Consider the following 56,247-nt stretch of genomic DNA (forward strand, 5'->3'; position numbering starts at 1 on the left):
CTCCAGATTCCAGATTCCCGGTTCCGGATTCCGGGCTCCAAACAACCGCGTCGAATCTTGGCTCGATACGAGACCCCACAAACAGGCCGGGCGTAGCTCCTTCAGCCCTCGATTGGCACCCGCATTGGCGTCGGGTGGTGCATGTCTTTTGCGGACCTGGAGGGCGTCGGTGCGAACTCGATCCCCAAGCGGAACCGCCACCGCAACGCGATGCGCCAACCCACCACACCAGCTACCGTGCAGCCAGGTAGCATGTAATCTCAAACCGGATTCAAAACCCGGCAGCCACGCGGCAAATCCGGGCACCCACAGGCCAACGCGCCGCAAGCGCCCGCAATGGAGCAAAAGACATGCACCACCCGGCGCCGATGCCGCGGCCGCCAGGCCGTCAACAACGATGCAGAAGAACAAATGAGTTAAACGAGGTCCAGCTGGCGCTGCAGGGCCTCCCGGGCCATCTGCTGGTTGACCTCACCGGGTACCACGATCACCTCTTCGTGTGCCAGCGCCGCCAGGCTGTGGGCCACCACCGCATCCGGCTGCATCCACATGGCCTCGGGAAATTCCCCGGGGCCGGAACCGCTGAAGCCCTCCGCCTCGTGAAAGCCGGTGCGGGTCAGGCCGGGGCACAGGCACTGCACCCGGATACCGTGGGGTCGTTCCTCTTCCTGCAGTACCGCGGAGAAATTGGCCAGGAAGGCCTTGGTGGCTGAATAGACCGCCGTCCCCGGCAGCGGCGCCAGGGCAAGCACCGATCCCACGTTGATAATATAGCCACCACCCTGCTCACGCATGAAAGGCAGCGCGGCGCGACACAGGTTGATGGTCGCGTCGATATGCACGCTCACCATCGCCTGCTGCGCGGTGATTGCCGATTCGGCAAAGGGGCCGAGAGCGCCGAAACCGGCGTTGTTGACGAGGATCGACACCGGGCCGCGCTGGCGCAGGGCCTCCAGCGTCCGGGCGTTGCCCTCGATACTGGCGAGGTCGGCCACGACTGGTATCACCTCGACCTCCCCTGCCAGTTCTGCGGCCAGCGCTTCCAGCGCTGCGCCGCGCCGGGCTACCGCGATAATGCGCTTGCAGCGCGACGCCAGGGCGCGACAGAAAGCTTCTCCCAGCCCCGAGGACGCCCCCGTGACCAGGGCAATATCATCACTCATACAGTGTCTTCCTGTTAACCGCTTTGGAACGGGCCGGGTCGTGGATCACTCTTCAGCGAAACTGCCCAGTGTATACACATCGAAACGTACCGACTTTCCACTCAGCAGGTGGGAGGGTTTGCGGCCACCGAGCGGCGGTGCCTTGCGCGGCCGCTTGACCACCACCCGCGCCACGGCTTGCTGCAGGGCCCACGCCAGCAGGGAGTCGCCGCTGTCATCGCCACTGCCGAGCAGCAACTGGAACAGCGTCATCTCCTTTTTGACCGCGGCGTGTTTGTCGCGCTGGGGAAACATCGGGTCCAGGTAGATCACGTCGATGCCTTCCAGCGCCTCCACGGGCAGGGACCGGGCGTCGACCTCGCGCAATTGCATACGCGCGGTCACTGCGCCCAGCCAGGGGTCACCCTGCTCACCCGCTGCCTGCAGGCCGCTGCGCAGCAGCGCCGCAATGACCGGATTGCGTTCACAAAGCTCTACCCGGGCGCCGAGATCCGCGAGGACAAATGCGTCCCGGCCCAGCCCCGCCGTGGCGTCGAGCACGCGCAGCGCGGGCTTTTTATGCACCCCGATAGCCCGCCCGAGCAATTCGTTGTGGCCGCCGCTGCGCCGGTGGCGCATGCCGGCGGCGCCGAAATCCACCGTCACCGGACCGGGCGCCGGACTGCCGGTGAGTTGCAGCGACAGCGAGGAAGGGCCCAGCAGCAACAGCGCCCGGGCTGCCTTGCAATTTTTTGCATGCGTGGCGGTGGGCAGCTGCGGCAGGCCCAGTTGCGCGGCGAGATGCGCGGCCTGCGCCTCCAGTTCGGCTTGCAGGGCACAGATGGCAATGGGTGCCGGGTCCGGCATGGCGTCAGGCAAGGAAGCTACCGCTTGTCAGTCTTCGGCAATGCGACCGGAGCGACGGCGCTGCAGGAGGTTGGCGAGATCGTCGAACATCTCCTCGGCGGGCGCCGCGGGCGCCGGCTCGGCGCTGTCGCCGGGAATCTCGCCGACCACCGCAGCTACTGCTTCGCCGTCTCGCGCGCCCGGCAGGGCACCGCCGTCCAGTCCCAGCCGCAGCTTCTGTTCGCCCTCCAGCTCGATTTCCAGCTCGAGGTTATAAACCATGTGGTTGATGCCGTGTTTGTCCACCACCCGAAACCGGCGCGGCACGCTCTCCCCGGCATCGTTGCGCTGGCAGGTCAGCGCGCAGTGCACGGCCAGCACGGTTTTGCCGGAAAGCTGGGTGCCGACCAGCACCTCGAGCCCCTGGCTGCAGGCGGCGACGAAGGCGTCGCTGGTCATCGAGTTGAGCGCCCGCACGGCGCCGCTGCCCGGGGTGGTGAACTCGCCGACCAGTACCTGGCTGGCCTTGGCGATATCCACCATGCGCGCCAGCTCGATAGTCACGTCGCCCACGATGTAACTGAATACGGTGGGGTTTACACCCTCCGCCTGGTACAGCTCGTAGTGGCCGCCGATGTGGAAACCGGTGCGGATCACCGGCACCGTGTTGCCGCGCGACTGGGCCCGGGCCACGGCGTTGTCGGCAATCACCAGCACCATGAAGTAGAACAGGTGGATATCCGCCTCGGCGCTGACCCGACGGTTCCAGACGTAGTAGCCGTCGCCGGTGGTGGTGCGGGCGAAATTGATCTCGATGCCGCGATCCAGCAGTTTGTTGTAGGCGGAGTTGAGCGAATAGGACAGGCTGTTGAGCTGGCTGGCCTGCTCAAAGGGCGTGAACAGGGAAAACTCGACGATGTCGAACAGCAGGACCGCCCGTTCATCGACGTAGCTGATGCCATAGCGGCGGATAAGCTGGTCTACTTCCGCCAGCAGGCGGGCTTCCTCGACAAGGGCCGTACTGAGCTTGATAAAGGTCGGCGCGACGCCGAGGCGTTCGCTGACCGCGAACAGTTCGTCGCGCTGCATGCGCCGGCCACCGGAAACCAGTTCGCGGATGTACTGCTCGTTGCCGCGATGCTCGGCATCGTCGGCACAGTAGTTACCGAGGAAATAGTGCGGCACGAAAATGACCAGCAGGCCGCGCGGATCGGCGCTCCAGCACAGCACGATGTTCTGGCCCAGACGCCACTGCTTGCGCAGGGTCTGTTCCAGCGTTTTCAGGTTGCCCCGCTGGACGATGGATATCGGGCCGCCTGTGCCTGCAACGCCATCCGTGGGCAGTCTTTGGTCGGAATCCGACATCGGGCCTCCCGCTCACAGCACTCCGGGTAGTATTATAGGGAGCCACAGGCACGGCGGCTATGCCGAAATCCATCGGCGACCGGAACAGGGATGAAAATAATGCAATTCAGGTTTTTGATGGGCGCGCTCGCAGGCCTGTGGCTCAGCGCCTGCGGCCAGTACGACCTCACCGTCAATGATCGCACCGTGTATACCCCGCTGCCCCTGTTCAAGGCCTACGCGATACCCGACACAGCGCTCGAGGCCTGTGTCAAAAAAGCCATCAACTACTACAAGGTCGCCAATGCCGTCGAACTGCAGGAGCTGGATTGCAGTGACGCCGGGGTGAGCGAACTGACCGGCATCGGGGTGTTTACCGGGCTGCGCCGCCTGCGTCTGGGCGACAACCAGATCACCTCCCTGGCACCGCTCGCCACGCTGTCCTCGCTGGAAGCACTGGAGGCGCCGAACAACCAGGTCAAGGAGGCCCTGCCACTCTACGACCTGCTGTCGCTGCGCATCGTCGACCTGCGCGGCAACAGCGGCCTGCACTGCCCGCGCCCCCAGGACCTGTTCCGCGTGGTGGACCTCAGCCTGCCGCAACACTGCGACTGAGCATGCTCTACCGGCTGGTAGCCTGGCTGCCCTTCCCCCTGCTCTACGCACTGGCCTGGCTGGGCTACGGCGCCGTCTACCACCTCGCCCGCTACCGCCGCGCGGTGGTCGCGCAAAACCTGACCCGGGGCCTGCCGGAAAAGACCGCCGCCGAGCGCAAACGGATCGAGAAGGCGTTTTACCTGCAGCTGTGCCAGACCGCGCTGGAAATCCTCAAGGCGCGCCGCATGCGTCCGGAGGACTTCCTGCAGCGCTCCCGGCTGCTCAATCCGGAGGTGGTGGAACGTGCCACCGCCGGTTTCACCCGCTCGGCGATCGTCGTCACGATTCACCAGGGCAACTGGGAGTGGATGCTCCACGGCACCACCGTCGGCCTCGGCGTTCCGGTGGACCCGGTCTACAAGCCCCTGCATAACCCGACAGTCGACGCCCTGGTCCACGAGATCCGCGGGCAGTTTGGTTCGCGGCCCCTGGCCATGGCGGAGGCGCCGCGGGATATCCTGCGCCGGCGCCGGGAATTCCGCCTGTTCGTGATGGTGGCCGACCAGTCCCCCACCAACCGCGAACGCGGTTACTGGACCCGCTTCCTGCATCAGGACGCGCGCTTCTACCTCGGCGCCGAGACCATCGCCAGGGCGACCGGCTTTCCGGTCCTGTTCGCCCAGTGCCGGCGCCTGCGCAGGGGGTTCTATACGGTGGAGTTCAAAGAGCTCGCCAGCCCGCCCTACGAGGCGGAGGGGCACACGATTACCGACCGCTATGTCCAGCTGGCCGAGGCGGCGATTGCCGCGGAACCGCAGAGCTGGTTGTGGAGCAACCGCCGCTGGAAGCGCCAGCGGCCGGTCGAAGGGACCGACGCCGATAGCTGAACCCGGCCGCGCCCGCAGCGGCGCGTCAGACACCCAGCCAGCCGAAGCCCTCAGCCTGGTCCGCCCACACCAGATTCACTGTCTCCGCCAGGACTTCGCCGAGCGCCGATTGCGCCCGATCGCGACAGTTGTTCTGTTCACTGATATGGGCCACCACCAGGTGGTTCAGCCCGCCGGCGTTGATGTTGCGCAGGAATTCCACTGCCTGGCGATTATTCAGGTGACCCCAGTCGCCGCCGACCCGGCGTTTCAGGGACGGGGGATAGGGCCCGTCCTGCAACATCCCGCTGTCGTGGTTGAATTCCAGCAGCAGGCTGTGGCAGTCGCGATACTGTTCGATGACATGGGGCGTGATACAGCCGAGATCGGTCAGCAGGCCGAGCTCGCGCCCCGACCAGCTGAAGCGAAACTGGCAGGGTTCGCGCGCGTCGTGGGGTACCGCCACGGCCCGCACCGCCAGCTCACCGATCTGCATGCTGTCGTCGCCGTTGATGCAGGTCAGGTCATGACTGCCGTCGCAGCGCCCGCTGGCGGCGGTGCCGTGGGTGAGATAGACCGGTATGCCGTGGCGCTTCGACAGCCGGGCTACCCCGGCACTGTGATCGGAGTGCTCGTGGGTAACCAGCACCGCGCTCAGTTGCTCCGGCTCGACTCCCAGGCGCTGCATGCGGCGCGTGGTTTCGCGCAGGGAAAACCCGCAATCCACCATGACCAGGGTGTCGCCCGCCTGCACCAGGGTGGCGTTGCCCTTGCTGCCGGAGCCGAGTGAGGCGAAGCGCACGGGCCGGCAGCTTAGTTGATGTTGCCCTTGATCAGGTTGAGCAGTGCCTGCAGCTCACCCTCATCGATGGGCTCGTCGGCGTCCTGCAGGCGCAGGTAGATGGCGATCAGGGTCGGGTCGATCTCCCGCATATTGGCGGTAAAGGCGTCGCCGACATGCGGGTAGCTGTCGTCATCGCCCCACAGCCAGTCGAACCAGCCGCCCTCTTCGCCGGCCTCCGGGCCGAGGAATTTCAGGTAATAGATACCCTGGCTGCGGTCGCGGTCGGTAATCTCGAAATCGGATTTCTCCAGGCCCAGGCCCACCGAGGCCCAGGCACGGTCGAAGGGCAGCGCCAGCTGGATGTAGGGAGTGCCGCCGCTGTCCTTCTGCAGGGAGATACGCCCCTCGGCACTGATTGCCTGCTCGGCGATCATCGACACCGGGGCGTTGCCGGCGCTGTCCGCGATGTACTGCGCGAGGGACTGCAGCATCTCGTTTTCCTGCGCCGGGTTATCGGAGGTATCCGGCCAGTTGGCGGTATCGCCGGCCCGGTTCTGCTGCAGCACGTGCAGCTCACTGGTGCCGCGCTGGACACCCTGGTCGATGCGCATGCGGAAGCGGCTGGACATGGAAGCCGCTTCCAGCGACAGCCAGTCGGTTTCCATGACCCCAGCGGAGGCGTCCACCCGCATGACGTTGATCCCGGCGCTGGCGAGGAAGCTGCGCACCTGCGGCCACACCTGGCCGGGCGCCTCCTCGATCAGGGCCCAGCTCTCGTCGCCCAGGCGCTGGATGCGGACTGTCTGTTCCTCGGCGCCAGCCACCAGTGGCGTGGGCCGCGGCACCTCGAACTCTCCCGGGGCGATGACACCGCTGCCGACCGGCGGCACCGGGTAGATGTCCTGCAACGCGTCGCTGCGCATGCCCTCGGGCAGGGTGATCTCGGCCATCTCCGGCGCCCGCTTGTAGTCCTCGGACTGGTCGCGGAACATGCCGCCGTCGCCGAACAGGTAACCGCAGGCGGTGAGATGGGTCGCGGCGAGGGCGACGGCGAGTGTGCGCCAGTTCTTCAGGTTCATGTGCGTGCTACCTCGAGGGCCGCAATGACCTCGGCATGGAATTTTTCGTCCAGGGGGGTCAGCGGCAGGCGGATGCCCGGACCGATGATGCCCTCGTGGGCCAGCGCCCATTTCACTGGAATGGGGTTGGCTTCCAGGAACAGTGCGCGGTTGAGCGCGGCGAGGCGCGCATTGACGGCGCTGGCCCCTTCGCGGTCACCGGCCAGCGCCAGGCGGCACAGCTCGACAACCATCTCCGGCAGGACATTGGCGGTGACCGAGATATTGCCGTGGCCGCCGGCCAGGATCAGCTCCATGGCGGTGGCGTCGTCGCCGGAATAGATCGCGAAGTCCCCGGGGCAGCGGGCGATCAGGTCGCGGGCACGGGGTATGTCCCCGGTGGCGTCCTTGATGCCGACGATATTGGGAATGTCCGCCAGTTGCAGCACCGTCTCGTTGAGCATGTCCACCGCGGTGCGGCCGGGCACGTTATAGAGCACCTGGGGAACATCCACAGCTTCGGCCACGGCCTTGAAGTGCTCGTAGAGACCGCGCTGGGTCGGGCGATTGTAATAGGGGGTGACCAGCAGGCAGGCGTCGGCGCCGGCAGCGGCCGCGGCACGGGTCAGCTCGATGGCCTCCCAGGTGGCGTTGGCGCCGGTGCCGGCAAGAATCGGGATCCGGCCCGCCATGTAGTCGACACAGTACTTGATGACCTCGCAGTGCTCGGGAACACTGAGGGTGGCGCTCTCGCCAGTGGTGCCGACCGCGCCGATGGCCGCAGTACCCGCGGTCAGGTGCATGTCGAGCAGGCGCTCCAGCGCTGCCCAGTCGACGCTGCCGTCGGGGTTCATGGGGGTGACCAGGGCGACGATGCTGCCGGTTATCATCCAGATTCTCCAAAAAAGGCCGCCCGCGAAAGGCAGCGCCCTTCCCGGGGAAAGATGGCAATTATCCATGCCAGTGTACGGAACACAACCGGCCCGGGCGAAATTGCCCCCACCCTGCTATGCTTGCGGTGTTGAAGCTGTACAAAGTTGCTATGAACCCACGGCATAACCCGATACTCGTCCTGCTGGCAGTGCTCTACCTGCTCCCTCTCGCGACCCGGGCCGATGAACCGGTCATCGAGGACCTCACGGCGATCGACCGACAGTACCTGAACAACCAGCGCGCCTCTATAGAGGATATCGTCGCCAGCAATTACGGCGCCCGGATCAGCGGTGACCGGGAGCGCGACATCGCCCTGCTGCAGCGGGTGCTCGACGAGCGCCTGGTCCGCAACGACCAGGCCCGCCAGTTACAGGCCATGGGGGTCATTCTCGGCGATCTGCTGGCCGCGGACCTCGGGATGCACTGGGTGGTCTACCGCGACAAGCTGGGGCGCAGCCACGCCCTGCGCTACCTGGACAGCGATATCTACCTGTTCCCGGTGACCATGATTTCGCGCCGGCGCGAGGTCGGCAACCTCACCCCGGTGGCGGAGATCTACACCGACGTGGCACAGGACACCCGCAAGGCCCTGCCCGCCAAGCCCTTTACCGCACCGTAGCGCGACACTGGTGAACGCTTTGAGCCGGAATTTACCCGTTGCGGACGCCGCAGCTGAATGAGCCAGGCACCCCCCGGATTTGAGCTGCTCACCGAGGATCGCGACAGCCTCCGGTTGCTGATCTCCGGAGACTGGGTAGAGGGCGCCGGCCAACGGCCGGATTTCCGCGACCTGGAGCGTGACCTGGCCGGCCTCGGGGCCGGCGAACTGCTGGTCTGCGGCCGCGAGCTGGGACAGTGGGACTCGCTGCTGATGGCCTTCCTGCTGCAGTGCTACAACCACTGCCGTGACCTCGGAATCGAATTCCGCCACCGCGACCTGCCCGACACCGTGGCCCACCTGCTGTCGGTGGCCACCGCCGTCCCGCCGCACCGGGCGCCGGCTGCACCGCGCCAACCCTGGTACCGGCGCCTCGACGTCGGGGCGGGGGCGCGGGAGTTCGTCGCCCGCGGGCGCGCATCCCTGGCCTTCATCGGCGAACTGTCTATCGCCCTGGGACGCCTGGCGACCGGACGGGCGAACACCCGCTTCAGCGACTTCCGCGACTGCTGCTACCAGGCGGGTCCCGACGCCTTCGCCATCATCAGCCTGACCAGCATACTGGTGGGCATGATCCTCGCCTACCTGGGGGCGGTACAGCTGCGCCAGTTCGGCGCGGAAATCTACGTCGCCGACCTGGTGGTCATCGGCACCCTGCGGGAAATGGGGGTACTGATGACAGCGGTGGTCATGGCCGGCCGCACCGGCGCCGCCTACGCGGCGCAGCTGGGCACCATGCAGGCCAACGACGAGATCGACGCCGTGGTCACCATGGGCATCTCGCCCGTGGAATTCCACGTACTGCCGCGGGTGCTCGCCCTGATGGTGATGATGCCGCTGCTCACCGTGTACGCCAGCCTGCTCGGCATCATCGGCGGCGGCATCGTCGCCGGCGGCATGGGCATCACGCCGCTCATGTATATCCACGAGGGCCAGTCCGCGCTGTCGCTGGTGCACCTCAACGTCGGCCTGACCAAGAGCGTTGTCTTCGGCCTGCTGATCGCCATCGCCGGGTGCCGTTCGGGCATGGACAGCGGGCGCAGTTCCGCAGCGGTTGGACAGGCCACCACCGAAGCCGTGGTCACCGCCATCGTCTACCTGATCATCGCCGACGCCGCGTTCAACATTATCTTCCAGATCCTGGATATCTGATGAGCGAAGCGCACATAGAAATACGCGACCTGTGCATGGCCTACGGCAGCCGCGTGATCCAGCGCGACCTGAACTTCGCCATCAACCGCGGCGATATCTTCGTCATCATGGGCGGCAGCGGCTGCGGCAAGAGCACCCTGCTGCGGCACCTGCTGGGGCTGATCGAACCCGCCACCGGGGACATCCTCTACAGCGGAGAGAGCTTTGTCCACGCCGACCCGGAAGCCCGCGACACCATGCGCCGTAGCTGGGGTATCACCTACCAGTCCGGCGGCCTGTTCACCGCCATGACCCTGGCGGAGAACATCGCCCTGCCCCTGCAGCTGTACACCCGTTACAGCAAAACCGAACAGGCGGACATCATCGACTACAAGCTGGCCCTGGTCGGGCTATCCGGCTACCAGGACTATTACCCATCAGAGATCAGCGGCGGCATGCGCAAGCGCGCCGCCCTCGCCCGCGCCATCGCACTCGACCCGGAGATCCTGTTTTTCGACGAACCTTCCGCGGGGCTCGACCCGATCAGTTCGCGGCTGCTGGATGAGCTGATCGTCCAGTTGCAACAGTCCACGGGGGCGACCGTGGTGATGGTCACCCATGAATTGCCGAGCATCTTCGGCATCGCAACCAACTCGGTCTACCTCGATGCCGCAACCAAAACCATGATCGCCTACGGCGATCCCAGGGAATTGCGGGATCACAGCGACCAGCCAGTTGTGCGACAATTCCTGGCGAGGGAATCCGGCACGCCCATCGAGGAACAGGCATGAGTGAAAAACCCCGCACCGTCGCCATCGGCATCTTCGTAGTAGGCGCCCTGCTGATAGCGGTTACCGCGGTGATCTTTGCCCTCGGCACCGGTTTCGGCAGCGAGCGCAGAAAGGTGGTCATGGTGTTCGAGGGTTCCGTCAAGGGCCTTAACATCGGCGCTCCGGTCGCCCTGCGCGGCGTCCAGGTGGGCCAGGTCACCAACATAGAGCTGATCCTCGATTCGGAGACTTCCGAGCTGATCATGCTGGTGGAAGCCGACGTGCGCGGCGACAATATCCGCCGCACCGGCACCCATACCGAGAACCTCACCGAAGAACTGATCGCCCGCGGCATGCGCGCGCAGCTCAATACCCAGAGCCTGCTCACCGGACTGCTCTATATCCAGCTGGATTTCCACCCGGAGAGCACGCCGAACTACGTGGACATCGATACTCCCTACCTGCAGATTCCCACGATTCCCACCGGCCTCGAACTGCTGACCCGGGAACTGGAATCCCTGGACCTGGTCAAGATGGCCTCCGACCTCGAGACCATCGCCACCGGCGTGGCGGCGTTTGTCGGCAACGAGGATTTCCAGCACTTGCCCACCCAGTTGCGCGATGCGCTCGCATCGATCCAGGGCCTCAGCGGCAGCCTGGAGGCGCAGCTCGCCAGCAGCGGCGGCAAACTCGACCAACTGCTCGACAACGCCGACAGTACGATTAACCTGGCCAACGACGAGCTGCCCCAACTGGCCGAACTCACCCGGCAGAACCTGCAGCAGCTGCAGCAGTCGATCGCCGCCTTCGAATCCGGGATGCGCGAGTTCGAAGGGCTCGTGGACTACGATTCAGACACCGTCTACCAGCTGAACCGCGCCCTCAGGGAGTTCGCGGAAGCCGGCCGCAGCCTGCAACAGCTGAGCCGTACCCTGGAAGAGCAACCCGAAGCCCTGATCCGCGGAAGGAGCAAGGAAAATTGAATATCGCCATGGCCAGCCGGCTCAGCCTGGCCGCCCTGCTGCTCGGCCTGGTCGCCGCCTGCAGCACAGCGCCCAGCCAGCATTACATTCTCCGCGCCCGGGAAGTCCCGCCAGCCAGCACTGGCGACCTGTCCATCGGCGTCGGCCCCGTCACCCTGCCCAACTACCTGCAGCGCAACAACTTCGTCATCACCCGGGAGCAAAACCGGCTGCAGATCGACAGTACCGAACGCTGGGCGGAACCCCTGGAGAACGGCATCAGCCGGGTGATATCGATCAACCTCGCCGGACTGCTGGATACCCAGGACGTGCGCTCATACCCCTGGCATCCCAAGCGCCTGCCGGACTTCGCGGTGCAGTTGCGGGTACTGGAAATGGAGGCGGACAGCAGCGAGGCTCGCCTTATCGCCGAATGGCTGCTGCTGAGTCCCGGCAGTGATGGCGCGCTCGAGCGGCGGATCGCGCAATTCCAACAGGCACTGCCGGCAAACGCCGACGCGGGGGCGATGGCGGCCGCCTACAGCGACCTGCTGTACCAGCTCAGCCGACAGATAGCCGAGGCTGTCAAAGCCGCGCGGCCGGGGACGAGTGGCGCAGCGGACTAATCCGGGTCGACCGCGCTGACCCGCATCAGGTAGGCGATGACGTCCGCGCGGTCCTGGGGATCGCTGATTCCCGGTACCAGCATGGTCGAATCCGGATACTGCGCCATCGGCGCCTCGAGCCAGGCGTACATCAATTTCGGGGTCCAGACGAAACCGGCCTGGCGGAAGCGCTGGGAATAGCCGGGGTAGTCGGGGACGGTGCCCACGACCCGACCGAAGACCCCCTTGAGATTCGGACCCACCCGGTGACCTTCCTCCGCCTCGATGCGATGGCACAGGCGGCAGCTCCCGAACAGCACCCGGCCGCGGTCGATATCCGCCAGCTGCATCCGGTCCTCGAGCTCCCCCGCAGGCGCGCGCAATGACAGCGCCAGCAGGGCCAGGGCAAAAGCGCCGGGCAGCCCCCTCACGCTGATCGCACCGCGCCGGCCCCGGCACGCCGGCCAAAAAAACTGGCCTCGCCGAGGGAGAGCCCCTCGACCACCGCGGCAGCGACCGAAAACCCCGCCGCTGTTCGCCCCGCGGCGAACAAACCCTCAATCGGCTTGCCGATACTGTCGAGTACGGCGCCGTCGACATCGGTGGCGAGCCCTCCCAGGGTATAGGCCGGCACGACGGCGCGCGGCCCGCTGACCTCCCAGGCCCGGTAGGGCGGCCCCTGGAAGGGCCGCAGGAAGGCTTTGGTCTTGCCGAATTGGGGATCCTCGCCGCGCGCGGCATAGCGATTGTAGTAGGCGACCGTCTGTTGCAGGGCGCCTCGGGGCAGGTCCAACTGGTCCGCCAGCCCGCCGACGCTGGTTGATTCTGCCACCGGGAAAAAGTTCTGCTGGCGTTCCGGCAGGGCGCTGCCGGCGTCGGTGATCAGCCACGCGCTACCGCGCTGTTCGAACGCGACCGCGTGGCCAATCGCGCCGGCGTAGGCGTCCTCGGCGATGAATCGCTGGCCCGCGCCGTTGACCAGCAGGCCCGAGGGCGCCGGGTCGAGGGCGCGCAGGTCTATGGCACAGAAACCCTCGTCCATTGCGAGGGCGGCGGCACCCGCCGAGATACCCAGGCGGATGCCCTGCCCGAGGTCACCCGCCGCACCCCAGGGGGTCGAACATGCATGGAGTCGCGGGGCGAAGGCCCTGACCATCTCGCGCTGCTGGATGAAGCCGCCGCAGGCCAGCACCACCCCCCGCCGGGCGCGCAGGCTGGTGCGCTGGCCACCGGCATTGGCGACGACGCCAATGATGCGGCCATCCGCCTCCGCCACCAGCTGTTCGGCATCGAGACGGGTGAGTAACTGCGCGCCGAGCTTGCCCGAGCGGGCCAGCAGGCCCTGCATGAGGTACTGGCCCGCAAGGCCCGCAGGCGCATCCGGCACATGCCCGCGCGGGATATCCGGCGCGCCGGCCACCTGCCGCAGGCTGGTGCCCGCCTGTGGCTGCGCCGCAAAGGGCACGCCCTGGTCGCGCAGCCAGTCGAGGTGGCCGGCACTGTGTTCACAGTAGAGCCGCAGGCGCGCATCGGGATGATAGGGAAACACCGCAGCGGCGAGTGACTGGTACATGGCTTGGGAGGAATCCTCGATGCCGAGCGCCCGCTGCGCAAAGGTGCCTCCGCCGGCGTAGACGACGCCATCGGACAGGCCGGAGGTGCCGCCGGGCCGCGGCATGAGTTCCAGGACCATCACGCTGGCGCCAGCGCTGCGCGCCTCGATGGCTGCACAGATACCGGCGGCTCCCGCGCCAATTACGACGACATCTGCCGCCATGTCCCAGCTGCCGACGTCCGCGCGGGACAACAGGGGACCCGCGACGCCGGTCGACGCCACCGCGCTGGCCCCGATGCCGGCGAGGAACTGGCGCCTGCGCATCTCGCTCACTCTCCGCTCTTCCCTGTCCGTTGCTTTCGATTCAAGGTGTCATCCCCCGCGCCAGCGATTGTAACCAGATCAACTGCCCCCCGCGCTCAAAAGCTTTAAAAAAAGCCATTTCCTGCCCGGCCTCGTACATCCATCGCGGGTTGAATTGCCAAACCCCTGTTCTATACTGCTGTCTCAAGTGCACTCCAAACCACCAATCCGGGGAACTACCTATGGAAGCAAGCAGCCTCTGGGGCACCATGATACTGCCGTGGATCATCCGCATCGCGATCGCGCTGGTCATATTCTACGTCGGTCGCATCGTGGTCAAAATGATTGTCGGCTTTGTCGAAAAAATGATGCGCGCCAGGGCGATGGACGAGATTCTCATCAAGTTCCTCAGCTCCATCCTGCGCTGGGTGCTGCTGCTTTTCGTGGCTATCGCCGCCCTCAGCCAACTCGGCATCGACACCACCTCACTGGTCGCCCTGCTCGGCGCCGCCGGACTCGCGATCGGCCTTTCCCTGCAGGGGTCGCTGGGCAATTTCGCCGCCGGTGTACTGCTGATCATTTTCCGCCCCTTCACCAAGGGTGATTTCGTCGAGGCCGGCGGCGCCAGCGGTGTGGTCGACAACATCAGCATCTTCACCACGACATTGAGAACCCCCGACAACCGCGAAGTGATCGTTCCCAACGGCGCCATCCTCGGCAACAACATCACCAACTTCTCGGCCCTGCCGACCCGCCGGGTGGACATGGTCTTCGGCATTTCCTACGACGACGACATCCGCAAGGCCAAGGCACTGCTGGAGGAAATCATCGCTGCGGACGAGCGCATTCTCGCCGAGCCCGCGCCGGTAGTCGCGCTGGGCGAACTGGCGGATTCCAGCGTCAATTTCCTGGTGCGTCCGTGGGTCAATGCCGCTGACTACTGGGCGGTGCTGTGGGACACGACCACCGCCGTGAAACTGAAATTCGACGAGGAGGGGATCACCATTCCCTACCCGCAGATGGACGTGCACCTCGGCAAGGAGGGCTGACCAGCTCCCGGGGTGCGCCAGCGCGCACCCCGCCCGGCCTATTTCCGGTAAATTGACAAATCTTAAGCTGCCCGAAGGGCCCCGTGTGCTATAAAGGGGGCTTTACCTTCACCGGGCTCTTCCGTGGTACCGATCAAGCGTCAACTGCGCATTTCCCTGCTCCTGCTGGCAGCGGCACTCGCCGCTGCTTCACTCATGTACATGAACCGACCACCGGCGCAAATCGCGGAACCGGAACAGCGCGCGGTGAGTGTCGATGTGGCTGTCGCCGTCGCCGAGGACCGCCAGGTCGAGGTACAGGCCCAGGGAACCGTGCAGGCCCTGCGCGAGACCACCCTGGTTGCCGAAGTTCCCGGGCGTATCGTCGCCACCAGTGACAAATTCCACGCCGGCGGTTTCGTCGCCGAGGGCGAAGTGCTGGTGCGCATCGACCCCCGCGACTACCAGACCGCGCTGCTGCGCGCCGAGGCCGCGCTGGAAACCGCACAGAGCGCACTGATCCAGGAAGAGGGTCGCGCCGAGGTGGCCCAGCGCGAATGGGAGAAGCTGCCGGCCAACAGCCAGCGCACCCAGCAGGCCCGCGAACTCTACCTGCGCAAACCGCAGCTGGACCAGGCCAAGGCGCAACAGCGCGCGGCCACCGCCGACCTCAACACCGCCCGCGACCAACTGGAGCGCACCATCATCCGCGCGCCCTACGATGCCGTCATTCGCGACAAGCAGGTGGATCTCGGCCAGTACGTGGTTACCGGCAACCAGATCGCTGCCCTGTTTTCCGTGGGCGTTGCCGAGGTACGCCTGCCGATTCCCCAGAGCAGGCTGGAATTCCTGAACCTTCCGGGCGTCGCGGACGATGGCGCCAACCCCGTGCCGGTGGACCTGTACGCCAGCGTCGCCGGTGCGCTGCAACACTGGCCCGCGACGGTCCACCGCACCGAGGCGGTATTCGACGAGCGCTCCCGGGTGCTCTACGCCGTCGCCCGGGTCGATGATCCCTACGCGCTCAGGCACCCCGACCGCCCCCCACTGCGCCTCGGCAGCTTCGTCAACGCCAATATCCAGGGCCGGGTTTTCAGCCAGGTGATCGCGCTGCCGCGCCATGTGCTGCGCGCCGGCAATCGCGTCTGGGTGGTGGACCGGGATGACATCCTGCGCAACCGGGACATCTCCATCCTCAACCCCGGTGGCGACTACGTGCTGGTCAATAGCGGCCTCAAACCCGGCGAACGGGTCTCGCTGAGCGTGCTGGACGACTCCCTGGAGGGCAGCAAGGTCACCATCAATTCCTCTGTCCCCACCGATGAACTCGGTGGACCGGCCAAGGCCGGCCTGTCGCCGGAAGCTACCGCCGGGGTGACGCCGTGAGCAGCGCTACGCCCAGCGGGATAATCGCCTGGTTTGCCCGCAACCCGGTCGCCGCCAACCTGATGATGCTGATCATCATCGCCGTCGGTGCGGGCAGCGCATTCAGCATCCAGCGGGCGATGATGCCGACCTTCCACTTCGAGCTGATCTGGATCACCGTCCCCTACCCCGGCGCCGCGCCGGAAGAGGTGGAGCGCGGTATCGTCGAGAAAATCGAGGAGGCCATCAACGACATCGAGGGGATCGAGCGGGTGGAGGCGGACGCGCTGGAGTCCGTGGCCCGGATCATCATCGAACCCCTGGAAGGGGTGTCCATCGACAAGCTCTACAACGACGTGCAGAACCGTATAGACGGTATCAGCACGTTTCCGGAAGCCGCGGAAAAACCCGTCATCACCCAACCGGAGGTGATGTTCCCGGTGCTGAATATCCAGCTTTCCGGCAACCAGGACCCGCGCAGCATGAAATCGCTGGCGCAGAGCATGCGCCGCGAACTCCTCACCTTCCCCGAAGTCTCCGGGGTGGAGATTACCGGCGAGCGCGACTACGAGATCGCCGTGGAAATTTCCGAGCAACTGCTGCGCGAGTACCACCTCACCCTGCAGGACGTCGCCAACACCATTGCCGCTTCCTCCATCGACCTTCCGGCCGGCTCGGTCAAGACCCGCAACGGTGAAATCATGCTGCGCACCGTGGGCCAGGCCTACGACCAGCAGGCCTTCGAAAACATCGTCCTGAAAACCTGGCCGGATGGCACACGCCTGATGCTCGGCGACATCGCCACGGTCAAGGACGACTTCGTCGAGGAGCGCGGCTTCTCCGAGTTCGACGCACAGCCCTCGCTGGGATTGCAGGTCTACAGCCTTGGCGACCAGGACATCATCGAGACCGCCGACGTGGTCAAGGCCTACCTGGAGGACAAACGCGCGCACCTGCCCGAGGGGGCCGTGGTCGATATCTGGGCCGATTCCACCTACTACCTGCAGGAGCGCCTGGACATGATGGTGAAGAATCTCGCCATCGGTGCGCTGCTGGTCTTCATCACCCTCGCCCTGTTCCTGGAAATCAAGCTGGCGTTCTGGGTGATGCTGGGAATACCGGTCTGCTTCCTGGGTGCCATGGCCGCCATCAACACGCCCTACATCCACGCCAGCCTCAACATGATCAGCATCTTCGGCTTTATCCTGGTGCTGGGCATCGTGGTAGACGACGCCATCATCATCGGCGAGTCGGTCTACAGTGAAACCGAAGCCAGTGGCCACAGCGTGGACAATGTCATTCGCGGCGCCTACCGGGTAGCCACACCGGCCACCTTTGGCGTGCTGACCACCATCGTCGCCTTTGCCCCCACGCTGTTCGTACAGGGCGTCTTCGCCCCCATGCCGGCAGCCTGCGGCTGGGTAGTCATTCTCTGCCTGGCGTTCTCCCTGGTGGAGTCGAAGTGGATTCTGCCGGCCCACCTCGCCCACAGCAAGCCGACCCGCAACCGGCTGCTGCTGCAGGTTGACCACCTGCAGGAAGGCGTCAATGAACGCCTGCGCAATTTTGTCGAGGGCCCCTACCGGCGCGCGCTGGAACGCTGTATCGACAACCGCTATGTGACGCTGGCGAGTTTTCTCTGCCTGCTGATCGTTGCCGTCGGCCTGGTCAGCGGCGGTGTCGTGCGCACTATCATCTCACCGCATATCGCCGGGGAGTACCTGTCCGCGGAATTGCGTATGTCCGAGAGCAGTCCCGAAGACAGCACCACCGATGCCACTCGCAAACTTATCGACGGCCTCTACGCCGTTGATCGCGACTACCGTCGCGAACACGGCGAGGATTCCGGATTCATCAGCCATATATCCGCCCACGTCTACGACCGCATCAACGGGCGCATCGATGTGGAACTGACCCGGCAGGACCAGCGCAACATTTCCAACGACGAGATCCAGCGCCTGTGGCGCGAGGAGGTCGGCAACATTCACGGCGCCGACGTGCTGGGCATCGGCACCTCCGATGGTCCCGATTTCGGTCCCGCAGTGTCCTTTGACCTGAAGCACGAAAATTTCGCCACGCTGCGCGCCGCCGCCGAGGAACTGGAAGAGCACCTGCATCACTACAACGGTCTCTATGACATTCGCAACGGCAGCAGTGAATCCCGCGACGAAATACATTTCAAACTGCTGCCCGAGGGCGAGGCCCTCGGCCTGACCCGGATGCAACTGGGCAGCCAGGTGCGCAACGCCTTCTACGGTGCCGAGGCCCAGCGCATCCAGCGCGATATCGACGAGGTCAAGGTGATGGTCCGCTATCCGCGCGAAGACCGGGAAAGCGTGGGCAGTCTCGAGCACATGTTCGTGCGCACGCCGGGCGGTGACGAGGTACCACTGAGCACCGTCGCGGAGGTCGAGGTCAAGCCCGGCCTGCTGAAGTCGACCCGCATCGATTTCCAACGGGCCGCGGAAGTCACTGCGATGGCGGATACCGATGTCGTCGAACCGAACAAGGTGCTGGATGACCTGGCCAGGAACTTCCTGCCGGAACTGCAGCGCAAATACCCGGGGCTCAAGTGGGAACGCTCCGGACTGGCCGGCGAGGAATCGCGCCTTGTGATCAGCCTCGTCGTCGGTTTCGGCCTGGCGCTGTTCGGCATTTACGCCCTGCTGGCCATTCCCACGGCCTCCTACCTGCAGCCGTTGATCATCATGGGCGTGATTCCTTTCGGTATTATCGGTGCGGTACTCGGCCACTGGATGCTGGATTATCCGGTGAGCATGATGTCGGGTATGGGGCTGGTGGCACTGTCAGGGGTGGTGGTCAATGACAGCCTGATCCTCGTCGACTATGTCAACCAGGCCGTCAAGGGCGGCAGCGCGCCGCACGCGGCGATCGTGGAAGCCGCCTGCAAACGCTTCCGCGCCATCATGCTGACCTCCCTGACCACCTTCCTCGGTCTGGCGCCGATGCTGCTGGAGCGCAGCGCCCAGGCCGAGTCGATGATTCCGATGGCCATCTCCCTGGCCTTCGGCATCGTGTTCGCCACGATCATCACCCTGCTGTTGATCCCGGCGCTCTACCTGATCCTCGAGGACCTCCATCGCTGGTGGCGCAAGGAGGAAGCCCCCGCCCTCGAGGCCTACTGATAGGCCGCGCAGGGCAGGCAGCGCACATAGAGGTGCCGCGGGTCCTGCAGGGCCTCGATCTCTCTGGCGATATTCAATAGCGGCTGTGCCAGCCGGACCAGCGCAGCGACAGAGTCGGAGCGGCCGGTAGTTGAGAGGCCGAGGGATTCGACGCTCAAGCGCTCGGCCATCTGCTGCAGGAACTGCTGGGAAGGCGTCAGGCTTTCATCCAGGTAATCCACCTGGTAATCGTCAATACCCGCGAGTTCCGCCGCGGCGGCAATCGCGTCATCCAGTCCGCCCAGGGCGTCGACCAGGCCCACCTCTTTCGCATCGGCGCCGCTCCAGACGCGGCCCTCCGCCACTGCATCGACCTGCTCCAGGGTCATGCCCCGGCCCTCCGCGACAATGCCGCGGAAAACGGCATAGGCGTGGTCGATACCGGACTGCAGCGATTGCGCGAGTTGCGGGTTCAGCGGTCGATCGAGGCGCAGGGAACCGGCGAGGCTGGTGGTGCCGACCCCGTCGGTATGGATGCCGCCGCGTTGCAACAGTTCCTCCACAGTGGGGAACGCGGCGATCACGCCGATGCTGCCGGTTATGGTGGTCGGCAGGGCCCATATCTGGTCGGCGCCCGCGGCGATGTAATAGCCGCCGGAGGCCGCCATCGGCCCCATCGACACCACCACCGGCAGGCCCGCCTCCTGCGCCGCTTCCACCTGCTCGCGAATCACTTCCGCGGCAAACAGGCTGCCGCCCGGGGAGTTGACCCGCAGCACGATCGCCCTCACCTTGTCATCGTTCATGGCGTCGTTGATCAGCCAGGCGAGACTGTCGCCGCCCACCGTTCCGGGCGGCTGTTCACCGGGCAACATGTTGCCCTGTGCGGTGATGACCGCGATATGGTCTGGCGCGGTGTGCGGCAGCCCGGTGATTTTGCGGTGCCAGAGGTACTCCTCGAAGGGCACGGCCTCGTAGAGCCCGTCGTCGTTCCTGGCGCCCACCAGGTCGGCGAGATAGTCGTTGGCCTCGGTGCGCGACATCAGCCTGTCCGCCAGACCCATCGCCTGCGCATCCTTCGCCTGGTCGCCATCGCCGGCGCTCAGTCGCTGCGCCATGCCCTCGACGTAGTTGTTCAGGGTGCCGCCAGCGAGCTTGCGATTGCCCTCGACCACCCCGGTGTATTCTCGCCACAGGTCGTCCAGCCAGGCGCGGGTAAGGTCCTTCTCCACCGGCGACATGTCGTTGCGCAGCCAGGGCTCCGCGAGCGACTTGTACTTGCCGCCGCGGAACACATGCACGTTGACCGATACTTTTTCCAGCAGCTCGGCGTAGTAATTCTGGTAGACCGCGTACCCTTCTATCCCCACCGTGCCCAGCGGATGCAGGATGACCTCGTCGGCATAGCTGGCCAGCAGGTATTGCGGCTGGGTGAAATAGTCGCCCACGGCGATGATCGGCTTGCCGCTGGCGCGGAATGCCTCGAGGGCGTCGGCAATTTCCAGGACATGGGAGATGCTGACATGGACCAGGTAATCCAGTTCCATCACCAGTGCCGGGACCGCCGGGTCTTCGGCGGCCTTTTCGATCGCCTCGGTGACGTCCCTTACCAGCACCTCGTGCGGAACCGAGCTCGCTGCGCCCAGCATCTGCAGCGGGTCCACCGGGGTTTTCTGGTCGACCACAAAGCCGCTGAGGTCCAGCAGCAGGGCCGCCTTGGCCGGCAGCGGCTCCGGCGCCCGGTCGGCCAGGGCAAAGTAGAGTATAGCCAGCAGGGCCAGGAACAGCAGGTTGGCAGAAGCGATACGCAGCCAGGTAATGGCGTTCCAGATCGCGGCAAAAAACCGGCGAACCGGCGACGGGTGACTCATCAAATGTTCTCCTTAACAGTCGCGGGAGCGAGGTCGCGCAGATCCCTGGCACGCCAGCGCACATACAGCATCGCTGCACAAAAAAGTACTACCACCGCCAGCATGCCCGTCCAGTACAGGGCACTGGACGGATTCGCAAACAGGTCCACTACCAGCCGCATGAAATACAGCAGGCTGACAAAGCACAACCAGATAAAACTGCGCGGGCGATCACGCAATATCCCCGGCACGAGGATCAGCAGCGGCAGCAGGACGGCCAGCCAGATGATCCAGGGCGCGCCTGCCGCGACCATGTCCAGGAACTGTTGCAGACACAGCAGTATAAAAGCCGCAAAGCAGGACAGGCGGGCCAGCCGGGTACGCGAACTCACCGGCGGCCCCGCAGCGCATGTTCCGCCACCCGGCGGCCCAGCGCCTGGCAGAGCTTCGCTTCAGCGGCATCCACCGGGCGATCATTCTGCGGCCCCGCCCAGTGCGAGGCGCCGTAGGGCGTCCCCCCGGAAGTCGCCGCGGCCAGCCCGGGCTCGCTGTAGGGCAGGCCGAGCAGGAGCATGCCGTGGTGCAGCAGGGGCAGCATCATGCTCAGCAGGGTGGATTCCTGCCCGCCATGCAGGCTTGATGTCGAGGTGAACACCGCGGCGGGCTTGTCGATCATGGCGCCGCTCATCCACAGTCCGGAGGTCTGGTCGATAAAGTACTTGAGCGGCGCCGCCATGTTGCCGAAGCGAGTCGGGCTGCCCAGCACCAGGCCGGCACAGTCGCGCAGGTCGTCCAGCTCGCAATACAACGGACCCTCCCCGGGGATTTCGTCCTCAGTCTTTTCACAGTTGGCGGAGATCGCCGGCACCGTGCGCAGGCGCGCCGCAATGCCACCGACCTGTTCGACCCCCCGGCCCACCTGCCGGGCCATCTCCGCTGTAGTACCGTTGCGGGAGTAATAGAGAACCAGGATAAAGGGCGCTGACATCAGTCGATCAGCGCCAGCACATTTTCCGGCGGGCGGCCGAGGACCGCGCGGTCCTCACATACCACGATGGGGCGCTCGATCAGGCGGGGATACTCGGCCATCGCCGCGACCAGCGCGTCCTCGCTGGAACTTTTGTCGAGCCCCGCCTGCTCGTACTCGTCCTCTCCGCGACGCACCAGTTGTTCGGCGCGCAGGTCGAGCTTCTCCAGCAGGGAGCGAATCTCGGCGGCGGTGGGTGGGGTTTCGAGGTAGAGCACGATCTCCGGCGCGATGCCGTTTTCCTCCAGCAGCGCCAGTGTCGCACGGGATTTGGAGCAGCGGGGATTGTGGTAGATAGTGTAGTCGCTCATGTGAAACTCCATGACAAATTCTCGGTGGCGCGAGTATAACAAGGGACTGTGCCGGGGCGGGACCATTCATGCCATAATGCTGCCCATGGAGGAAATAAGACCAATACTCAAAGGGGCGTGGCGGCGTATCAAATACCTGTTTTCCCGGTTCAGCGCCGACCGCTGTTCCCAGAATGCAGCCGCACTGACCTACATGAGCCTGTTCGCCATGGTGCCCCTGCTGACGGTGCTGTACACCATGGCCTCCGCCATACCCACCTTCCAGGGGCTGGAAGTGCAGATGCAGGAGTTCCTGTTCCAGCACCTGATGCCGGAGACCAGCTCCGACGTGGAAAACTACCTCAGCGACTTCTCCCGCCAGGCCAAGAACCTGACCGGCCCGGGCATCCTGTTCCTGGTGGTCACTGCGGTCCTGATGCTGCGCAACATCGAAAAGGCCTTCAACCTGATCTGGCGCGCCCGCGAGAACCGCAGCCCGGTCTCCAGTTTCCTGCTCTACTGGGCCGTGCTCAGCCTGGCACCGGTGGCGCTGGGCCTGGCCCTGGGCATCAGCACCTACCTGGCTTCGTTTACCGGCGTGGTCGACGAGTACGACATATTCGGCGCCAAGGCCCTGCTGCTGAAAATCGCCCCCCTGCTGCTCAGCATGGGGGCGTTCACCCTGCTCTATGTCGCTGTTCCGAATTGCCGGGTGCCCTTCAAGCACTCGGTGGTCGGCGGGCTGGTGGCGGCCATTGCCTTCCATATCGCCCGCAGCGTGTTTACCGACCTGGTGGTCGGTTCAAGCTATACCTTCATCTACGGGGCCTTCGCCGCCGTCCCCCTGTTCCTGCTGTGGATCTACCTGTCCTGGAACATCGTGCTGATGGGCGGCATCCTGGTGCACAGCCTCTCCGCCTACCAGGACGAGGAACAGGCGGCGCGGCCCACCCTGCTGAAGGCCCTGGACGTCCTCTACCTGTTCTGGGAAAAGCAGCAGGCGGGACATTCCGTGCGGGAAATTGAACTGCTCAACGGCCGCCACGTGGTGACCCGCGGCCTCGACAGCGAAACCTGGCGCCGGCTGCGCGACCTGCTGATGGAACACAACATCCTCACCCAGAACGACCGCGGGCACTACCTGCTGTGCCGGGACCTGCACGGACTCTACCTCTGGCAGCTGAAGGAGTGGATCGCGGACGAACTGCCCCTGGAACAGGGAGAAATCACCACCCACCTGGGCTGGCAGAAGACCGCCTGGGACCTGCTGCGGACGCAACGCCAGAACCAGCGGGAAATACTGCAACTTTCACTCGCCGAACTCTACAGCCAATGAGACTCACCAAGCCGCAGTGGCCCCTGGCCATCACCCTGCTGTTGCTGTGCGCCTGCACAGCGGACCAATCGACCCCCACCGGCAACCTGGCCCGGTTCCAGCCGCAGGACTACCGCGGCCAATGGGTAGTCATCAACTACTGGGCCCAGTGGTGCAAACCCTGTATCAAGGAAATACCGGAATTGAACGAACTGGCATCCCACACCCCGGGGGTCGCAGTCCTCGGGGTGAATTTCGACGGTGCTCGCGGAGAGGAATTGCAGGCCCAGGTCGATGCCCTGGGCATCGCCTTCCCGTTGATCCTGGAAGACCCATCGGGGGTACTGGGCATCGAGCGCCCCAGGGCCCTGCCGACCACCGTCGTGATCAACCCGCAAGGCGAAATTACCGCAACGTTGATGGGGCCACAGACGCTGGAGTCCCTGCGCGGAGCGACGGGCGCGGGAACTGAATAGCGGACAGGGTCAACCGGCACCGCCAGCAGAAAAAAAAGCGGCCCCAAAAAGGGGCCGAATCCACACTAAACACCAGTGAAGTCTCACAGAGAAACCTGGACATCCACTGACAACAAGCCAAGCACTCGCTGTTGTCGAAAGGTCTGACCCGGGGGCTGGCATGAAGTTCCCGCCAGTGAAAAAAAATCGCCATTTTCTTTGCCGCGGGACACCTGCGCGCATACCATGCGCGGCCACTGGAACGGGCGGCGGCGGGCGCTGGGCACCGCGGGCCCTTGCGTGGACAGCAGCAGCGCGACAGGCTAGGCTTGGGCTGCGATCGCGCTGCCAGATACCACATCGGAGGAGGTTCACAATGGGCAAGCTTTACGAGAACAACGCGGTAACCATCGGCGGCACCCCCCTGGTCAGAATCAACCACATAACCTCCGGCAATGTGTACGGCAAGCTCGAGAGTCGCAACCCGGCCAATTCGGTGAAATGCCGGATCGGCGCCAGCATGGTGGCCGCAGCCGAACAGGACGGCAGCCTGCGGCCGGGCATGACCATTGTCGAGCCCACCAGCGGCAATACCGGCATCGCCCTGGCCTTCGTCGCCGCCGCCAAGGGCTACGGCTGCATCCTCACCATGCCCAATACCATGAGCCTGGAGCGGCGCATGCTGATGAAGGCCCTGGGGGCAGAAGTGGTGCTTACCGACGGCGCCAAGGGAATCCCGGCGGCGATCGCCAAGGCCGAGGAAATCATCGCCTCCGACCCGGACAAGTACTGGGGCCCCCACCAGTTCGAGAACCCCGCCAACCCGGCCATTCACGAGGCGACCACCGGCCCTGAAATCTGGGATGACAGCGATGGCCAGATCGACATCCTGGTTTCCGGCGTCGGTACCGGCGGCACGCTGACGGGGATATCGCGCTACATCAAGAACAGCAAGGGCAAGGCGATCACCACAGTCGCGGTGGAACCGGACACCTCGACAGTCGTCACCGCGGCCAAGGCCGGAGAAGAGCCCACCCACGCACCGCACAAAATCCAGGGTATCGGCGCCGGCATCCTGCCCGCCAATCTCGACCTGGCCATGGTCGACGTGGTCGAGCGGGTATCCAGCGAGGAAGCCATGGAATACGCCCACCGGCTGATGCAGGAGGAAGGCATCCTCGCCGGTATTTCCTCCGGCGCGGCCATGGCCGTGGCGGCCCGGCTGGCAGAGCGTCCGGAAAACGCCGGCAAGATGATCGTGGCCATACTCCCCGACTCCGGTGAACGCTACCTTACCTCGGCCCTGTTTGCCGGCCGTTTCAGTGACAACGAGACTGTACAGTCGACCGTAAGCTAAAGCCGATGTTTGAAGATATGGAACTGGACCGCGGCCTGCGCCTCGGCCTTGAAAACCTGGGACTCGAAACCCCGACTCCGGTACAGGCCGCTGCCGTACCCGCACTTATCGCTGGCAGCGACCTGCGGATCAGCGCCCAGACCGGTTCGGGCAAAACCCTGGCCTACCTGCTGCCCGCCCTGCAGCGCATCCTCGCCGAGCCGGCGAGCCGCAAGTCGGGCGCGCTGGCCGTGGTGCTGGTGCCGACCCGGGAACTGGCCCGGCAGGTACTGAAAAACTGCCGTGACCTGGCCGCCAAAACCCCGTTGAACGCCATGGCCCTCACCGGTGGCGCGGATTTCAAATACCAGAAATCGGAGCTGCGGAAAAACCCGGAGGTGATCATCGCCACACCGGGCCGGTTGCTGGAGCACTGCGAGAAAGGCAGCGCGGACCTAGCCTCCGTGCGCACCCTGGTCCTCGATGAGGCCGATCGCATGCTCGACATGGGCTTTCGCGACGAGGTGCTGCAGATCGCCGCATTCTGCCCGCCCGAGCGCCAGGTCGTCCTGCTCTCCGCCACCCTCAATCACGCCGGGCTCGGCAGCGTTGCGCAGGCCCTGCTACAGCAGCCGCAAACCATCAACATCGACCCGCCGCGCAGTGCCAGCGAAGGCATCCGCCACCAGCACATCCTCGCCGACAGCCCCAGCCACAAGGACGCGTTGCTGGCCGCTCTGCTGCAGCAACAGGAATTCCGCCGGGCGCTGGTGTTCGCCAACCAGCGCAGCATCGCCGAGCGGCTGGCCAACCAGCTGGCCGGCGGCGAGCTGAAAACCGCCTGCCTGCACGGCGAACTGACCACCGAGGAGCGCAAGGCGGTCATGACCCGCTTTCGCGATGGCCGGATCCAGGTGCTCTGCGCCTCCGATCTCGCGGCGCGGGGCCTCGACGTACCCGATATCGACCTGGTGGTGAACTACGACCTGCCGCGCAGCGGCGACGACTACCTGCACCGCACCGGTCGCACCGGCCGGGCCGGTGCGCAGGGCCTGGCCATATCCCTGGTGGGGGCCAACGAGTGGAACCTGATGATCAGTATCCAGCGCTACCTGAAGCTGGAACTGGAACGCAGCGCCGTGCCCGGACTCAAGGCCCGCTACCAGGGCCCGGGCAAGGTGAAATCCTCCGGCAAGGCCGTCGGCCCGAAGAAAAAGAAAACCGACAAGACCGCGGCCGCAAAGAAAAAGCAGCGCGCCCGCGACCAGAAGAGTCGCGGCAAGCACCGCGCCAATGTCTCCGCGGACGGCTTCGCGCCCCTCACCCGCGCCAGGCCAAAACCCGCTGCCGGGGGCAATCCAGACAGCGAGTCGCCCGGTGACAAGTGATGCGCCTGTTCTTCGCGCTGGACATTCCCGGCCCCCTGGCGCTGGACATTGCCACCTGGCGGGAGCAGCAGCTGCCACTGCTGGGCCGGCCGGTACCCGCGGCCAACTTCCACATCACCCTCGCCTTCCTCGGCGAAATCCCTGACTCCCGCCTCGACGCGCTCTGCCAGGACGTCGACGCCGCAGCGGAAAAGCTGGCGCCCGCCGCGTTCGAGCTGCAACTCGACCAGGTCGGTTACTGGCCGCGCCCGGGCATCTACTGGCTGGGCCCGGCGAGCTGGCCCGACAGTCTGGAGCACCTCGCCCGCAAACTCGGGGGCATCGGCGCTATCCACGGCCACGAGAAGCGCCGCGAACACTTCCAGGCCCACGTCACCCTGTTCCGCGGCTGTGAGGCGGCGCCGCCCGCACCCGCCCTGGCGCCGGACTTCCGGCTCTCCTGCAGCGAGTTCCTGCTGATGGAGTCCCGGCAGGGTAAACGCGGTGTCAGCTACCACCCGGTCGCCGGCTGGGAACTCGGCACTGGCTTTAATCCGGCGTAGGCGTGGCTGATGTGTGGGGCGGCCTGGTGCGTGGGGCGGCCTGGTGCGTGGGGCGGCCTGGTGCGTGGGGCGGCCTGGTGCGTGGGGCGGCCTGGCGGCCGCTGCGTGGCCTGCGGGCGGGAAGGCTCTTTTACTCCATTCCGGGCGCTTGCGGCGCGTTGGCCTGTGAGTGCCCGGAATTGCTGCGTGGCTGCGGGGTTTTGAATGAGCCTTGAGATTACATGCTACTTGGCTGCACGAAAGTCAGTGTGGTGGGTTGGCGCATCGCGGTGGTGAGGTGGTTCCGCTTGGGGATCGAGCTCGCACCGACGCCCTCCAAGTCCGTAAAAGAGCCTTCCCACCCACTGGCAACGCGGGGGTAACCCCGGGCTTTCGCATTGTGATCCAGCTTCCGGTTTCCGGTTTGACTGGCTCCTGGCTCCTGGCTCCTGGCTCCAGATTCCAGATTCCAGATTCCAGATTCCCGGCTCCGGATTCCTGGCTCCAAACAACCGCGTCGAATCTTTACTCCATCCGAGACCCCGCAAGCAGGCCGTGCATAGTTCCTTCAGTCGTCGTTTGGCACCCGCATTGGCGTCGGGTGGTGCATGTCTTTTGCGGACTTGGAGGGCGTCGGTGCGAACTCGAACCCCAAGCGGAACCGCCACAGCAACGCGATGCGCCATGCCGCCACACCAGCTACCGTGGAGCCACGTAGCATGTAATCTCATGACTCATTCATAACCCGGCAGCCACGCGGCAATTCCGGCCACCCAAAGGCCAACGCGCCGCAAGCGCCCGCAATGGAGCAAAAGACATGCACCGCCCGGCGCCAATGCCGCGGCCGCCAGGCCGTCAACAACGATGCAGCAAAAAACCCGCGCCACCCAGCGTCAATACAACGGCGGTAAAGCCGTAAAACAGTCCAACTGAAAAGCCATCAGACAACCAGAGTTCTGTCACTGTGCAAACACCGCGTCTGGGGTAAACTGCCGCTTCAACCTGGAGGTACTTTTCATGTCCAACCCGCTCCTTGAACAGCACGAACTGCCACCGTTTTCCGCCATCGACGTGGCGCATATCGAGCCCGCCATCCGCGAACTGATCGAGCGCAACAAGCGCGCCATCGAAGCGCTGCTGGCGGCCGGGGATTTCACCTGGAGCGGGCTGGTCGAACCCATCGAGGAACTGGACGACGAGTTGTCCAAGGCATTCTCACCGGTCTCCCACCTCAACGCCGTGTGCAACAGCGATGCGCTGCGCGAGGCCTACAACGCCTGCCTGCCCCTGCTGTCCGCCTACGCCACCTGGATGGGCCAGCACGAGGGCCTGTACCAGGCCTACCAGGCGCTGCGCGACAGCGCCGGCGAGAGCCTCAATGCGGCGCAGCTCAAGTCACTGGACAACGCCCTGCGCGACTTCCGCCTGGCGGGGGTCGCCCTGCCTGCGGATCAAAAGCAGCGCTTCGGCGCGCTGCGCCAGCGGCTCTCGGAGCTGGGCAGCAAGTTCGGCGAGAACGTGCTCGACGCCACCAATGCCTGGTCCCGCCAGGTCACCCGGGAGGAGCTCCAGGGCCTGCCCGACAGCGCCCTGGCGGGAGCCCGCCAGGCCGCCGAACAGGCGGGCGTGGATGACTACCTCATCAACCTGGAATTCCCCTCCTATTTCCCGGTGCTCACCTACTGCGACAACGCCGCTTTGCGGCGGGAAGTCTACGCGGCCAACTGTACCCGGGCATCCGACCAGGGGCCCCACGCCGGCCAGTGGGACAACTCGGCGGTCATGGTGGAAACCCTCGACCTGCGCCGGGAAATGGCCCAGCTGCTGGGCTTCGCCAACTACGCGGAGCTGTCGCTGGCCACCAAGATGGCGGACACCCCGGCCCAGGTGGTGGAATTCCTCGAGGAACTGGCCGGCAAGTCCCGCGCCCAGGCCCAGCAGGAGTGGCAGGAACTGGCGCAGTTCGCGCTGGAGGAACACGGGGTCGAGAGCCTGGAAGCCTGGGACGTCGGCTACTACAGCGAGAAACTGCGCCAGCAGCGCTACGCGGTCTCCCAGGAGGATGTGCGCCCCTACCTGCCGGTCAACCGGGTACTTCCCGGCCTGTTTGAAGTGGTGCAGCGACTCTACGGGGTCGCCGTGGAAGAGGTCAGCGACTTCGACACCTACCACCCGGACGCCAAACTCTATAATGTCACCCGCGGCGGCGAACTCATCGCACGCTTCTACCTCGACCTCTACGCCCGCGGCAAGAAACGCGGCGGCGCCTGGATGGACGACTGCCGGGTGCGCCGCATCAGCGGCGGTGACCTGCAGTTGCCGGTCGCCTACCTGGTCTGCAACTTCACCCCCCCGGTGGGCGAGCAGCCGGCCCTGCTGACCCACGACGAGCTCACCACCCTGTTCCACGAATTCGGCCACGGCCTGCATCACATGCTGACCGAGCAGACCGTGGCGGCGGTCTCCGGTATCAATGGCGTGGCCTGGGACGCGGTGGAGCTGCCCAGCCAGTTCCTCGAGAACTGGTGCTGGGAGAGCGATGCGCTGGCGTTTATCTCCGGCCATTTCGAGACCGGCGAACCGCTGCCGCAGGAACTGCTGGACAAGATGCTGGCGGCGCGCAATTTCCAGTCGGCGATGAAGATGGCGCGGCAACTGGAGTTTTCGCTGTTCGACTTCCTCCTTCACCTGCGCTGGTCCGGCGGCGATGCCGCGGCCATCCAGGAGCAGCTCGACGCCGTGCGCAAGCTGGTCACCGTGGTGCCGGTGCCTGCGTTCAATCGCTTCCAGCACGGTTTCTCGCACATCTTCGCCGGCGGCTATGCTGCCGGCTACTACAGCTACAAATGGGCGGAGGTGCTCTCCGCCGACGCCTACTCGCGCTTCGAGGAAGAAGGCATTTTCAACCCCGACACCGGTGCGTCATTCCGCCGCGAAGTACTCGCGGTGGGCGGTTCGAGGGAGCCCATGGAAACCTTTGTCGCCTTCCGCGGCCGCGAGCCGGACATCGAGCCTCTATTGCGGCACTCCGGTATCGCCGCCTGAGACGCTTCCGGTCATTCCCGGGAACAAGGCAGAGGGAAATGACCGGGCAGTCAAACTGCGCCTGTCAGCTACCTGCGGCCTGGTCTTCGCTGCCCAGCCAGCGGTAAAAGAGGCCCGCGAGTGCCGCCCCGATGATCGGCGCGACCCAGAACAGCCAGAGCTGGGATAGCGCCCAACCGCCCTCGATCACCGCGACCCCGGTGCTGCGCGCCGGGTTCACCGAGGTATTGGTCACCGGGATGCTGATCAGGTGTATCAGGGTGAGGCAAAGGCCGATGGCGATGGGGGCGAGGCCGGCAGGAGCGCGCTGGTCCGTGGCGCCGAGGATCACCACCAGGAACATGAAGGTCATGACGATCTCGCACACCAGCGCCGAGGTGAAACTGTAGCCGCCCGGGGAGTGCTCACCGTAGCCGTTGGAGGCGAAGCCGGCGGTTTCAAACCCCGATTCGGCACCGCCGACCCCGCTGGCAATCACGTACAGTACGCAGCCGGCCGCAATACCGCCGAGGACCTGGGCGATGACATAGGGCAGCAGTTCACTGGCCGGAAAGCGGCCGCCCACCAGCAACCCGACGGAAACCGCGGGATTGAGATGGCAGCCTGAAATATGGCCGATGGCGAACGCCATGGTAAGCACGGTAAGGCCGAAGGCCAGGGCCACCCCCAGCAGGCCGATACCCACATCGGGGAAGGCGGCGCTGATAACCGCACTTCCGCAGCCACCCAGAACCAGCCAGAAGGTGCCGATAAACTCGGCGCCGATTTTTTTGCTCAAGCCCATTGTTCAATCCTCTGGTTATTCCGCCTACCCGGACACCCGGCCAATTGAGGATAGTTGGGCTTCAGTCGCGGCGCCACAGGCTGCTGGCCCGCTGTCCGGGCCCGGAGGCGACTGACAGTTCCACCTCGACCAGGTCATCCGCGGCGGACAGCGCCAGCAGGCGCCCGAGCAGGTAGCGGGAGAATTCCTCTACCGTCGCGTTGCGAATCGGCAGGACCCGGGTATCGCTTTTCAGGAACAGCATCTCGTCGCGGTCGAAGTACACCCGATAGTAATCGCCTTCTTCCTCGATGCGCTGGTAGGGGGAATCCCCCGCCAGCAGCATGTATTCATCCAGTTCCTCGCACAGGATCGACAGGCGTGACTTGTAGACGTTGTAGTCCGCGGCAAAGCCGTTATCGCCCATCGGCGCGACAAAGCGGGCAGAAACTGCGTAGTTGTGGCCGTGCAGGCGTTCGCGCTCGTTGGCGGAAAAAATGGTGAAATGCGCCGCGGAAAACTTGTGGCGCTGCTTGTCGATGTGAAGCGTAGTGAGTTCCGTCATGGCCTTGCAGGATTTCAGGGTTAGCCGCATTGTCCCGCCTGCGTATGGCGGGCGCAAGCACCGCAGCCGGTACGGCAGCGCTTGGAACGGCCTCCGGCAATGTACTATAGTCTCGCCTGCGGTGGCCCCGGGGCACCTTCCCCACCGCATTTCCCGACCTGGAGACCTGATCCTTTGAAAACCATCAAATTCCTGTGGTTACCGGCGCTGCTTGCCTGCCTGCCACTGTACAGCGCCCACGCGGCGGACTCCCGTCGTGCCGAACGCTGGGAAACCACCTTCGCACTGATCGCCAGCGACTCTGAGGACATCTCCGGCAACCGGCAATCGGAGGTAGCGATCGACAACAGCGTCGGTTTCGGTTTTGGCGCCGCCTACAACCTCGACGCGCATGTCGCCCTGGGCTTTGAATTTTCCTACCTGAACCCGGATTACCAGGCGGTTTACAACACCGAGCAGAAGGGACTGGTCAGCGTCGAACACGAGATGGACATCTTCAACGGCAACCTGAACGCGACCTGGAATGTGCTGGAAGGCCCCTTCACCCCCTACCTGCGCGCCAACCTCGGCTGGACCTACATCGACTCCAATATCGCCAACGGACCGCCGGTGACCGGCTGCTGGTGGGACCCCTGGTGGGGCTACATCTGCAGCAATGTCTACGACAGCTACGACGACAACAGCTTTTCCTGGGGTTTTGGTGCCGGCCTGCGCTATGAATTCAACAACGACTGGTTCATCCGGGCCAGCGTCAATCGCAGCGTGATCGACGCCAGCCACGGCTTCGATCCGGTGCTCGACTCATTTAACCTGGAACTCGGCTGGATGCTGTGGGACGGTTTCTGAGAACATGGTACCGCACGAGCGTAAACAGGAAGCAGTCCCCATGACATCTGACATCGCCATCATTACCGGCGCCAGCGTCGGCATCGGCCGGGAAACCGCCGGCCTGTTCCTCGCCAGCGGTTACCGGGTTTTCAACCTGTCGCGCCGCACCTGCCCGCTGGAGGGTGTGGAGAACCTGCACTGCGACCTGGCGTCCGCCGCCTCGGTCGGCGAATGTGTCGATACGCTGCGGGCAGCGCTGCCCGGGGGCGCACGCGTCGCCCTGGTACACAACGCCAGCCAGATGCGCAAGGATGCCGCCAATGCCTGCGACAGCGACAGCCTGCGCGCGGTACTGGAAACCAATATCGTCGCCATCAACAGCCTGAACCAGGGACTGTTGCCGCAAATGGGCAGCGGTTCCAGCATCATTTACGTGGGCTCGACGCTGTCCGAGAAGGCGGTACCCGGTTCCTTCACCTACGTCATCAGCAAGCACGCCCAGGCGGGGATGATGCGCGCCACCTGCCAGGACCTGATGGGCAGCGGAATCCACACCGCGCTGGTCTGCCCGGGCTTTACCGATACCGAGATGTTGCGCACCCACATCGGCACCGACCCGGCTGTCGAGGCGGCCATCGCGGGCATGAACAGTTTCAACCGGCTGATCGCACCGGGCGAAATCGCCGAACTGATTCACTGGGCCCACCACAACCCGGTAATCAATGGCGCCGTGCTGCACGCCAACCTCGGCCAGCGGGAGAGTTGAGATGCCTGAACGCCAGTCACAGGAAGACACGCCCGGCATCGCGGTTCCCGAGACCCACGCTCCGCCCTGGCTGCGCGAGCGCCGCGAACGGGTATTCCTGGTGCTGGCGGGGACCTTCCTCTGCGCCATGACGCTGCTCAATGTGATCGGCATTACCCGCTTTGTGCAACTGGGGCCGATGGCGCTCGCGGTGGGTGTGCTCCCCTACCCCCTGACCTTCCTCTGCACCGACCTGATCTGTGAGCTGTACGGCAAGGCCCGCGCCAACTTCCTGGTGACCGTGGGACTGGGGCTCAACTTCTTTATCATCGGCATGTTGCTGCTGGGCAACAGCATCCCGTCGGTACCCGTGGAAAACATGCCGCCCTGGCAGATCCTGCAACTGGCGGCGCCGGTAGCCCTGCCCAACGGCGAGATAGTGGAGAAAAGTGTCGGCCTCTACCAGCTGATCTACGCCACCACCTCAGGCGCGGTGTTCGCCTCGATGCTGGCCTATATCGCCGCCCAGTACTGTGATGTGCAGCTGTTCCATTTCTGGAAGCGGGTTACCCGCGGCAAGCACCTGTGGATTCGCAACAATTTCAGCACCCTGATCAGCCAGATGGTGGATTCAATCACCGTGGTCAGCGTGACCTTCGGCGCGGCCTTCCTGCGCGACGAACTGACCTTCAAAACCCTGCTGGTACTGATAGGCTCCAACTACCTGTTCAAGGCCATGGTGGCCGTGATGGATACCGGACCGTTCTACTTTTTCGTTTACAAGCTGCGCAAGTACCTGCACCTGAAACCCGGGCAGATCGCCGCGCAGGCCTGAGCTGCAACGGGCGCCCCGGGCGGCGTCCACGGTCCCGGCTTACGCCGCGCGCCCCTGCGCTTTCCGTCGCCGGCACCCAGTGATTCCGGTCGCTGATCGCGTTGCCTGGTCTCACGGACCAAGGTCTGTAACGATCAGTTGGGAATAGACTCCAATACTGCATGCTCAATGTAGTATATATAGTCTGATTCCGGGCCAGCCAGAGCGCGCCGCCCCTTCACCATACCCTTGACCCTCGCGGATACGTATCATGACCCGCATGCCAGTCAGTAAATTACCCGCTACGGGCACCACGATTTTTACCCGCATGTCCGCACTGGCTGCCGACAGCGGGGCCATCAACCTGTCCCAGGGCTATCCGGACTTTCCGCCTCCGGATGGCCTGGTGGAGGCGCTGGCGCGGGCCAGCCGCGACGGCTTCAACCAGTACGCCCCCATGGCCGGGCTGCCGGAACTGCGCGAGCAACTCGCCGAGCAGTTGCGCCGCCACCGCCAGGTCAACGTTGACCCGGGCGATGAAATCACCATCGTACCCGGCGCCACCGAGGGAATATTCTGCTGTGTCATGGCCTGCGTGCATCCGGGGGACGAAGTCATCCTGCTCGACCCCTGCTATGACAGCTATGCGCCGGCCGTGCAACTGGCCGGCGGCATGCCGGTACACGTGGCACTCGCCGGTACGGACTTTGCGGTGGACTGGAACGCCGTGGAGGCTGCGATAACGCCCCGCACCCGCATGCTGATGATCAACTCCCCGCACAATCCAACCGGCAGCGTCCTCGGACGGCAGGATCTCGAGGTCCTGTCACAACTCGCCGAACGCCATGACCTGCTGGTCTCGAGCGACGAGGTCTACGAGCACCTGGTCTACGACGGCCGGCAGCACTACAGCGCGCTGCAGTGGCCCGCGCTGCGCCAGCGCGCGTTTGTCCATTATTCGTTCGGCAAGACCTTCAGCGTCACCGGCTGGAAAACCGGATACTGCGTCGCCCCGGCGGCACTGACGGCGGAGTTGCGCAAGGTGCACCAGTTCGTGGCTTTTGTTGCGGTCACCCCGGTACAGAAAGCGATTGCCGATTTTCTCCAGCAGCAACCGGATTACCCGCTGACTCTCGCGCAACGCTACCAGGAAAAGCGCGACCTGTTTATCGAGGCACTGGCAGGTTCGCGTTTTCGCCTGCAAGCCAGCGCCGGCACCTATTTCCAGTTGCTGGATTACAGCGCCATCAGCGGTTTACCCGACTACCAGCTGTGCGAGGATTGGACCCGCGAATACGGTGTCGCCTCGATACCGATTTCAGTTTTTTACCAGCAGCCGCCGGCGCAAAGCCTGCTGCGCTTCTGCTTCGCCAAAAGCGATGCCACACTACTCAAGGCCGCGGAGTTGTTATGCAAGATCTGATCGTCACCCTGCTGCAGAGGGAACTTGCCTGGGAGGCGCCTGCGGATAACCGGGCACAAATCGAGGACGCCCTGGCGGGACTCTCCGGAGCGACGGACCTCGTGGTGCTGCCCGAGATGTTCACCACCGGCTTTTCGATGAACGCCCTCGCCAACGCCGAGGATCCCGGCGGTGAAACCGAGCAATGGCTGCTGGCCCAGGCCCGGGTACTGGACTGCGCGATTACCGGCAGTATCGCCGTACGCGGCGAGGGCGGCGCCTATAACCGCATGTTGTTCGCGACACCCGATGGCATCAGCCACTACGACAAGCGTCACCTGTTCCGGATGGCCGGGGAACACAAGCGCTACCTGGCCGGAAACCAGCGGGTGATCGTCGAATGGCGCGGCTGGCGCATCCTCCTGCAGGTCTGTTACGACCTGCGTTTCCCGGTATTCAGCCGCAATCGCAACGACTATGACCTCGCCGTTTATCCGGCAAACTGGCCCTCCAGCCGGCGTTTTCACTGGCGGCACCTGCTGGTTGCCAGGGCCATCGAGAACCAGGCCTGCGTGGTCGGGGTGAACCGGATTGGCGACGACGCGAAGGGCCTGCACTACAGCGGTGACAGCCTCGCTGTCGCCGCGGACGGCAGCGTGCTCGCGGACCCGCTGGCAGCTGCCGGCTGCGCCTCTGCTACACTTTATGCAGAGAACTTGCAACGCTACCGGGAGTCCTTTCCCGCGTGGATGGATGCCGACAGTTTCAGCATCGACCTCGATTGAGCAGAGGAACCACCCGGCGAACCGCGAGTCAAACTTTGCATATCCATAACTGAATATACGGGGACTATACATGCAGGCAGACGCAGAGGATCGTTACACCGATGAACCGCGGCGCAGTGGCGGCTTTCCGAAGTTACCAATCGTACTCGGGGTTGCCGCAGCGATGTTTGCCATCGGTTGGTACATCAGCGGCACGAATGAAGAACCAATAGCGGAAGTACCTCCGGCCCTGGTGATCAATCCCGCCGAGCCACCCGCACCCGTCGTCGAGCCTACACCGGACATCCCTGTGGAGGCCGTAGAGGTAGCCCCCGAGGTCACCGAAGCCGCGGAACCCAACGCGCCACCCCCGCCACCGCCCCTGACGCTGGCGACCAGCGATCCGGCGGTACGCGCATCCCTCGCCAGTGATCTCGACAGCCCCCTGTTCCAGCCGAGCCTCAACCAGGAAAACCTGATCGAGCGGGCGACCGCCGTCATCGACGCGACCAGCAGTGGTTCACTGCTGCGCAAGGTGCTCGCGCTGCCGCCCGTAGAGGGCAAGTTTAGCGTCGAGGAAGGCATGGAACGTGTAGTGCTGGACCCGCAAAGCTATCACCGCTACGACGCCTATGCCCAGGCCGTAGACGCGCTGAATGCGGAACACCTCGGCTCCGCCTTCCACACCTTCCGCGGTTTGCTGGAAGAGGCCTACTCCGCCCTGGGCTACCCGGCGGATGACCTCGACAATACCCTGATCAGGGCCCTCGACCAGATCATCGCTGCACCGGTGCTCGACATCCCGCCGGAGCTGGTCAAGGACGTCACCACCTACAAGTACGTCGACCCCTCACTGGAACAGCAGACTCCCCTGGCCAAGCAACTGATGCGGATGGGGCCCGACAACCAGCGTATCATCCAGGCCAAGGCCCGCGAACTGCGCGCCGAATTACTCGGCAATTAAACCCCTCCACTCACCCCCGGAATCACCGGGGGTTTTCAGCAGGCAAAAAAAAGGCGGGGTAAAAACCCCGCCTTCGCCTGACTGAGCGTATCAGTCTTCGTATTCAACCTCGAGGGTCGCCATAACCCGACGGTTTTCTGCGCGGCCTTCCTTGGTGCCGTTGTCAGCAACCGGTTGGGTCTCGCCGTAACCTTTCGGCTCCAGGCGGCTGCGGTCGATGCCGTACTTGTTCACCAGTACATCGACTACTGCATTGGCACGACGCTGGGACAGGGTCATGTTGTAGTTGTCGGGGCCGGTGCTGTCGGTGTGGCCTTCGATGTCGACGTCAACCTGGTCGAAGCGCTTCAGGAAGGCAGCCAGTTCGCTGATATCGTTGAAGTACTGCTCCTGAACCACGTCGGAGTCGAATGCGAAGTTGACCATCATCTTGATGGAAGCGACGCGGGTCACAGGCAGCGGGCAGCCGTCTGCGTCAACGCGGGTGCCAGCGGGAGTGCCGGGGCACTTGTCGCGGGAATCCGGAACGCCGTCGCCGTCTTCGTCGCCGTCTACGGTAGTGGCCGCGCCAGCTCCCATGACGTCTTCAGAAGTGTCGCCGAAGTAGTAGTTCAGGCCGGCGGACACCAGGATATCGGTATCGTCGTCATCCAGGCCGTGAACGGCGCGAGCATCGAAACGCGCACCGAAGGCCGGGGTGATCATGTAGCGCAGGCCGGCACCCATGTAGGCGGCTGACTCGGTATCGTCGTAGGCGTCGCTGTCGTCTGAGTCCATGTCGGTCTGCGCCATACCGAAGGTCAGGTAGGGGCGAACGCGGTTGGGACCACCCTTGTAGCTGCCTGCGTAGAACATCAGGCCCAGCTGGTAGGAGCCCAGGTCGACTTCGCCGTTGGTGTCCTCGATATCGAAGCTGCCGTAGGTGCCCATCAGTTCCACGGCCAGCGTGTCGTTGAAGGCCCACTCGAGACCGGCCCACGGAGTACCGTCGTCGTCGAGACCGCGGTCGTTGTCGAAACTCCAGTAACCATAGCCGGCATTGATTGTCAGAGGCACATCAGCGACAGCCGGTTGCATAAATGCAGAAGCGGCAATGCCACAGGCAACGCCGGCAGCCATGATGAGTTTTTTCATTGTAACTTCCCCCTTGCGGAATGTTGTTCTTTGGAAAAGGTAGCACATATTCGAGTAAGCAACAGGAAATCGCACTGCCCAAGGTAGGTAATTTTACCTGTCCTGGCAGCGGAATTTTACCAGCCGCAAACCTGCTTGACGAAGGGAATGGTCAGGGCGCGCTGCTGGGCCAGCGACTGCTGGTCGAGGCGGTCAAGTATCTGTAACAAATCGGGCAGCGAGCGCGGCGCCCGGCTGACAATGTAGCCGGCCACGTCCCCCGGCATCGCCAGACCACGGCGCTGGGCCCGAAACTGCAGGATAGCCTGCTTTTCCAGGTCATTTTGCGTGGGCAACTGGTACACCAGGCCCCAGCTCAGGCGTGAGCGCAAATCCTCCAGCTCCATTTCCAGCTGCCTCGGCGCCACCGGCGCTGCAAACAGCAGGCGGCCACCGGCGGCGCGCACCCGGTTGCACAGGTCAAACAGCGCGACTTCCCACTGGCGGTCCCCCAGGACCCGGTGCAGGTCGTCGACCACGACCAGGGACTGTTCCTCCGCGCTCTCGAGCACAGCCGCCGGCTCGAAACCGACGAACTCCGCCATCGGCAGGTACAGGGCCCGCTGACCGACCTGATGGCAGCAGGCCTGCAGCAGGTGTGATTTGCCGGTTGCCGGCGCCCCGTAGAGGTACACCGTTGCTTCCCCGCGGCCCTCCGACAGCTCGCCCAGCTGCGGCATCAGCGCCGCCACGGCGTCGAGCACGTGGAAGTTTTCCAGCGTCGCCTCGTCGCGCAGCTGTATCGCCAGGGGTAACTGGGTACTCGCCACGGCTGGTTCAGTCCCCGCCATACAGGCTGCTCGACTGGTAGTATTCCACCGCGTGGCGCAGGAATACCGTGATAACCGCGGCCACCGGCAGGGCCAGCAGTACGCCGACAAAGCCCGCGATCTGGCCGCCGGCCATCAGGGCGAAGATCACCGCGACCGGGTGCAGGCCGATCCGGTCGCCCACCAGCACCGGCGTCAATACCATACTCTCCAGCGCCTGCCCCACACCGAACACCACGCCCACCCAGAGCAGCATGTGCCAGTCGTGGAACTGCGCGTAGGCGGCGATACAGGATGCGGTGACACCCACGGCGAAGCCCAGGTAGGGCACTATGCTGGCAAGACCGGCGAGCACCCCCAGCAGCAGCGCCAACTGCAAGCCCACCAGCCAGAGCCCACAGCTGTAGATCACACCCAGGGCACACATCACCAGGAACTGCCCGCGCAGGAAGGCGCTGACCACCTCGTCGGCCTCGGCCACCATTTCCGCGGTTTTCCCCTGCCAGGCCCGGGGAAACATGTGCAGCCCCCGGGACACCAGTGTGTCCCAGTCGCGCAGCAGGTAGAACGCCACTACCGGCACCAGGGCGAGATTGGCCAGGCCGAGCAACAGGCCCAGCCCGGAACCGGTGATCTCCCTGAGCAACTGGGCACTGAACTTGCCCAGCGACTGCCAGTGGGTGGCGAGCTGGCTGGTCCAGTCCACATCCGGCAACTGTTCCAGGGGCAGGCTGAAACGCGTCTGCAGCCAGGGCAGCAGGGTGTGGGTCAGCCAGTGGTAGATCTGTGGGACCTTGCGCACCAGCGCGTCCAGCTGCTGCACCAGCAGCGGCAACGCTACCAGTACCGCCAGGACCATCAGCGCGGTGAACAGCACGAACACGATCACCACCCCCGCGGTGCGGCTCAACTTGTATTTCTCGAGGCGATCCACCAGGGGATCACCGAGGTAGGCGATGAGCGCGCCGAGTACGAAGGGCATGAGGATCGGCTGCAGCAGGTACAGCAGGCCGGCCGCCACGCCGAGCACCACCAGGGCCAGCGGCCAGCGGGGCGCCGAAGGGGTCAGTTCTGCCATTGGTATTCGAGGTCCGTCGCAGCGGGGTTCACCGGCTGGAGCCGCCGGTTCAGCTGCAGCAATTGCGCCAGTCGGGGCGCATCGACAGCCGCCTCGATGGTCAGCTCCATGCGCTCGCCGTCGATTTTATCCAGTTGCGCCTGCTCCACCAGTTCCAGCTCTTCCAGCCAGTTGACGATCGAGGCGTAGTCGGCAAAGGAATTCACCCCGGTAATGCCCAGGCGCAATTGCCCCTCCGGACCCGCGCTCGCCGCCACCGCGTAGCGAGCGACCATGTCTTCCGCCACCAGGCCTACGCCGCGCTGGAAAAATGCCTGCGCATCCGGGGCGTCGCCGCCGCCCAGTCGCTGCTCACCGGCATGCAGGTAGGTCCAGTCCCCCACCCACCTGCCGCTGGACGATTCCACGACCCGCCCGACCAGGATGTCCTCCACGCCGTAGCGCAGCGATGCCGCCTCGACCCGGGGAATGTCCAGGTTCCAGATATCACCGAGGCTGACCGCTGCCGTATCCCCGAGGTCGAAGAGCGGAAAGCCGGCGGGTATCCCGCGGTGCTGGAACGCCTGTGCCAGCGCGCCCGCGAGATCGCCGGTTTCCGCCGGGTTGACGAAAAACTGCTTGCCCTCGGCCTCGGCAACCACCCACAGCAGTACCCGGGGGCGGTTGGCGGTCCACAGGGGCAGGCCCGCCTCCTTGACGAGTTCGGTGACGAAGGCCCTGTTGAACTCGAATTTGGCCCTCAGCCCACCGTCGGCGGCATCGCGACTGAACACGAACTGCTGGACCTGTTTACGCGCCTGCCCCAGCGCCGCGGTGACTGCCGGATTCTGCAGGGCGGATTCACTGCCGGAGACTTTTACCACGACTTCGGCCAGCGCCGCGGCCGCTCCCTGCTGCAGGCTTTGTTCACTCTGGTCGGGTACCGGCACGGTAGCCGCGTAGAGCCCCTGCACCACCTCGCTTCGCACCGGACCGGCGCCCAGCAGCACCAGCACTAACAGCAACCATCTATACACAGGAAAATCCTTCGACCAGATCGCCGGCCATTGTAGCAGCCCCGCCAGCGCGGCGGCAGCACCGTGCGCCAGCCTGCCAGCGGTTCTCCCGGTTGGATCCCGGCCCGGGCCGTGCTGCCAGGGAAAATTCAAGCTGCAGAAATTGTGGGATTAATCATGCCAACCGCGGCGTGAACTGTGGCTGATTTTCGCGCTAAAATAGCGCCCCTTTGCCCAGCAACGGAATTTTCGAGCCATGAGCGACCAGGCCAAGCCCACCTCCCTCAGTTACCGCGATGCGGGTGTCGATATCGACGCCGGCAACGCGCTGGTAGATCGTATCAAGGGTGTATCCAAGCGCACAGCCCGCCCGGAAGTGCTCGGCGGCCTCGGCGGCTTCGGCGCCCTGTGCCAGATTCCCGCCGGCTACCGGGAACCGGTGCTGGTCTCCGGCACCGATGGCGTCGGTACCAAGCTGCGCCTGGCCATGGACATGGGTAAGCACGACACCATCGGCATCGACCTGGTCGCCATGTGTGTCAACGACCTGGTGGTCGCCGGAGCCGAACCGCTGTTTTTCCTCGATTACTACGCCACCGGCGCCCTGAACGTCGACACTGCCGCCGCGGTCGTGGAAGGCATCGGTCGCGGCTGTGAACTGGCCGGTTGTGCCCTGGTCGGCGGCGAAACCGCCGAGATGCCCGGCATGTACAGCGGAGAGGACTATGACCTCGCCGGTTTCTGCGTCGGGGTGGTGGAAAAATCCGCGATTATCGACGGTTCCCGGGTAGCGCCCGGCGACACCCTGATCGGTATCGCCAGCAGCGGCCCGCACTCCAACGGCTACTCGCTGGTGCGCAAGATCATCGAAGTCAGCAACGCCAGCCTCGACCAACCGCTCGGCGCCGGTACGCTCGGCGCAGCCCTGCTCGCCCCGACCACTATCTACGTCAAGGCGATTCTGGACCTGATTGCCGCGGTAGAGGTCAAGTCCCTGTGCCACGTGACCGGCGGCGGCCTCCTCGAGAACCTGCCGCGGGTCCTGCCGGCAAACTGCGCGGCGAAAATCGACACCGGCAGTTGGGCGTGGCCGGAGGTCTTCCACTGGTTGCAGGAAAGCGGCAACGTAGAGACCCGCGAAATGTACCGCACCTTCAACTGCGGTGTCGGCATGGTCGTGTGTATCGCCGCGGCCGACGCCGGGGCAGCCATCGAACGCCTCGCGGCCGCGGGCCACAGCGCCTGGGTCCTGGGGGAAATTACCGCGGGTGACGGCGAGGTCGAGCTGCTGCCGTGAGTTGTTCCACAGCGCCGCGCCTGGCGATCCTGATCTCGGGCCGCGGTTCCAACATGCAGTCGTTCATCCAGGCCTGCGCCAGCGGCACCCTGGACGCGCGGATCGCCGTGGTCCTCAGCAACCGCCCGGATGCCAAGGGCCTGGAATTAGCCCAGCAGGCCGGCATCCCCACCTGCGCGCTGGACCACCGGGAGTATCCGGATCGCGAAAGTTTTGACCGGGCCATGGTGGCAGCACTGGCCCCCTACGAACCCGACCTGGTCATCCTCGCGGGCTTCATGCGCATCCTCACCCCGGTGTTTATCACGCCTTTCACCGGGAAATTATTGAACATTCACCCCTCGCTGCTGCCGAAGTACCCGGGTTTGCACACCCACCAGCGCGCGCTGGACGCCGGTGACGCCGAGGCCGGGGTTACCGTGCATTTCGTCACACCGGAACTCGACGGCGGCCCGCCGATCATCCAGGCGAGGGTCCCGGTGGAACCCGGCGATACGGCGGAAACTCTCGCAGGGCGGGTGCTGGTGGTGGAGCACGAAATCTATCCGATTGCCGCGCGCTGGCTGCTGCAGGGGCGTTTGCAACTGAATAACGAAGGGGTTGTCCTCGATGGCTCACCGGTACCGGCCACAGGGATCGATTATTTCAAGGGCATTGACTGACGCAGTGTATCGCCTGCCCCTGGTGTTGTTACTGGTCATGCTGACCGGCGGCAACCCGGCGCAGGCGACAGAGGCGGTGTCGCCGGCACTGCAGCCCTATACCGCCACCTACCGCACTACCGCCCACGGCATGGCGCTGACCCTCAAGCGCGAGCTCCAGCACAATCGCGACGGCTCCTACACCCTGACCAATGGCGGCAAGATACTGGTCGTCGGTTTTCACGAGGTCAGCGTATTCGGTATCGACGGCACCCGGATCCTGCCGCGGTCCTATATCTACCAGGGCACCGGGCTGATCAACCGGCGGCGGGAGGTGCACTTCACCCCCGGATCAGAGGTTATCCGCAGTCTTTACAAGGATGAATGGTACGACCTGCCGTACACGGACGGCACCCTCGATCGCATGAGCCAGATCGAACAGGTCCGCCTGCGCCTGCTTTCCAACCCCTCCCCCCACCAGAACCTATCGGTGCGGGTCGCCGACGGCCGCAAGGTCAAGGAGTACCTATTGCTGTATGTCGGCGAGGAAACCCTGGATACGCCGATGGGGCCGTTGAAAACCCTGCATTTTCGCCGTGACCACGACGACCCGGAACGCAAGTCGGACACCTGGCTGGCGCCCTCGCTGGACTACCTGATGGTGAAAACCGTGCACATCGAGGACGGCACCCCCGCAGAGATGATGCTCACCAGCGCGGACATTCCCGCCCGGGCAATCCACGCCGGCGAAGTCCCCGCAGGGGACTGATCAGGCGCGCGGCAGCGTTACCCCGGTCTGGCCCTGGTATTTGCCGCCGCGGTCCTTGTAGCTCACCTCGCAGACCTCGTCGGATTCGAAGAACAGCATCTGCGCCACGCCTTCGTTGGCATAGATCTTTGCCGGCAGGGTGGTGGTATTGGAAAATTCAAGGGTCACGTGCCCTTCCCATTCGGGTTCCAGCGGCGTGACATTGACGATGATCCCGCAGCGGGCATAGGTGGATTTACCCAGGCATATGGTCAGCACATTGCGCGGGATGCGGAAGTATTCGACCGTGCGCGCCAGCGCGAAGGAATTCGGCGGAATCACGCAGACATCGCTGACCACATCGACAAAACTGCCCTCGTCGAAGCCTTTCGGGTCAACCGTCGCCGAGTTGATGTTGGTAAACACCTTGAATTCATTGGAACAGCGCACGTCGTAGCCGTAGCTGGAGGTACCATAGGAAATCAGCCGCTGGCCCGCGGCGTCCGCCCTGACCTGGCCGGCCTCGAATGGCTCGATCATGCCGTGTTCCTGCGCCATACGGCGAATCCACTTGTCTGACTTGATGCTCACAGGCTGTCTTCCGTTCAGTCGTCGCTAATCTTGATTTCCGGGAACTGGCGCACCGCCGAATCCTCCCGCTGTTCCAGCGCCGCGCGCACCCTGGCGGCGATGCCGGCAAATTCTGCTGCGGCGGCGGACTCCGGCGCCGCCAGCACGATGGGCACACCCGCATCGGCCTGTTCGCGGATGGCGCGCTCCAGGGGCAGGCTGCCGAGCAGTTCCACGCCGTACTCCGCCGCAATCCGGCTGCCGCCGGCATCACCGAAAATATGCTCCTGGTGCCCGCAGTTGCTGCAGACGTGCACCGCCATATTCTCCACTACGCCGAGTACCGGCACATCGACCTTGCGGAACATCTCGATGCCCTTCTGGGCGTCCAGCAGGGCGATATCCTGGGGCGTGGTGACGATCACCGCACCCGCCACCGAGGCCTTCTGGGACAGGGTCAACTGCACGTCACCGGTGCCCGGCGGCATGTCGATCACCAGGTAGTCGAGTTCCCCCCACAGGGTCTGCTCCAGCAGTTGCGCCAGTGCGCCACCCGCCATCGGCCCGCGCCAGACCATTGGTGTACGGTCATCGACGAGGTAGCCCATGGACATGGTCTTGAGGCCGTGGGCCTCGATCGGCAACAGGAAATTACCGCCCTGCTGCTTGGGCTGCTGGCCGCTGGGTATTCCCAGCATCAACTGCTGGCTGGGGCCGTAGATATCGGCATCCAGCAGGCCGACCTTTGCGCCCGTGGCCCGGAGGGCCAGCGCCAGGTTCACTGATACGGTGGATTTGCCCACACCGCCCTTGCCGGAGGCGACGGCGATGATGTGTTTGATCTCTTTCATAGACTGCCGGGTTGTACAATGCGGAGCCGTGATTGCCTCACGGCGGGGTCAAGCGCGCTAGTATACGGGGTCGCTACCCCGCTCGCCAACGCTGCACTTGCCTGTTGGCCAGGTGGCTCTGGTTGGGTGCTGGCCCTGGTCGGACGGTGGTATAGGCTGGGTGGTCCACGTGGCTGCGATATCTTTCCGCCGAGCCTACACCGGGTTGTCCCCACTGGAACACGCCAAAAAAAATGCACATGGATGTGCGCTTTTTGGCGTGTTCCAGCAGGGATGTCCCGTCTCGCGCTCGGCGAAAGAACACCAGATCCCCGGGACCCAGTACGGATGAAATAAGAAGGCAAAACCGCTATAGTAGCGCCCCTTTTTTCACGCACAGAGATCGGTAGTTCCCATGGCTGCAAATGCCCCGCGAAAAATCCTGGTGACCAGCGCCCTGCCCTATGCCAACGCGCCGTTGCACCTGGGGCACATGCTGGAGCAAATCCAGACCGATATATGGGTGCGCTTCCAGAAATCCCGCGGCCACGATTGCCTGTACGTGTGCGCCGACGACGCCCACGGCACCGCCATCATGCTGGCGGCCGAGAAACAGGGCATCACCCCGGAAGCGCACATCGAGCGCATCAAGGCGGACCACGAGCGCGACAGTGCCGGCTTCCTGGTCGATTTCAGCAATTACCACAGCACCCACTCGGAAGAAAACCGCCAGTGGTCCGAGGAAATCTACCGCCGCCTGAAGGCCAACGGCCACATCAGCACCCGGGAAATCACCCAGGCCTACGACCCGGAAAAGAACCTGTTCCTGGCGGACCGTTTCATCAAGGGCACCTGCCCGCGCTGCAAGACGCCCGACCAGTACGGCGACAACTGCGAGGCCTGCGGGGCGACCTACACGCCGGCGGAGCTGATCGACCCGAAATCCGCAATCTCCGGCGCGACCCCGGTCGACAAGGAATCCACCCACTTCTTCTTTCGCCTGCCGGCCTTCGAGGACATGCTGCGCAACTGGCTGGCGGACGACAGCCTGCAGCCGCAGGTGGCCAACAAGCTGCGGGAATGGCTCGACGCCGGCCTGCAGGAGTGGGATATCAGCCGCGACGCGCCCTACTTCGGTTTTGAAATTCCCGACGAACCGGGCAAGTATTTCTATGTCTGGCTGGATGCACCCATCGGCTATATCGCCAGTTTCCAGAACTACTGCGCGCGCACCGGCCACGAGTTCGACGAGTACCTGCGCCCGGGGACTGAAACCGAGCTGTACCACTTCATTGGCAAGGACATCATCAATTTCCACGGCCTGTTCTGGCCGGCGATGCTCGACTCCGCCGGCCTGCGCACCCCCACCGGAGTGTTCGCCCACGGCTTCCTTACCGTCAACGGCACCAAGATGTCCAAGAGCCGCGGCACCTTTATCAATGCCCGCACCTACCTCGAGCACCTGGACCCGGAATACCTGCGCTACTACTACGCCGCCAAGCTCGGCAGCAGCGTGGACGACATGGACCTCAACCTCGAGGATTTCGTCCAGCGGGTGAACTCCGACGTGGTCGGCAAGGTCGTCAACATCGCCAGCCGCTGCGCCGGCTTCCTGCGCAAGGGCTTTGACAACCGGCTCGCCGCGGACTGTTCGGAAGCCGACCTGGTCGGGGAATTCATCGGTGCCGGCGACGCGATCGCCGACCTGTTCGAAGCCCGCGAGTACAACAAGGCCGTGCGCGAGATCGTCACCCTCGCCGACCGCGCCAACCAGTACATCGACCAGCGCAAGCCCTGGGTCCTGGCGAAGGAAGCCGGCAAGGAACTGGAAGTACACGCTGTCTGCAGCGTCGGCATCAACCTGTTCCGCGTACTGATGACCTACCTCAAACCTGTGCTTCCGGCGATGGCGGAGAAGGCCGAGACCTTCCTCAACACCTCCCTGGACTGGACCGCGCTGGACGCCCCCCTGCTGGGCCACCAGCTGGCCGACTTCCAGCCGCTGATGACCCGGGTGGACCCGAAGCAGGTCGAGGCGATGATCGAGGCGGGTAAAGAAGCCGCACCCGCAGCCCCGGTGCCACAGGCGCCCGCGGCTGAAAAAGGCGCCAGCAAGGCAAAGGCCGATGCTGGCAAGGATGCAGCCCCGGATACGATCCAGTTCGACGATTTCGCCAAGGTCGACCTGCGGGTGGCCAGGATTGTCGCCGCCGATCATGTAGAGGGCGCGGACAAGCTTCTGCAGTTGTCGCTGGACCTCGGCGACTGTGGCACGCGGCAGGTGTTTGCGGGAATCAAATCCGCCTACCAGCCGGAGCAGCTGGTGGGCCGTTTGACGGTAGTGGTTGCGAACCTGGCACCGCGGAAGATGCGCTTTGGCGTTTCCGAGGGGATGGTGCTGGCGGCGGGGCCCGGGGGCGAGGAGATTTTCCTGTTGCAGCCGGATGAGGGGGCCGTGCCGGGGATGCAGGTCAAATAAGCTGCTCGGTGTTTCAGGACTTCGCACACCGCGCCTCCACCAGTGCATCCCTGATGGAACACGCCAAAAAGCGCACATCCATGTGCAGGCTCGGGTGGCGACATCCATGTCGCCACACGGTTCCATCAGGGATGCACTGGCGGATACGCTAGCCATGCCACCTTGACTCAACAGTTTGGAAGCCCTGGCGTTGAGCGAAGTATTAAGCCTAGAACGTGGCAGTTAAGAGGTGTGGACGCGTTACCGGGCTGACTGAAAACGTCTGAGGCCATGGATGGCCGAAGCCGAGCTGCCATGGATGGCGCTTTTGCGTTTTTCGGTCAGCCCGGTAACGTGGCCGCGCCGAGCGACAGAGTGCCAACCTGCCCAATGCTGGGCAAAATAACAGGGCTACTGCGACCGAGAACAGTAACCGCTAAAATGGAAGATCGAACAAAGGACAGGCAACACACCCATGCTGGCTGACTATTCCATACTGTTGATCGGAGCCATCCTGGTCAACAACTTCGTGCTGGTACAGTTCCTCGGGCTGTGCCCCTTCATGGGCGTGTCCAACAAACTGGAAACCGCCATGGGCATGTCCATGGCCACCACCTTCGTGCTGACCCTCGCCTCCGCCTGCAGCAACCTGACCTACCACTTCCTGCTGGAACCCCTCGGCCTCGAGTACCTGAAGACCATTTCCTTTATCCTGGTGATCGCCGTGGTCGTGCAGTTCACCGAGATGGTCGTGCGCAAGTCCAGCCCCCTGCTCTACCAGGTACTCGGCGTCTACCTGCCACTGATTACCACCAACTGCGCGGTGCTCGGTGTCGCCCTGCTCAACCTGAACAAGGAACACAACTTCCTGCAGTCGCTGTTCTACGGCTTTGGCGCGGCGGTGGGTTTCTCGCTGGTGCTGGTGCTGTTTGCCGCCATGCGCGAGCGGCTGGCGGTGGCCGATGTGCCCGAGCCCTTCCAGGGAGCGGCGATCGGCATGATCACCGCGGGCCTGATGTCGCTGGCCTTTATGGGCTTTGCGGGACTGGTATAGCGCGCCATGTACGAACTGATCGCCCAACACCCGCTGCTCTCGGCTCTGCTCGCGCTGGTCAGCCTGGGCGCCATTTTCGGCGCGCTGCTGGGTTTTGCCGCGGTGCGCTTTCGCACCGAGGGCAACCCGATCGTCGACCAGGTCAACGCCATCCTGCCGCAGACCCAGTGCGGCCAGTGCGGCTACCCGGGCTGTCGCCCCTACGCCGAGGCGATCGTCGCAGGCGATGAAATCAACAAATGTCCCCCCGGCGGGCAGGCGGGCATCGAGGCCCTCGCCGACCTGCTGGACCGGGAGGTGATTCCGCTGGATGACGAGCACGGCGAGGAGAAAGCCCCGCAGGTGGCGTTCATCCGCGAGGAAGACTGCATCGGCTGCACCAAATGCATCCAGGCCTGCCCGGTCGACGCCATCCTCGGCGCCGCCAAGCAGATGCACACGGTGATCGCCAGCGAGTGCACCGGCTGCGACCTCTGCGTGGAGCCCTGCCCGGTGGACTGCATCGTGATGATCCCGGAGCAGGAATCCCTGCAGAACTGGCACTGGAAACTTCCCGACAGCAACCGCCAGCAGGCGGACATCATCGCCACCGATGCCGGGGAAGCGGCATGAAAGCATGCGTGAAGGTGGCATAAGAGCGGCATGAGAAAAATCCACGATTTCCACGGCGGTATCCACCCCGCCGAGAACAAGCACCAGTCCCTGCGCACCCCGGTCCGCGATGCCGGCATTCCGGCGCAGCTGGTGCTGCCGCTGGCCCAGCATATCGGCGCGCCCTCGCGGCCGATCGTCGAGGTTGGCGAGCGGGTGCTCAAGGGGCAGAAAATCGCCGAGGCTGCCTCCGTGGTGAGTGCCGCGCTGCACGCCCCGACATCTGGCACCATTGCGGCGATCGAATCGCGCCAGGTTGCCCACCCCTCGGGCTTCAGCGCGCCCTGCATCGTCATTGCGAGCGATGGCCAGGACGCGTGGACTGAACTGCCCCCGGCCCTGGACTACCGGGAAACTGACCGCACGGTGCTGCTGGAGCGTATCCGCGAATCGGGACTTGCCGGGATGGGCGGCGCGGGCTTCCCCTCCGCGGTGAAACTGGGCGTGAAGCCCGGCACGGTCATCGAGACGCTGATCATCAACGGCACCGAGTGTGAACCCTACATCACCGCCGACGATATCCTGATGCGCGAGCGGCCCGCGGAAATCATTCGCGGGGCGCAGATCCTGGCGCACATTGTGCAGCCGGGCGAAACCGTTATCGGCGTCGAGGACAACAAGCCCGAGGCCATCGCTGCGCTGCGCGCAGCGGCCGCTGGTACCGATATCGAAATCGCCGTGTTCCCCACCAAGTACCCCTCCGGCGGCGAGAAGCAGCTGATCGAGATTCTCACCGGCAAGCAGGTGCCTTCCGGCGGGCTGCCGGCGGATATCGGCGTGGTCTGCCAGAACGTGGGCACCACCGTGGCCATCGCCGAGGCGGTGGAGACCGGCAAACCGCTGATCTCCCGCATTACCACCGTCACCGGTGAGAGTGTCGCAGAGCCGCAGAATTTCCAGGTGCTGCTGGGCACACCGATGTCCCACCTGCTGGCGCTGGCCGGCTACCAGCCGGGGAAAAACAGCCGGCTGGTCATGGGCGGACCGATGATGGGTTTCACCGTGCCCAGCGATGCGGTGCCCGTGGTCAAGACCACCAACTGCATCCTCGCCCCCAGCGCCGCCGAACTGCCCGCGCCGCCCCCGGCACAGGCCTGTATCCGCTGCGGGATGTGTGCCGAGGCCTGCCCGGCGAGCCTGCTGCCGCAGCAGTTGTACTGGTTCGCCCGCGGCCGGGAGTTCGAGAAGGCGGAACAGCACCACCTGTTCGACTGCATTGAATGCGGCGCCTGCTCCTATGTCTGCCCCAGCACCATCCCGCTGGTGCAGTATTACCGCGCCGCCAAGGCGGAGGTCCTGCAACTGCGCCGGGACGCGGAAAAGGCCGAGCACTCGCGCCTGCGTTTCGAGGCCCGCCAGGACCGCCTCGCCCGCGAGGAGGAAGAAAAAGAAGCCCGCCGCGCGGCGCGCAAGAAAGCCGCGGAGGAAAAGGCCCGCCTGGCCGCCGAATCCGGCGCTGGCGCGGAAGACCCGATCCAGGCGGCCATCGAGCGGGCAAAGGCGAAGAAAGCCGCCCAGGCCGCCGGTGAAGGCCCGGGTGAACTGGAGAAACTGGAAAAGGCGGTAAGTACCACCCGCGAACGCTTGGCCAAGGCGGTCGAGAAACTGGAGGCCGCCCGCACCGAGGGCGCGGACCACGTCGCCGCGCTGGAAACCGGTGTGGCGAAAACCCGCGTCAAACTCGAGGCCGCGGAAAAGGCGCTCGCCGATTACCGGCAGGCCAATACAGCCGCAGAGGAAAAGCCTGCACCAGCGCCGACTGACGCCGCCCAGGCGGCCATCCAGAAGGCCATGGCTGCCCGCGCCGCCGAAGCCAGCAAGAGCCCGCTGGAAAAGGCGCGGGACAATCTGCAGAAACTGGAAGCGCGGCTGGTGAAATCCGAGGCCCGGCTGGCAGAGGGACGGGCCGCTGGCGAGGAAGACAAGATTATCGTGGCACTGGAATCCAGCGTGGAGCGGCTGAAAGAGAAAATTGCCGAGGCCCGGGCGGAACTCGAACAGCAGGAGGCCGGCTGAGATGGCATTGATGCGCATCACCTCGCCACACACCCACGGCAAGGCGAGCACCCGGCGGGTCATGCAGCAGGTCATGCTGGCAACCGTACCCGGGGTACTGGTGCTCACCGGCTTTTTCGGCTTTGGCACCCTGGTCAATATCACCTTCGGCATGCTGCTGGCCGTGGCCTTCGAGGCCCTTGCACTGTCCCTGCGCAAACGGCCGCTGGGATTCTATCTCGGCGATTGCAGCGCGCTGGTCACCGCCCTACTGCTGGGTATCGCCCTGCCGCCCTACGCCCCCTGGTGGTTGATCGCGGTGGGCATCGCCTCCGCCATCCTGATTGCCAAGCACCTCTACGGCGGCATGGGCTACAACCCCTTCAACCCGGCCATGGTCGGCTATGTCGTACTGCTTATTTCCTTTCCCGTACAGATGACCAGTTGGGCGCCACCGCGCGGCGCCGGCGAAGTGCCCGGCCTGCTGCAGGCCCTGCAGGCCTGCTTCCTGCCCTCGGGCTATGACGGCACCACCATGGCCACGCCACTGGATGTGCTGAAGCAGAACAGCAGCCTGCTGGTCGAGGATCTCTGGGCGCAGAACCCGCAATTCGGTCGCTGGGGCGGACTGGGCTGGGAGTGGGCCAACCTCGCTTTCCTGGCCGGCGGCCTGTGGCTGCTTTACCAGCGCATATTCACCTGGCACGCGCCGGTCGCGATGCTCGCCGCCCTGGCCCTGCTGGCGGCCAGCTTTTACGATGGCGGCAGCTCCAGCAGCGGCGGTTCACCGCTGTTCCACCTGCTGTCCGGCGCCACCATGCTCGGGGCCTTCTTCATCGTGACCGACCCGGTGACCAGCGCCGTCTCGGCGCGCGGGCGCCTGATCTACGGGGCCCTGGTCGGCGTGCTGGTCTACCTGATCCGGGTGTACGGCAATTACCCGGACGCGGTCGCCTTCTCGGTGCTGATCATGAACCTCGCGGCCCCCTTCATCGACCAGTACACCCAACCGCGCACCTATGGCCACGGCCAGAAGCGGGGGGACAGCTGATGCTCGGCCAGTCGATTACCCGCAACGCGTTATTGCTCGCCCTGTTCGCCCTGGTGACCGCCGCCCTGCTGGCGGGCACCTACCTGCTGACCCGGGAGCGGATCGTCGCCGCCGAGCGCGCCGCGGAGGAAAAAGCCCTGCTGCAAATCGTCCCCGACGAGCGCCACGATAACTCCATGCTGGACGACACCCTGCCGGTCGGCCCGCAGACACCCGGGCTCGGCCTGCGGGAGACCAAGCAGGTCTACCTGGCGCGGCAGGGCGAAACGATCGTCGCCGCCATCATCCCGGTCACCGCGCGCGACGGCTACAGCGGCGATATCAACCTGATCGTGGGCGTCAATCGCGACGGCAGTGTGGCCGGGGTGCGGGCGCTGTCGCACAAGGAAACCCCTGGCCTCGGCGACAAGGTGGACCTGGGCAAGAGCGACTGGGTGCGGGGTTTCGAGGGCCGTTCCCTGCAGGACCCCGCAGTGACACAATGGGCGGTGAAAAAGGACGGCGGGGTCTTCGACGCCTTCACCGGCGCCACCATCACCCCCCGCGCGGTGGTCAACGCGGTAAAAAATACCCTGGAATACGCCGCCGACAACCGACAGGTGTTATTCGGCACGGCTGGCGAACAGGCCGAGGACGGAAACTGACATGGCGGACATGAGCTACCGCGAGCTATCCCTGAACGGGTTGTGGAAGAACAACCCGGCGATCGTCCAGTTGCTGGGCCTGTGCCCGCTGCTGGCGGTGACCAGTTCTGTGGTCAACGCCATCGGCCTGGCCCTCGCCACCACCCTGGTGCTGGTCGCCTCCAATACCGCGGTATCGCTGATCCGCAACGTGGTATCGGACGCCATCCGCCTGCCCGCCTTCGTCATGATCATCGCCTCGGCGGTAACCTGCATCGAACTGCTGATGCAGGCCTTCGCCTTCGAGCTCTACCAGATCCTCGGGATTTTCCTGCCCCTGATCACCACCAACTGCGTGATTCTCGGCCGCGCCGACGGCTTCGCCTGCAAGAACAGCCCGCTGCCGGCGGCCTACGACGGGCTGATGATGGGCCTGGGTTTCGGCGCGGTACTGGTGGTGCTCGGCGCGCTGCGCGAGCTCTTCGGCACCGGCGCCCTGTTTGCCAACATGCAACTGCTGTTCGGTTCCGCCGCTGAAAGCTGGAAAATCGTGCTGGTGGACGACTACCAGAACTTCCTGCTGGCGATCCTGCCGCCGGGCGCCTTTATCTTCACCGGGCTGCTGATTGCGCTGAAGAACATCATCGATACCCGCATGGAAGCGCGCCGCGCGGCGCAGCGGGAGCGACCGGCCACCGGCTCCAAGCGCGTGCGGGTCACCGGCACCATTTCCTGAGCGGCAGGCTGGGAGCGGAAACTCCCGGCTCAGCGCGGCGCCAGCACCCTGAGCGTCGCCAGGATGGCGTCCACGGCGGCATCGTCGAGGCCGCGGTGGTCGACGTCGCAGCTGTAGGTGATAAACAGCAACATGCCGGCATCGGCCACGCACCACTCGCGAATCGCCGCGCCCTCCTCTTCCCATGCCGCCGCGACACCCGAGAACTCCCCGAGGTTTACGCTCTTCCAGGGCAGGCGCTGCTCGCTGCCGTCCTCGGCAATCTGCGCCACTTCCCCTGCGGAAAACACCCCGCTGTCCCGGTGCAGGGTAGAGATTTCGATACAGCCGACGTCATCGCGATCACCGATCAGGATGCTCTCTTCCTCGCTGTCCGCCCACCACTCGGGCGGCAACTCCAGCGTCCACCATTCCGTTTCCAGTACGTTGACCGTCACCTATAGACTCCTCGACATCAGGACCGCGTCCTCGCGCCCTGTCGCTGTTGTGTAATATCCCGGGCGACGCCCGTCTTCCCCGAAACTGTAGCGGCGGTACAGCGCCAGCGCCGGCGCGTTGGATGCGCGAACATCCAGCACGCAGCGCTGCACCCGGCGGTCGCGCAGCACCGCCAGCGCCTCGCCCAGCAGAACCCCGCCAAGGCCGCGCCCCTGCGCCGCGGGATGCACCGCGATGTTATCGATACTGGCCTCGTCGAGCACCAGCGACAGCAACACGAAGCCTTCGAGCCGCGAGCCATTGCGGCACACCAGGCCAATGCTGCGCTCACCCTGCTCGCAGTAGCGCAGCAGGTGGGATTCGCCAAACGGGTCGGGAGATGCCACCGCATCCAGCGCGGCAATGCCGGGAAGGTCTGCGGGAGATGCCCAGTCGACAGGCGCGCGCAGCCTATACACCCCCGGCGAGCTTCCGCAGGTCCTGCCAGACCTGGCGCTTGTGCCGGGGTTCGGCGAGCATGTCCAGCGTACTGCAGGTTTGCAGAATCCTGGTGCCGGGCAACTTCTCCACATCGATATAGCGGGCGCAGGCCTCACCCAGCATCACCAGGTGGCGGCAGTTGCGCGTTTCCAGGTGACGGCCGAGGAATGCCGCCAGCGCATCGCGGGCGGAACCGAGCCCCCGGTCCAGTTGCCGGTTGCTGTGGGTGGGCCAGTCAAATTGCGTGGTCTGCGGGCTGGACTGGGCGCCGCGCAGGGCCCGCGCCATCGCGGCGACCAGTTGCACCTGCTCCCGGGCCAGCGGGTTTCCGTCGAGCACCTCGACCCAGGCGATGTCGCCGGCAAATATCGCGGCGAGGCTGAAATGCACGGTTTCAGTTACTGGCGCAGCAGGTTCGCGGGAAGTTGGGGCGGCCTGCCCGGCTTCCGCAAGGTCGATCCTGGGCATATCCCTCGCCGCCGGGGGACGGCTGGCGACCGGCTCCCTGCGTGCGGGCGGGCCTGGCTGTGGGCCTGGCATGTCCTCCGGCACCTCGACCAGCGGCACAGCCACAGGCACACGGGAAGGCGCCGCGCCCGGCAGCGGCCAGCGGGCGACATAGGTGTCGATGCCCATGGCGGCGAGGTATTGGCTGTGAATCAAGTCTTGCACTGTGGCCGGAAACCGGGCTGGTGAGTAACCAGTCGCAGTGTACCAGTTTTCAGCCGGACCCTATATCCAGCGCCAGCCGTGCTGGTTGAAAAACCGCAGGGCCGATGCGAGGAACATGCGCAGGTGCGCCAGGCCCTTGCGGGCGGCGTAGCCCCCGTGGTGCACAATCCGTACGCCGGGGTGATAGCGCACGTGCCCCAGGCGGGACAGGCGCAAGGACAGGTCAAAATCCTCGAAGTAGAGAAAATAGCGCTCGTCGAAGCCCTCGACGGCCAGTAGCTGTTCCCCTCGCAGCAGCATGAAACAGCCGCTGGCCAGTTCCACATCCCGGGGGGTGTTCGCTGTCGCCAGTTCACGCATTTCATAATCCGCCATCCGCCGGGGGATCAGCCTGGCGCCCAGGCGCGGAAAGAACGCCCGGGCGGCGAGCACCAGCACCGAGGGCCGGCGCTTGCAGAGAAATTCCTGCTGTCCCGAACCGCCCAAAGCCCTGGGGCTGAGCAGGCTGACATCCGGCGCCTCCCGCAGGTAGGCGATACCCGCGGCCAGGCTGTCCGCGGACATCTCGACATCCGGATTCAGGACCAGGTGGAACTCGCCCACACCGCTGGCGAGGGCGAGGTTATGGCCGGCGCCATAGCCGCGGTTTTCCGCCGCCTCGACAAGCTGCAGCCGGTAATCCGGCCGCCGGGGCAAACTGTCGAGAATTTCGCGTAAATCCCGGCGATAGGCCTCCCCGGAGTCGTTATCCACGACCACCACGAGCACCCCCGAGAGCGTGCGTGTCGCGCATTCGAGGCTGTCCAGCGTCGCCCGCAGGACCTCGAGCGGGGTCCGGTAGAG

At 64.8% G+C, this 56,247-nt stretch carries 56 protein-coding genes (1 of these 56 only partly in view); 32 read left to right on the forward strand and 24 right to left on the reverse strand.

The features are described from left to right. Positions 1–416: 416 nt before the first annotated feature. Genes ACNKU3_RS20015 through ACNKU3_RS20025 form a run of 3 tightly spaced genes read right to left on the reverse strand, consistent with a single transcriptional unit; the run spans position 417 to position 3,353 of the window. The gene (locus tag ACNKU3_RS20015; protein ID WP_418261345.1) at positions 417–1,163 is read right to left on the reverse strand and encodes an SDR family NAD(P)-dependent oxidoreductase; all 747 of its coding nucleotides are present in this window, start codon (positions 1,161–1,163) and stop codon (positions 417–419) included. Between the two features lie 45 nt (positions 1,164–1,208). Then, positions 1,209–2,021 carry a class I SAM-dependent methyltransferase gene (locus ACNKU3_RS20020; protein ID WP_418261346.1) on the reverse strand — a complete coding sequence of 271 codons (813 nt, stop codon included), beginning with the start codon at positions 2,019–2,021 and terminating at the stop codon, positions 1,209–1,211. Between the two features lie 15 nt (positions 2,022–2,036). Further along, entirely contained in the window at positions 2,037–3,353 is a 1,317-nt protein-coding gene (locus ACNKU3_RS20025) for a hypothetical protein (RefSeq protein WP_418261347.1), read from the reverse strand. 99 nt (positions 3,354–3,452) lie between these two features. Here ACNKU3_RS20025 and ACNKU3_RS20030 point away from each other — a divergent pair, with 99 nt between their 5' ends. Both ACNKU3_RS20030 and ACNKU3_RS20035 read left to right on the forward strand, forming a co-directional pair. Beyond that, on the forward strand, positions 3,453–3,947 hold the full coding sequence (locus ACNKU3_RS20030; RefSeq protein ID WP_418261348.1) for a hypothetical protein: 495 nt from the start codon (positions 3,453–3,455) through the stop codon (positions 3,945–3,947). Positions 3,948–3,949: 2 nt separating this feature from the next. Beyond that, entirely contained in the window at positions 3,950–4,816 is an 867-nt protein-coding gene (locus ACNKU3_RS20035; RefSeq protein WP_418261349.1) for a lysophospholipid acyltransferase family protein, read from the forward strand. A 25-nt stretch (positions 4,817–4,841) separates the two neighbouring features. On the opposite strand, the gene ACNKU3_RS20040 is transcribed toward ACNKU3_RS20035, so the two are convergent. From ACNKU3_RS20040 to dapA, 3 genes are read right to left on the reverse strand one after another with little or no spacing between them, the layout of a single operon-like run. Continuing rightward, on the reverse strand, positions 4,842–5,597 hold the full coding sequence (locus tag ACNKU3_RS20040) for an MBL fold metallo-hydrolase (protein ID WP_418261350.1): 756 nt from the start codon (positions 5,595–5,597) through the stop codon (positions 4,842–4,844). Between the two features lie 11 nt (positions 5,598–5,608). Continuing rightward, complete coding sequence (gene bamC / locus ACNKU3_RS20045) at positions 5,609–6,658, reverse strand: outer membrane protein assembly factor BamC (protein ID WP_418261351.1); 1,050 nt, start codon at positions 6,656–6,658, stop codon at positions 5,609–5,611. After that, positions 6,655–7,527 (reverse strand): 4-hydroxy-tetrahydrodipicolinate synthase, encoded by an 873-nt coding sequence (gene dapA / locus ACNKU3_RS20050; RefSeq protein WP_418261352.1) that lies wholly within the window; start codon positions 7,525–7,527, stop codon positions 6,655–6,657. Before dapA ends, bamC begins: the two co-directional genes overlap by 4 nt. A gap of 152 nt (positions 7,528–7,679) precedes the next feature. Between dapA and ACNKU3_RS20055 the strand changes: the two genes are divergently transcribed. From ACNKU3_RS20055 to ACNKU3_RS20075, 5 genes are read left to right on the forward strand one after another with little or no spacing between them, the layout of a single operon-like run. Further along, positions 7,680–8,189, forward strand: a complete 510-nt coding sequence (locus ACNKU3_RS20055; protein ID WP_418261353.1) for a DUF3806 domain-containing protein — start codon at positions 7,680–7,682, stop codon at positions 8,187–8,189. Positions 8,190–8,246: 57 nt separating this feature from the next. After that, positions 8,247–9,380: an MlaE family ABC transporter permease gene (locus ACNKU3_RS20060; RefSeq protein WP_418261354.1), complete on the forward strand. Its 1,134-nt coding sequence runs from the start codon at positions 8,247–8,249 to the stop codon at positions 9,378–9,380. Then, the gene (locus ACNKU3_RS20065; RefSeq protein ID WP_418261355.1) at positions 9,380–10,150 is read left to right on the forward strand and encodes an ABC transporter ATP-binding protein; all 771 of its coding nucleotides are present in this window, start codon (positions 9,380–9,382) and stop codon (positions 10,148–10,150) included. Before ACNKU3_RS20060 ends, ACNKU3_RS20065 begins: the two co-directional genes overlap by 1 nt. Beyond that, positions 10,147–11,112, forward strand: a complete 966-nt coding sequence (locus tag ACNKU3_RS20070; RefSeq protein ID WP_418261356.1) for an MlaD family protein — start codon at positions 10,147–10,149, stop codon at positions 11,110–11,112. The genes ACNKU3_RS20065 and ACNKU3_RS20070 overlap by 4 nt, the downstream gene beginning before the upstream one ends. Further along, entirely contained in the window at positions 11,109–11,717 is a 609-nt protein-coding gene (locus ACNKU3_RS20075; RefSeq protein WP_418261357.1) for a PqiC family protein, read from the forward strand. The genes ACNKU3_RS20070 and ACNKU3_RS20075 overlap by 4 nt, the downstream gene beginning before the upstream one ends. Here the strand turns inward: ACNKU3_RS20075 and ACNKU3_RS20080 are convergent. Further along, on the reverse strand, positions 11,714–12,127 hold the full coding sequence (locus tag ACNKU3_RS20080) for a c-type cytochrome (RefSeq protein WP_418261358.1): 414 nt from the start codon (positions 12,125–12,127) through the stop codon (positions 11,714–11,716). The genes ACNKU3_RS20075 and ACNKU3_RS20080 overlap by 4 nt on opposite strands. Next, on the reverse strand, positions 12,124–13,575 hold the full coding sequence (locus ACNKU3_RS20085; protein WP_418261415.1) for an FAD-dependent oxidoreductase: 1,452 nt from the start codon (positions 13,573–13,575) through the stop codon (positions 12,124–12,126). Before ACNKU3_RS20085 ends, ACNKU3_RS20080 begins: the two co-directional genes overlap by 4 nt. A 221-nt stretch (positions 13,576–13,796) precedes the next feature. Here ACNKU3_RS20085 and ACNKU3_RS20090 point away from each other — a divergent pair, with 221 nt between their 5' ends. The 3 genes from ACNKU3_RS20090 to ACNKU3_RS20100 all read left to right on the forward strand — a co-directional run bounded on the left by ACNKU3_RS20090 (position 13,797) and on the right by ACNKU3_RS20100 (position 19,093). Continuing rightward, entirely contained in the window at positions 13,797–14,603 is an 807-nt protein-coding gene (locus tag ACNKU3_RS20090; RefSeq protein WP_418261359.1) for a mechanosensitive ion channel family protein, read from the forward strand. Positions 14,604–14,726: 123 nt separating this feature from the next. Next, positions 14,727–15,968, forward strand: coding sequence for an efflux RND transporter periplasmic adaptor subunit (locus tag ACNKU3_RS20095; RefSeq protein ID WP_418261360.1), 1,242 nt, complete (start codon positions 14,727–14,729; stop codon positions 15,966–15,968). After that, a complete protein-coding gene (locus tag ACNKU3_RS20100) occupies positions 15,965–19,093 on the forward strand; it encodes an efflux RND transporter permease subunit (RefSeq protein ID WP_418261361.1) in 3,129 nt (1,042 codons plus the stop codon). Before ACNKU3_RS20095 ends, ACNKU3_RS20100 begins: the two co-directional genes overlap by 4 nt. Here the strand turns inward: ACNKU3_RS20100 and sppA are convergent. Genes sppA through arsC form a run of 4 tightly spaced genes read right to left on the reverse strand, consistent with a single transcriptional unit; the run spans position 19,087 to position 22,260 of the window. Continuing rightward, positions 19,087–20,943: a signal peptide peptidase SppA gene (gene sppA / locus ACNKU3_RS20105; protein WP_418261362.1), complete on the reverse strand. Its 1,857-nt coding sequence runs from the start codon at positions 20,941–20,943 to the stop codon at positions 19,087–19,089. The genes ACNKU3_RS20100 and sppA overlap by 7 nt on opposite strands. Then, positions 20,943–21,314 (reverse strand): DUF2069 domain-containing protein, encoded by a 372-nt coding sequence (locus ACNKU3_RS20110; protein ID WP_418261363.1) that lies wholly within the window; start codon positions 21,312–21,314, stop codon positions 20,943–20,945. Before ACNKU3_RS20110 ends, sppA begins: the two co-directional genes overlap by 1 nt. Beyond that, complete coding sequence (gene wrbA, locus ACNKU3_RS20115) at positions 21,311–21,910, reverse strand: NAD(P)H:quinone oxidoreductase (protein WP_418261364.1); 600 nt, start codon at positions 21,908–21,910, stop codon at positions 21,311–21,313. Before wrbA ends, ACNKU3_RS20110 begins: the two co-directional genes overlap by 4 nt. Further along, on the reverse strand, positions 21,910–22,260 hold the full coding sequence (arsC, locus tag ACNKU3_RS20120) for an arsenate reductase (glutaredoxin) (RefSeq protein ID WP_418261365.1): 351 nt from the start codon (positions 22,258–22,260) through the stop codon (positions 21,910–21,912). Before arsC ends, wrbA begins: the two co-directional genes overlap by 1 nt. 85 nt (positions 22,261–22,345) lie before the next feature. Here arsC and ACNKU3_RS20125 point away from each other — a divergent pair, with 85 nt between their 5' ends. From ACNKU3_RS20125 to prlC, 6 genes are all read left to right on the forward strand, one after another. Further along, positions 22,346–23,575 (forward strand): YihY family inner membrane protein, encoded by a 1,230-nt coding sequence (locus ACNKU3_RS20125; RefSeq protein ID WP_418261366.1) that lies wholly within the window; start codon positions 22,346–22,348, stop codon positions 23,573–23,575. Continuing rightward, positions 23,572–24,030, forward strand: a complete 459-nt coding sequence (locus ACNKU3_RS20130) for a TlpA family protein disulfide reductase (RefSeq protein WP_418261367.1) — start codon at positions 23,572–23,574, stop codon at positions 24,028–24,030. The genes ACNKU3_RS20125 and ACNKU3_RS20130 overlap by 4 nt, the downstream gene beginning before the upstream one ends. A gap of 355 nt (positions 24,031–24,385) precedes the next feature. Beyond that, positions 24,386–25,366, forward strand: a complete 981-nt coding sequence (gene cysK, locus ACNKU3_RS20135; protein WP_418261368.1) for a cysteine synthase A — start codon at positions 24,386–24,388, stop codon at positions 25,364–25,366. Between the two features lie 5 nt (positions 25,367–25,371). Next, positions 25,372–26,733, forward strand: coding sequence for a DEAD/DEAH box helicase (locus tag ACNKU3_RS20140; RefSeq protein ID WP_418261369.1), 1,362 nt, complete (start codon positions 25,372–25,374; stop codon positions 26,731–26,733). Continuing rightward, positions 26,733–27,275: an RNA 2',3'-cyclic phosphodiesterase gene (gene thpR / locus ACNKU3_RS20145; protein WP_418261370.1), complete on the forward strand. Its 543-nt coding sequence runs from the start codon at positions 26,733–26,735 to the stop codon at positions 27,273–27,275. Before ACNKU3_RS20140 ends, thpR begins: the two co-directional genes overlap by 1 nt. A gap of 996 nt (positions 27,276–28,271) precedes the next feature. Continuing rightward, a complete protein-coding gene (gene prlC / locus ACNKU3_RS20150; protein WP_418261371.1) occupies positions 28,272–30,299 on the forward strand; it encodes an oligopeptidase A in 2,028 nt (675 codons plus the stop codon). A gap of 64 nt (positions 30,300–30,363) precedes the next feature. On the opposite strand, the gene aqpZ is transcribed toward prlC, so the two are convergent. Together aqpZ and ACNKU3_RS20160 are read right to left on the reverse strand one after the other, a co-directional pair. Beyond that, complete coding sequence (aqpZ, locus tag ACNKU3_RS20155) at positions 30,364–31,083, reverse strand: aquaporin Z (RefSeq protein ID WP_418261372.1); 720 nt, start codon at positions 31,081–31,083, stop codon at positions 30,364–30,366. 61 nt (positions 31,084–31,144) lie between these two features. Then, the gene (locus ACNKU3_RS20160; RefSeq protein WP_418261373.1) at positions 31,145–31,657 is read right to left on the reverse strand and encodes a 6-pyruvoyl trahydropterin synthase family protein; all 513 of its coding nucleotides are present in this window, start codon (positions 31,655–31,657) and stop codon (positions 31,145–31,147) included. 144 nt (positions 31,658–31,801) lie between these two features. Between ACNKU3_RS20160 and ACNKU3_RS20165 the strand changes: the two genes are divergently transcribed. The 6 genes from ACNKU3_RS20165 (at position 31,802) to ACNKU3_RS20190 (ending at position 37,144) form a co-directional block, all read left to right on the forward strand. Further along, positions 31,802–32,473, forward strand: a complete 672-nt coding sequence (locus ACNKU3_RS20165) for an outer membrane beta-barrel protein (RefSeq protein ID WP_418261374.1) — start codon at positions 31,802–31,804, stop codon at positions 32,471–32,473. A 40-nt stretch (positions 32,474–32,513) separates the two neighbouring features. Continuing rightward, on the forward strand, positions 32,514–33,221 hold the full coding sequence (locus ACNKU3_RS20170; protein ID WP_418261375.1) for an SDR family oxidoreductase: 708 nt from the start codon (positions 32,514–32,516) through the stop codon (positions 33,219–33,221). Position 33,222: 1 nt separating this feature from the next. Further along, a complete protein-coding gene (locus tag ACNKU3_RS20175) occupies positions 33,223–34,035 on the forward strand; it encodes a queuosine precursor transporter (protein ID WP_418261376.1) in 813 nt (270 codons plus the stop codon). 250 nt (positions 34,036–34,285) lie between these two features. Beyond that, the gene (locus ACNKU3_RS20180; RefSeq protein ID WP_418261377.1) at positions 34,286–35,437 is read left to right on the forward strand and encodes a methionine aminotransferase; all 1,152 of its coding nucleotides are present in this window, start codon (positions 34,286–34,288) and stop codon (positions 35,435–35,437) included. Beyond that, on the forward strand, positions 35,425–36,201 hold the full coding sequence (locus tag ACNKU3_RS20185) for an amidohydrolase (RefSeq protein ID WP_418261378.1): 777 nt from the start codon (positions 35,425–35,427) through the stop codon (positions 36,199–36,201). Before ACNKU3_RS20180 ends, ACNKU3_RS20185 begins: the two co-directional genes overlap by 13 nt. 70 nt (positions 36,202–36,271) lie before the next feature. After that, positions 36,272–37,144, forward strand: coding sequence for a DUF3014 domain-containing protein (locus ACNKU3_RS20190; protein WP_418261379.1), 873 nt, complete (start codon positions 36,272–36,274; stop codon positions 37,142–37,144). Positions 37,145–37,234: 90 nt separating this feature from the next. Here ACNKU3_RS20190 and ACNKU3_RS20195 read toward each other — a convergent pair whose 3' ends face one another. The 4 genes from ACNKU3_RS20195 to ACNKU3_RS20210 all read right to left on the reverse strand — a co-directional run bounded on the left by ACNKU3_RS20195 (position 37,235) and on the right by ACNKU3_RS20210 (position 41,181). Further along, positions 37,235–38,278, reverse strand: coding sequence for an OmpA family protein (locus ACNKU3_RS20195; protein ID WP_418261380.1), 1,044 nt, complete (start codon positions 38,276–38,278; stop codon positions 37,235–37,237). 116 nt (positions 38,279–38,394) lie between these two features. Further along, complete coding sequence (gene hda / locus ACNKU3_RS20200) at positions 38,395–39,108, reverse strand: DnaA regulatory inactivator Hda (protein ID WP_418261381.1); 714 nt, start codon at positions 39,106–39,108, stop codon at positions 38,395–38,397. Then, entirely contained in the window at positions 39,095–40,165 is a 1,071-nt protein-coding gene (locus ACNKU3_RS20205; protein ID WP_418261382.1) for an AI-2E family transporter, read from the reverse strand. The genes hda and ACNKU3_RS20205 overlap by 14 nt, the downstream gene beginning before the upstream one ends. After that, positions 40,153–41,181 (reverse strand): DUF2066 domain-containing protein, encoded by a 1,029-nt coding sequence (locus ACNKU3_RS20210; protein ID WP_418261383.1) that lies wholly within the window; start codon positions 41,179–41,181, stop codon positions 40,153–40,155. The genes ACNKU3_RS20205 and ACNKU3_RS20210 overlap by 13 nt, the downstream gene beginning before the upstream one ends. Positions 41,182–41,416: 235 nt before the next feature. On the opposite strand from ACNKU3_RS20210, the gene purM reads away from it, so the two are divergent. Genes purM through ACNKU3_RS20225 form a run of 3 tightly spaced genes read left to right on the forward strand, consistent with a single transcriptional unit; the run spans position 41,417 to position 43,867 of the window. After that, positions 41,417–42,457 (forward strand): phosphoribosylformylglycinamidine cyclo-ligase, encoded by a 1,041-nt coding sequence (gene purM / locus ACNKU3_RS20215; protein ID WP_418261384.1) that lies wholly within the window; start codon positions 41,417–41,419, stop codon positions 42,455–42,457. Then, positions 42,454–43,119, forward strand: coding sequence for a phosphoribosylglycinamide formyltransferase (purN, locus tag ACNKU3_RS20220; protein ID WP_418261385.1), 666 nt, complete (start codon positions 42,454–42,456; stop codon positions 43,117–43,119). Before purM ends, purN begins: the two co-directional genes overlap by 4 nt. Further along, the gene (locus ACNKU3_RS20225; protein ID WP_418261386.1) at positions 43,112–43,867 is read left to right on the forward strand and encodes a DUF3108 domain-containing protein; all 756 of its coding nucleotides are present in this window, start codon (positions 43,112–43,114) and stop codon (positions 43,865–43,867) included. The genes purN and ACNKU3_RS20225 overlap by 8 nt, the downstream gene beginning before the upstream one ends. Here the strand turns inward: ACNKU3_RS20225 and dcd are convergent, their stop codons facing one another. Beyond that, positions 43,868–44,437: a dCTP deaminase gene (gene dcd, locus ACNKU3_RS20230; RefSeq protein ID WP_418261387.1), complete on the reverse strand. Its 570-nt coding sequence runs from the start codon at positions 44,435–44,437 to the stop codon at positions 43,868–43,870. A 14-nt stretch (positions 44,438–44,451) separates the two neighbouring features. Then, on the reverse strand, positions 44,452–45,267 hold the full coding sequence (gene apbC / locus ACNKU3_RS20235) for an iron-sulfur cluster carrier protein ApbC (protein ID WP_418261388.1): 816 nt from the start codon (positions 45,265–45,267) through the stop codon (positions 44,452–44,454). Positions 45,268–45,661: 394 nt separating this feature from the next. Here apbC and metG point away from each other — a divergent pair, with 394 nt between their 5' ends. The 7 genes from metG (at position 45,662) to ACNKU3_RS20270 (ending at position 53,814) form a co-directional block, all read left to right on the forward strand. Beyond that, on the forward strand, positions 45,662–47,725 hold the full coding sequence (metG, locus tag ACNKU3_RS20240; protein ID WP_418261389.1) for a methionine--tRNA ligase: 2,064 nt from the start codon (positions 45,662–45,664) through the stop codon (positions 47,723–47,725). A gap of 454 nt (positions 47,726–48,179) precedes the next feature. Further along, a complete protein-coding gene (gene rsxA / locus ACNKU3_RS20245; protein WP_418261390.1) occupies positions 48,180–48,758 on the forward strand; it encodes an electron transport complex subunit RsxA in 579 nt (192 codons plus the stop codon). Between the two features lie 6 nt (positions 48,759–48,764). Next, positions 48,765–49,370, forward strand: a complete 606-nt coding sequence (gene rsxB, locus ACNKU3_RS20250; RefSeq protein WP_418261391.1) for an electron transport complex subunit RsxB — start codon at positions 48,765–48,767, stop codon at positions 49,368–49,370. 30 nt (positions 49,371–49,400) lie between these two features. Next, positions 49,401–51,425, forward strand: coding sequence for an electron transport complex subunit RsxC (gene rsxC / locus ACNKU3_RS20255; RefSeq protein ID WP_418261392.1), 2,025 nt, complete (start codon positions 49,401–49,403; stop codon positions 51,423–51,425). Position 51,426: 1 nt separating this feature from the next. Then, positions 51,427–52,455, forward strand: a complete 1,029-nt coding sequence (rsxD, locus tag ACNKU3_RS20260; RefSeq protein ID WP_418261393.1) for an electron transport complex subunit RsxD — start codon at positions 51,427–51,429, stop codon at positions 52,453–52,455. After that, positions 52,455–53,099 carry an electron transport complex subunit RsxG gene (gene rsxG, locus ACNKU3_RS20265; protein ID WP_418261394.1) on the forward strand — a complete coding sequence of 215 codons (645 nt, stop codon included), beginning with the start codon at positions 52,455–52,457 and terminating at the stop codon, positions 53,097–53,099. The genes rsxD and rsxG overlap by 1 nt, the downstream gene beginning before the upstream one ends. 1 nt (position 53,100) lies before the next feature. Then, positions 53,101–53,814: an electron transport complex subunit E gene (locus ACNKU3_RS20270; RefSeq protein WP_418261395.1), complete on the forward strand. Its 714-nt coding sequence runs from the start codon at positions 53,101–53,103 to the stop codon at positions 53,812–53,814. A 29-nt stretch (positions 53,815–53,843) separates the two neighbouring features. Here the strand turns inward: ACNKU3_RS20270 and ACNKU3_RS20275 are convergent, their stop codons facing one another. From ACNKU3_RS20275 to ACNKU3_RS20290, 4 genes are all read right to left on the reverse strand, one after another. Then, positions 53,844–54,251, reverse strand: coding sequence for a hypothetical protein (locus ACNKU3_RS20275; protein WP_418261396.1), 408 nt, complete (start codon positions 54,249–54,251; stop codon positions 53,844–53,846). Continuing rightward, positions 54,252–54,710 (reverse strand): ribosomal protein S18-alanine N-acetyltransferase, encoded by a 459-nt coding sequence (rimI, locus tag ACNKU3_RS20280; RefSeq protein ID WP_418261397.1) that lies wholly within the window; start codon positions 54,708–54,710, stop codon positions 54,252–54,254. It abuts the gene before it with no gap. After that, a complete protein-coding gene (locus ACNKU3_RS20285; protein ID WP_418261398.1) occupies positions 54,703–55,395 on the reverse strand; it encodes a hypothetical protein in 693 nt (230 codons plus the stop codon). The genes rimI and ACNKU3_RS20285 overlap by 8 nt, the downstream gene beginning before the upstream one ends. Positions 55,396–55,464: 69 nt before the next feature. Further along, positions 55,465–56,247, reverse strand: the 3' portion of a protein-coding gene (locus ACNKU3_RS20290) for a glycosyltransferase family 2 protein (RefSeq protein ID WP_418261399.1). It continues 51 nt past the right edge of the window; 783 of the gene's 834 nt are visible here — the last part of the coding sequence; the start codon falls outside the window, past its right edge; the stop codon is at positions 55,465–55,467.

This window comes from Haliea sp. E17 (assembly GCF_048323675.1).
Lineage (GTDB): Bacteria > Pseudomonadota > Gammaproteobacteria > Pseudomonadales > Halieaceae > Mangrovimicrobium.

Excerpts from the sequence above, each read along its gene's own strand:
- ACNKU3_RS20015 (WP_418261345.1), bottom strand. The coding sequence starts at position 1,163 with ATGAGTGATGATATTGCCCTGGTCACGGGGGCGTCCTCGGGGCTGGGA.
- ACNKU3_RS20025 (WP_418261347.1), bottom strand. The coding sequence starts at position 3,353 with ATGTCGGATTCCGACCAAAGACTGCCCACGGATGGCGTTGCAGGCACA.
- ACNKU3_RS20030 (WP_418261348.1), top strand. The coding sequence starts at position 3,453 with ATGCAATTCAGGTTTTTGATGGGCGCGCTCGCAGGCCTGTGGCTCAGC.
- ACNKU3_RS20035 (WP_418261349.1), top strand. The coding sequence starts at position 3,950 with ATGCTCTACCGGCTGGTAGCCTGGCTGCCCTTCCCCCTGCTCTACGCA.
- bamC (WP_418261351.1), bottom strand. The coding sequence starts at position 6,658 with ATGAACCTGAAGAACTGGCGCACACTCGCCGTCGCCCTCGCCGCGACC.
- dapA (WP_418261352.1), bottom strand. The coding sequence starts at position 7,527 with ATGATAACCGGCAGCATCGTCGCCCTGGTCACCCCCATGAACCCCGAC.
- ACNKU3_RS20055 (WP_418261353.1), top strand. The coding sequence starts at position 7,680 with ATGAACCCACGGCATAACCCGATACTCGTCCTGCTGGCAGTGCTCTAC.
- ACNKU3_RS20060 (WP_418261354.1), top strand. The coding sequence starts at position 8,247 with ATGAGCCAGGCACCCCCCGGATTTGAGCTGCTCACCGAGGATCGCGAC.
- ACNKU3_RS20065 (WP_418261355.1), top strand. The coding sequence starts at position 9,380 with ATGAGCGAAGCGCACATAGAAATACGCGACCTGTGCATGGCCTACGGC.
- ACNKU3_RS20070 (WP_418261356.1), top strand. The coding sequence starts at position 10,147 with ATGAGTGAAAAACCCCGCACCGTCGCCATCGGCATCTTCGTAGTAGGC.
- ACNKU3_RS20085 (WP_418261415.1), bottom strand. The coding sequence starts at position 13,575 with ATGCGCAGGCGCCAGTTCCTCGCCGGCATCGGGGCCAGCGCGGTGGCG.
- ACNKU3_RS20090 (WP_418261359.1), top strand. The coding sequence starts at position 13,797 with ATGGAAGCAAGCAGCCTCTGGGGCACCATGATACTGCCGTGGATCATC.
- sppA (WP_418261362.1), bottom strand. The coding sequence starts at position 20,943 with ATGAGTCACCCGTCGCCGGTTCGCCGGTTTTTTGCCGCGATCTGGAAC.
- wrbA (WP_418261364.1), bottom strand. The coding sequence starts at position 21,910 with ATGTCAGCGCCCTTTATCCTGGTTCTCTATTACTCCCGCAACGGTACT.
- arsC (WP_418261365.1), bottom strand. The coding sequence starts at position 22,260 with ATGAGCGACTACACTATCTACCACAATCCCCGCTGCTCCAAATCCCGT.
- ACNKU3_RS20125 (WP_418261366.1), top strand. The coding sequence starts at position 22,346 with ATGGAGGAAATAAGACCAATACTCAAAGGGGCGTGGCGGCGTATCAAA.
- ACNKU3_RS20130 (WP_418261367.1), top strand. The coding sequence starts at position 23,572 with ATGAGACTCACCAAGCCGCAGTGGCCCCTGGCCATCACCCTGCTGTTG.
- cysK (WP_418261368.1), top strand. The coding sequence starts at position 24,386 with ATGGGCAAGCTTTACGAGAACAACGCGGTAACCATCGGCGGCACCCCC.
- ACNKU3_RS20140 (WP_418261369.1), top strand. The coding sequence starts at position 25,372 with ATGTTTGAAGATATGGAACTGGACCGCGGCCTGCGCCTCGGCCTTGAA.
- thpR (WP_418261370.1), top strand. The coding sequence starts at position 26,733 with ATGCGCCTGTTCTTCGCGCTGGACATTCCCGGCCCCCTGGCGCTGGAC.
- prlC (WP_418261371.1), top strand. The coding sequence starts at position 28,272 with ATGTCCAACCCGCTCCTTGAACAGCACGAACTGCCACCGTTTTCCGCC.
- aqpZ (WP_418261372.1), bottom strand. The coding sequence starts at position 31,083 with ATGGGCTTGAGCAAAAAAATCGGCGCCGAGTTTATCGGCACCTTCTGG.
- ACNKU3_RS20160 (WP_418261373.1), bottom strand. The coding sequence starts at position 31,657 with ATGCGGCTAACCCTGAAATCCTGCAAGGCCATGACGGAACTCACTACG.
- ACNKU3_RS20170 (WP_418261375.1), top strand. The coding sequence starts at position 32,514 with ATGACATCTGACATCGCCATCATTACCGGCGCCAGCGTCGGCATCGGC.
- ACNKU3_RS20175 (WP_418261376.1), top strand. The coding sequence starts at position 33,223 with ATGCCTGAACGCCAGTCACAGGAAGACACGCCCGGCATCGCGGTTCCC.
- ACNKU3_RS20180 (WP_418261377.1), top strand. The coding sequence starts at position 34,286 with ATGACCCGCATGCCAGTCAGTAAATTACCCGCTACGGGCACCACGATT.
- ACNKU3_RS20185 (WP_418261378.1), top strand. The coding sequence starts at position 35,425 with ATGCAAGATCTGATCGTCACCCTGCTGCAGAGGGAACTTGCCTGGGAG.
- ACNKU3_RS20190 (WP_418261379.1), top strand. The coding sequence starts at position 36,272 with ATGCAGGCAGACGCAGAGGATCGTTACACCGATGAACCGCGGCGCAGT.
- ACNKU3_RS20195 (WP_418261380.1), bottom strand. The coding sequence starts at position 38,278 with ATGAAAAAACTCATCATGGCTGCCGGCGTTGCCTGTGGCATTGCCGCT.
- hda (WP_418261381.1), bottom strand. The coding sequence starts at position 39,108 with ATGGCGGGGACTGAACCAGCCGTGGCGAGTACCCAGTTACCCCTGGCG.
- ACNKU3_RS20205 (WP_418261382.1), bottom strand. The coding sequence starts at position 40,165 with ATGGCAGAACTGACCCCTTCGGCGCCCCGCTGGCCGCTGGCCCTGGTG.
- purM (WP_418261384.1), top strand. The coding sequence starts at position 41,417 with ATGAGCGACCAGGCCAAGCCCACCTCCCTCAGTTACCGCGATGCGGGT.
- apbC (WP_418261388.1), bottom strand. The coding sequence starts at position 45,267 with ATGAAAGAGATCAAACACATCATCGCCGTCGCCTCCGGCAAGGGCGGT.
- metG (WP_418261389.1), top strand. The coding sequence starts at position 45,662 with ATGGCTGCAAATGCCCCGCGAAAAATCCTGGTGACCAGCGCCCTGCCC.
- rsxA (WP_418261390.1), top strand. The coding sequence starts at position 48,180 with ATGCTGGCTGACTATTCCATACTGTTGATCGGAGCCATCCTGGTCAAC.
- rsxB (WP_418261391.1), top strand. The coding sequence starts at position 48,765 with ATGTACGAACTGATCGCCCAACACCCGCTGCTCTCGGCTCTGCTCGCG.
- rsxC (WP_418261392.1), top strand. The coding sequence starts at position 49,401 with ATGAGAAAAATCCACGATTTCCACGGCGGTATCCACCCCGCCGAGAAC.
- rsxD (WP_418261393.1), top strand. The coding sequence starts at position 51,427 with ATGGCATTGATGCGCATCACCTCGCCACACACCCACGGCAAGGCGAGC.
- rsxG (WP_418261394.1), top strand. The coding sequence starts at position 52,455 with ATGCTCGGCCAGTCGATTACCCGCAACGCGTTATTGCTCGCCCTGTTC.
- ACNKU3_RS20270 (WP_418261395.1), top strand. The coding sequence starts at position 53,101 with ATGGCGGACATGAGCTACCGCGAGCTATCCCTGAACGGGTTGTGGAAG.